This is a genomic window from Anoxybacillus sp. FSL W8-1294 (assembly GCF_037965005.1).
In the GTDB taxonomy this organism is placed as follows: domain Bacteria; phylum Bacillota; class Bacilli; order Bacillales; family Anoxybacillaceae; genus Anoxybacillus; species Anoxybacillus flavithermus_G.
This window is the reverse complement of record NZ_CP150179.1, coordinates 2,551,079-2,608,749: the sequence shown is the minus strand read 5'-3', so window position 1 is coordinate 2,608,749 and position 57,671 is coordinate 2,551,079. Positions and strand designations below refer to the sequence as shown.

Genomic DNA, 57,671 nt, shown 5'->3' with positions numbered 1-57,671 from the left:
CGGTGCAAACGGCGTCACCTGGGGAATTAACGCTTATGCTTTACAATGGTTGCTTAAAGTTTATTGCGCAAGCGAAAAAAGCGATCGAGGACAAAGATATTGAAGCACGCAACACAAACTTATTAAAAGCGCAAAAAATTATTCAAGAGCTTATGGTCACGCTCAATATGGAATATGAAGTGGCAAAGTCGATGATGACGATGTATGACTATATGTATCGTCGACTTGTAGAAGCCAACATTAAAAGCGATGTGACGATTTTAGAGGAAGTAGAAGGGTACGTGAAAGAATTTCGCGATACGTGGAAGCAAGTGATTCAAATCAATCGTCAACGTCAATATGCGCAAGGTGGACAAGCGTGATGAGCGTTGTTTTTACGCTGTTGGAAGCGACGAGGCAGCTTGCGAATGTGTTGCGAGAGCCTGTATCGAAGGAGAAACGCGATGAGGTGATCGCGCGGATTGAGCAGTTGCTTGAGGAGAGGGAGCGGTTGCTTGCGAAGCTCCCTTCTTCTTTGACAGCGGAAGAGCGGAAGATGGGGCAAGAAATATTAGCATTGAATGCCGAGATTGATGAAAAGTTACAGCAATTGAAGCAGCAAATTCAGTTCGACTTAAAGCAAACGAAAAAAACGAAAACGGTTGTCAAACATTATAACCATCCATATGAACCACTGTCTATTGATGGCATGTTTTATGATAAGAAAAGGTAGGTATGAAAATGGTGAAATTATCGCATGAACAATTAGCAGTTATCCAACAGTACGTGGCGCTTTTAGAGACGATTGAAGAAGGATTTGCGTATGTATGTGAAAGTTTTACGAACTATGAGCGAACGCAAGGAGATGTTGTGCTTGCGGATATTTTTATGGCGTTCGGTCAAATTGATGAGACGAATCGGAGTTCGCTCGCACGTTTTTTTGCGGATGATCGCGCGGTGTTAGAGGAAATTGCTCGTTTTTCTGCGGTAGCCGATGAGGCGTGGAAATTAGACGGAAAGCTACATGATCCAAACGCGAAGCAACAAATTGTCGAGAAGCATGTAGCACCAGCATTTGAAGCGTGGAAAGTAAGTGTGATGCAACATCTTCGTCCGTATGTGGAGCAATAATAAAAAGGTGCGAGCGAATCGCACCTTTTGTAGTTTAAAACGCTTCGACAATCGTGACGTTTACTTCTTTTCGTAAGTCAATTTCAAACGGTGATTTGAGCACTTCCCCGTTTGGATTTTGTAAAATGCGAACGACAGGGCGAAGCGGATATTCAGGGAAAATGTTTGAGACGACACCGCGATATCCTGTGTTTAATACGATGTTTGTGCCGAGCGGGTAAATGGCGACATATTTTAAAAACGTTTTAATGAGTTCATAGTCAAACAACGTATTGCCGGCTGCGCATAAATATTCAGCTGCTTCGTGCGGCGAATGTTGTTGGCGATGGTCGCGCGGAGAAGTGAGCGCGTCGAATACGTCTGCGATGGCGATAATGCGCGCGAACTCATGAATGTATTTACCGGCTGCTTGATGTGGATAGCCGCTCCCATCAAAACGCTCGTGATGTTGAAGTGCACAATAAGCGGATGACGGTGAAACGTTGTTTTGTTTTTTTAGTAATTCAAATCCAAATTCAGTATGATGGGAAACGACCCGACGTTCTTCAGGACTAAGCGGCCCTTTTTTTCCCCATAGTGCACTCGGAATTTGTGTCATGCCGATATCGAATAAAAGTGCGCCAACGCCTAAATCAAGCAATTGTTGCGATGAATATCCTTTCGCTAATCCGATAACACCTGCGATTGTTGCCACGTTAACCGAGTGATGAAAGAAATATCCTTTTGAAATGACAAGGTCAGATAAGTTAATGAGCAAGTTTTCTCGACTTAATAAATAGTCTAAAATCTCTTTAAATATTTTTTGATATTCTTGTCCGAGGTCAAGCGAAGACACGCGCTGGACAGCCTTTTGTTCTTCGATTAGTTCCGTCATCGTTTCATACACTTTTTTTACCGCTTGTTGCCGCACAACCGAACTAATCATTGGCTTTTCTTCAATATCAAATGTAAAAATATCGTGAATATAAATATGACGAATGCCATTTTCGCGCAGTCCACGAATGTATGAGTCGGTGAGTTTTACCCCTTTCGCAAGCAAAACAGCTCCGTTTGGTCCATAAATGTCGACAGCGAGCACATCGCCGCTTTTTGCTTCAAATATGTACACTTTACGCATGCGATAACACCTCAGTAAAAAAATACGAACGCTTTTCATCATCTATAAATTATAGCATAATTATCCATTGTTTTGTTCATCATTTTTTCACAAAAAATGTGACGATTGAGAAGGAGTTTTGTAGGGAATTGTAGAAATAAGTAACTAACCTTTCATAAAAGGAGGAGCAGCGTATGAAATACAACATTCGCGGAGAAAACATCGAGGTTACACAAGCGATTCGAGAGTATGTCGAGAAAAAAATCGGGAAATTAGAGCGTTATTTCGAATCAACCGAAGGAATTACTGTTTACGTTAACTTAAAAGTATATAATGATAAGCAGGCGAAAATTGAAGTCACTATTCCAATGCCACAAATCGTGTTGCGTGCCGAAGAGCGCCATGACGATATGTATGCGGCAATCGATTTGGTCGTTGATAAACTTGAACGCCAAATTCGTAAACATAAAACGAAAGTGAATCGAAAAATGCGCGAAAAAGAAGCAAACGGTGTGACTCTCACAACAACAGCTCCTGTGGCAACAGAAGAGCATGAGGAAGAAGAATTTGAAATTGTGCGTACGAAGCGCTTCAGCTTAAAACCGATGGATAGCGAAGAAGCGATTTTGCAAATGAACATGCTTGGCCATAACTTTTACGTCTTTATTAATGCAGAAACAAACCGCACAAACGTCGTTTACAAACGAAAAGACGGCAAATATGGCTTAATTGAAGCGAACTAATCTTACCACCCTCTGTCGAATGAAGACAGGGGGTGGTATAATGTGAAAGGAGGTGAAAAAAGGATGGAAGCGATTTTACGCGAAATTTTAGCAAAATTGACAAATATCGAAAGCAACTTCTTGTCTTTTCAACAAGAAGTGCGCGAAAGGTTTACACAGATTGATAAACGATTCGCTCAAATTGACGAGCGATTTGCGCAGATTGATGAGCGATTTGCGCAGATTGATGAGCGATTTGCGCAGATTGATGAGCGATTTGCGCAGATTGATGAGCGATTTGCGCAGATTGATGAGCGATTTGCCCAGATTGATGAAAGATTCGCTCAAATCGATCAGCGTTTTGAAAACATGGAGGCTCGATTAGTGGCGCTTGAACAAAAAATGGAAGAAACAAATGAGCGGATTAGTCGCCTCGAGGAAGAAATGTGTGATGTCAAGAAGCGCCTTGCACGCGTTGAAACACAATTAGACGAAGTCAAAGAAACGGTGCATCGTCTCGAAGTTCAACTGGCGAATGACGTGCACACATTACTGCAAAACATTTATAAAAAGATCGATGAAAAAGGATTTGAAATTTATGCATTAAATAAACGTTTGCTTAGAGTGGAAGCCTCCATTGAACAACTACAGTCGCAAGTGTAATCCAGCGAAGATGCTGGCTTTTTCTTTTTCCCCATCGCCCTTTTCCGTATGAGTTGTCACCTTTTCCTGTAAATGATATCATGTAGATTAGTGATTCTATAATTAAGGAGCGTTTTCATATGCTTGGAATGTTGAAAAAAGTGTTTGACCCGAATAAACGGCAAATTGCGCGATTAGAAAAAATCGCAAATGAAATTGATGCGCTCGGTCCACAAATGGCGCAGCTTTCTGATGACGAGTTGCGTCAAAAAACAGAAGAGTTTAAGGCGCGTCTTGAAAAAGGCGAAACGCTTGATGATTTACTTGTTGAGGCGTTTGCGGTCGTTCGTGAAGCTGCAAAACGCGTGCTCGGCATGTATCCATATAAAGTGCAATTGATGGGGGGCATCGCCCTTCATGAAGGCAATATTGCTGAAATGAAAACAGGGGAAGGAAAAACGTTAACAGCGACGATGCCGGTATATTTAAACGCGTTAACTGGAAAAGGCGTCCATGTCGTCACGGTCAACGAATATTTAGCAAGCCGCGACGCAAATGAAATGGGCAGACTGTATCAGTTTTTAGGTTTATCTGTTGGACTGAATTTAAACAGTATGTCGCGTGAAGAAAAGCAAGCGGCTTATAACGCCGACATTACATACGGAACGAATAACGAGTTTGGTTTCGACTATTTGCGCGATAACATGGTGCTCTATAAAGAACATATGGTGCAACGCCCGCTTCATTATGCGATCATTGACGAAGTTGACTCCATTTTAATTGACGAGGCGCGGACGCCGCTCATTATTTCAGGTACGGCTCAAAAATCAACAAAATTGTACATTCAAGCGAACGCATTTGTGCGCACACTAAAACGCGATGTCGATTATACGTACGATGAAAAAACGAAAAGCGTGCAGCTGACGGAAGAAGGAATGAACAAAGCAGAGCGCGCGTTTGGAATCGACAACTTATTCGATTTAAAACATGTGACGTTAAACCATCATATTAGTCAAGCGTTGCGTGCCCATGTTGTGATGCAGCGCGACGTCGATTACGTCGTTGAGGACGGAAAAATCGTCATCGTCGACCCATTCACAGGCCGTCTCATGCGCGGACGTCGCTATAGCGATGGGCTTCATCAAGCGATTGAGGCAAAAGAAGGGCTTGAAATTCAAAACGAATCGATGACGCTTGCGACGATTACGTTCCAAAACTATTTCCGCATGTACGAAAAGCTGGCGGGGATGACGGGAACAGCAAAAACAGAAGAAGAAGAGTTTCGTAACATTTACAATATGCAAGTCATCGTTATTCCGACAAATAAACCAGTCATTCGCGATGATCGCCCAGACTTAATTTATCGCACGATGGAAGGAAAGTTTCGTGCGGTTGTTGAAGATATTGCGGAACGTCATGCGAAAGGACAACCCGTTCTCGTCGGTACGGTGTCGATTGAAACGTCTGAATTGTTATCGGGCATGTTAACGAAGCGCGGCATTCGCCATAACGTGTTAAACGCGAAAAACCATGCGAAAGAAGCAGAAATTATTGCGCAAGCTGGTCAAAAAGGGGCAGTAACGATTGCGACAAACATGGCAGGACGCGGAACGGATATTAAACTCGGTGAAGGTGTGCGCGAGCTTGGCGGTTTAGCGGTCATCGGTACGGAGCGTCACGAAAGCCGCCGCATCGACAACCAGTTGCGCGGTCGTTCCGGCCGTCAAGGTGACCCTGGGGTATCGCAATTTTATTTGTCGCTTGAAGATGAACTCATGCGTCGCTTCGGCTCAGAAAATATGATGGCGATGATGGATCGCTTAGGGATGGACGATTCACAGCCAATTCAAAGTAAAATCGTATCTAAAGCGGTCGAGTCGGCACAAAAACGCGTGGAAGGAAACAACTTTGATGCGCGTAAACAACTATTGCAGTACGACGATGTATTGCGCGAACAACGCGAAATTATTTATCGTCAACGTTTCCAAGTGCTTGACTCAGAAAACTTGCGCGACATTGTTGAAAAAATGATTCAATCGGTTATCGAGCGCGTCGTGCGTACGCATACACCAGATGAAGAAATGCCAGAAGAATGGAATGTGCAAGCGATCGTTGATTATGTGCAAGCGAACCTCCTTCCAGAAGGAGATGTGACTGTCAACGACTTGCGCGGCAAAGATCCAGAAGAAATGATTGAATTCATTTGGAATAAAGTACGTGCGCGTTACGATGAAAAAGAAAGCCGCATTCCGTCCGAGCAAATGCGCGAGTTTGAGCGCGTCATCGTGTTGCGTGCGGTCGATATGAAATGGATGGAACATATCGATGCGATGGAACAGCTTCGTCAAGGCATCCATTTACGTGCGTACGGTCAAATTGATCCATTGCGCGAATATCAAATGGAAGGGTATGCGATGTTTGAAGCGATGATTGCTTCTATTGAAGAAGAAGTTGCGCGTTACATTATGAAAGCAGAAATCGAAAGCAACTTAGAGCGACAAGAAGTAGCCAAAGGAGAAGCTGTCCACCCGAAAGAAGGCGAAGAAGTGAAACGTAAGCCGGTGAAAAAAGCGGTGGAAGTCGGCCGAAATGATCCGTGCCCATGCGGAAGCGGAAAAAAATATAAACATTGTTGCGGACGATAAGTGAGGGATGTTCCCTCGCTTTCGTTATGTTGCGTCCGCCGAGATGTTTGCATACAATAATGGTTGAGGTGAAGGACATGATCGATTTAGTAGAAATTAAGCAAGAGCTTGAAAAAATGGCTAAGCGATTAGCGGATATTAGGGGGTCTCTTTGACCTCGAAACGAAAGAAGCCCGCATTGAACAACTAGAAGCGCAAATGGCTGCCCCTGACTTTTGGGACGATCAAAAAGCGGCTCAGGCGGTCATTAGTGAGGCGAATGCGCTCAAAGATTTAGTCGGCGAGTTTCGTTCACTTGAAGAGCGATTTGAAAATTTAGAAGTGACATACGAGCTTGTCAAAGAAGAACCAGATGAAGAACTGCAAAAAGAGCTTGTAGCTGAGGCGAAAAAACTATCGAAAGACTTTAGCGAATTTGAACTGCAGTTACTATTAAATGAACCGTACGACAAAAATAATGCCATTTTAGAACTTCATCCTGGTGCAGGTGGAACGGAGTCACAAGACTGGGCATCGATGTTGTTGCGTATGTACACGCGCTGGGCGGAGAAAAAAGGATACAAAGTGGAAACGCTCGATTATTTGCCTGGTGAGGAAGCGGGAATTAAAAGCGTCACGTTGCTAATTAAAGGGCATAATGCATACGGATATTTAAAAGCGGAAAAAGGCGTGCATCGTCTCGTGCGCATTTCTCCGTTTGACGCTTCCGGTCGCCGTCATACATCGTTCGTTTCGTGCGAAGTTGTACCTGAATTTGATGACAACATTGAAATTGACGTGCGTCCAGATGAAATAAAAGTCGATACGTATCGCTCAAGCGGTGCCGGCGGTCAGCACGTCAATACGACGGATTCAGCTGTACGCATTACACATATTCCAACTGGCATTGTTGTGACGTGTCAATCGGAACGTTCACAAATTAAAAACCGCGAAAAAGCGATGAATATGTTGAAAGCGAAGTTGTACCAAAAGAAACTAGAAGAACAACAAGCGGAGCTTGCGGAAATTCGCGGGGAACAAAAAGAAATTGGTTGGGGAAGCCAAATTCGTTCTTACGTGTTTCATCCGTACTCGCTCGTAAAAGATCATCGAACAAATACCGAAGTCGGAAACGTGCAAGCGGTAATGGACGGCGAAATAGACGTCTTTATTGACGCCTATTTACGTTCGAAGTTAAAACAAGGGTAAGGTGTCCGTTATGGGCACCTTTTGTTGTATATTATTGACATCTAAAAAAAGAGCGTGATAATCTGGACATAACGAAAGTCCTGCGGTAATATGTCAAGGTGAAAAATCATCGAAATTGGAAATTCGATTGTCCGATGACCCGAAAAAAGGCAATACTTAAGAAGCCCAGTCTTGTCTTATGTCATTAACTGGGTTTTAATGCAAAATCAGTTAGATCGATACCCCTATCGATCTTCCCCCTTTCTTGGCGTGTAGATTTGACCGTTGCGTAGCAGCGCATCGATCACACGCACGAGTTTTCGAGCGGTGAGGACGAGGGCTCGTTTGTGTTGGTGCTTTGGTACTTCCTCATACTTCTTCCGGTAATAGGTGCGAAACGACGCATCATGCCGTTGTACCGAGTTGGCAGCCTCCACTAGGTAGTAACGGAGATAGCGATTGCCGGAACGAATGAGGGAAGTCTCCTCGGCTTGGAACCGACCGGACTGGTGCTTAGACCAAGTCAAACCTGCATACTTTGCTAAGGCGGCTTGGTTGTCAAAGCGCTCGATTTGTCCAATTTCGGCTAAGATGCCAGCGGCGTAGACCGGACCAATGCCGGGAATCGTTTGTAACGTATTTGGGATGCCTTCCAAATGGCGAGTAATCGCTTTATCTAGCTCTTTAATTTGCGCTTGAAGGCTACGGATGGATTGAATTGATAGCCCTAAAAGCAAGTCGATGGAATCCTCGACACATTTGGAAAGCCGATACGACGAACGAGCCGCCTTTTGAATGGACTTGGCGATGCATTCCGGATCGGCAAAGCGATTGCGTCCTTTTTGGCGCAAGAAGTCAGCGAGCTGTTGCACGTCCATCTGACTGATTTCGTCTAAGCTAAACGACTCGAGAAGAAGCTCTAAGATGGCATGTCCGAACACGGAGCTGTCCACCTCTTGGGTAAAGGAACTGCACTTGTAAAACAAGTGTTGGAGGAAGTACTGCTTTTCCCGAGTCAGCTGATGGACGAGATGATAGCGCATGCGCGTGAGCCGTTGAAGGGCGATAAACTGTTCTTGCATGACAGCTGTCACTTTCAAACGGCCAAAGCGAAGCCGATCGGCGATGATCCACGCATCGATGCCGTCCGTTTTATCCAAGTCAGTGTACGCTTCTTTAAATTTGCGAATGAGCTTTGGATTGATGGTAAACACCTTGACATTCCAAGACTTCAGCTCCTCCTGTTGGTGGAAAAACATCGCTGGATGCCAGCTGTAGACCGAAGTGGCTTCCATCCCGATGAGAATTTCGGATGGTTGGCGCTTGTTGGCCCACAGGAGGATTTGATCGCGAAGGAAGGTCGCGCCAAGGAGATGATTGTCCACCTTGAATTGGGCGCACGTGTTTCCTTCTTGATCCATGATACACGTGTATAAGTCCGTTGAGCTCACGTCAATCCCGACGTAGAGTTTCATGAGATCACCTCCAATCGTAGTAGGATCGTGGGGTTGGGACTCTTCGGGATGCCCCCGGACCGCGCCTGTTGACCAGTCACCCTCGCATATGAGAACTCACGTTGGGCCATGGGCTGCCTGGAAGCTGCTCCTTCCAGCATGGGAAACCAACGGGAACAGCCTGCGGGTTAGAAGTCCGAACAGGAGCCGGGGAGACAGACTTTCTAAGTAGTCAAAGCTACAGGAGAGAGAAGAGTGTCCCCGATGATCCTAAGACCATTATCCAAGAACATCGCGAAAAGTCCAACCCCGATGTAGTGCCATCCACGGGGGAGGGGCGCGCCCCTCCCCCGTGGGCAAATCACTTACACATATGCGATTGTCAAGGAGCATATCCAACTGGAAATTCGATTTAAAAATCTTTCTAAACATACTATACGAGGAGGGAATAGCATGGCAGTAGACAAAAAAGTGCTTCATGAGATGATTGAACAGTTAAGCGAATCCGATCAAAAATCAGCATATGAATTTTTATTGCATTTACTGCAAAGATCAAAAAAAGATCATAAATGGTGGGATGAAGTAGAGGAAGTAAGTGAAGAAGAAGCGTTGTTAACAGAAGAAGAAAAACGGCAGTTACAAGGAGATGAAGGATATGTGACTGGTGGTGATGCAAAACGTGAATTTGGCTTACAAGTTGATTTACCGTAAGGAAGCAGTAAAATTTCTTGCTAAGCAAGAGAAAGAAGTACAAGAACGAATAGTTATAGCATTACAGGGATTGCTTTACAGCCCTCCTCAAGGAGACATTAAAAAAATGAGAGGACAACAAAGTTTGTACCGTTTACGTGTTGGCACATACCGCATTCTTTTCCGCATTGATCACCACGAGCAAATGATTTACATCGAAGCGATTGGAAATCGGGGAGACCTATATTAACTTCACTATATTAAATCATTATTGCGTTAATTCGATGTCATTTACTTCCTATATCGGGCATGCTATACTCACAAAGGAAGGTGAGAGGCATGCGAAAAAGAAGCAACATAACAAATCCATTCGTTGAAAAAGTGCTAGAATACGTATATATTCTTGTCGGCTCGGCCGTTGTGGCCGTTGCGTTCAATTTATTTTTACTTCCGAATCGTGTCGCATCAGGTGGGGTAAGCGGCATCAGTACGATTTTACATGCGACGCTCGGTTGGCAGCCAGCGTACGTACAATGGGCGCTTAACATTCCATTATTTATCGCAGGTGTGCTATTGCTCGGAAAGCAGTTTGGTGTCAAAACATTAGTTGGTACTGCCTTTTTACCGTTTATCGTTTATTTGACACATGATGTGGCACCAGCAACGCATGATCCGTTGCTTGGGGCATTATTTGGCGGCATTGGCGTCGGCGTAGGATTAGGCATTGTGTTCCGCGGTCGTGCATCAACAGGAGGAACCGACTTAGCTGCTCAAATTATTCATAAATATACAGGTTTATCGTTAGGGACATGCGTCATTTTAATTGATGGCTTAATTGTGTTAACGGCGGCGTTCGTATTTGATTTAGAACGGGCGTTATATGCGTTAATCGCATTATTTGTGACGAGTAAAACAATTGACTTTGTTCAAGTTGGTTTCGGCAATTCAAAAATGGCGATGATTATTACAACGAAAGAAGAACAAGTGCGAGAAGCGATTTTGCATAAAATTGACCGCGGTGTGACAAAACTACATGCATACGGCGGATATACAGAAAAAGAGCGCACGATGCTCATGTGCGTTGTGGCACAAAGTGAGTTCACAAAATTGAAACAATTAGTGAAAACCATTGATCCGTCTGCATTTGTCGTCGTTATGGATGCAGCAGAAGTGCTTGGGGAAGGATTTAAACGTGCCTAACGTAAAAATGATACGATATAATAGAAATGTATGAAAATGTTTACAAGGGGGATATACGTATGAAGAAAAAGCTACTTAGTTTATTCGCTGGTACAGCGATTGTGTTAGCAGCCTGTGGTGGGGGGGATAGCACAAGCGAAAAACCAGCAAACGGCGGAGGGGATACCGCTTCAGCAGCGGAAGCCGTTTACAAAAAAACGTGTGCAAGCTGCCATGGACAAAACTTAGAAGGCGGCGTCGGTCCAGCGCTTGATAAAGTAGGCGGAAAATATTCGCAAGATGAAATTAAAGATATTATCGCAAATGGTCGCGGGGGCATGCCCGGTGGCTTACTCAAAGGCGACGATGTAGATAAAGTAGCGGAATGGTTAGCTGCGAAAAAGTAAGAGGATGCGATTTTGTGCATCCTCTTTTCATTTGTAACACTCTTGAAATATAACTGTAAATAAAATTCGCCCCCCTTTTTGTCGGAAATGATGATATAATGAACAAGGCGAGAATTTTGCAGGAATATGTAGAAAAACATCGAATACTTAGGTGGTTGCTTATGATTGAGATGCAAGATGTATATAAAACATACCCGAACGGAGTGATCGCATTAAACGGCATTTCCGTTCGCATTAAGCAAGGTGAATTTGTATATGTCGTCGGTCCGAGCGGTGCTGGGAAATCGACGTTTATTAAAATGATGTATCGCGAAGAGAATCCGACAAGCGGCAAAATTATGATTAATGGCGTGAACTTAGCGAATATAAAAAATAGCAAAGTCCCTTTGCTTCGCCGAAATATCGGGATCGTCTTCCAAGACTTCAAGCTTCTTCCAAAGTTAACGGTGTATGAAAACGTCGCGTTTGCTTTGGAAGTTATTGAGGAATCGCCAAAAAACATTCGCAAGCGCGTCATGGAAGTGCTTGACTTAGTGCGACTAAAACATAAAGCGCGCTTTTACCCTGATGAATTGTCTGGAGGAGAGCAACAGCGGGTGTCGATCGCTCGTTCAATCGTCAACAATCCAGCAATTGTTATTGCTGATGAACCGACGGGAAATTTAGATCCAGATACATCTTGGGAAATTATGGACATCTTCGAGCGAATTAACGATCGTGGGACGACCATTGTGATGGCAACGCATAACCGCGAAATCGTCAACACGATTCGCAGGCGTGTCATTGCGATTGAGCGCGGCAAAATTGTGCGCGATGAAGTGAAGGGGGAATACGGTTATGAAGCTTAACACCCTTCGCCGCCATTTTCGTGAAAGTTTTAAAAGTCTCGGACGAAACGGTTGGATGACATTTGCATCCATTAGTGCTGTTACGGTAACGCTTTTGCTTGTCGGCGTGTTTCTCGTCATTATGCTCAATATTCAACATATAACGAAGCAAATTGAGCGCGATGTTGAAATTCGCGTGCATGTCGATTTGAGCGCGACAGATGCGGATAAAGATGCGCTTCGAGCCAAGCTTGAAGCTCTTTCTGGCGTGGAAAAAGTGGCGTATTCATCTAAAGATGAAGAGCTACAAAAATTGATTGAAAGCTTTGGAGAAGATGGTCAATCGTTCCGTCTATTTGAACAAGACAACCCGTTAAGTGACGTATTTATTGTGAAAGCAGAAAATCCGCTTGATACAGAAAAAATCGCAAAACAAATTGAAACTTTGCCTTCTGTCAGCAAAGTCAAATACGGGAAAGGACAAATTGAAAAGCTATTTGCGGCAACGACGACGATTCGCAACGTCGGATTGGCGCTCATTGTCGGATTATTATTTACGGCGATGTTTCTCATCTCAAATACGATTAAAATTACAATTTTTGCCCGTCGTCGTGAAATTGAGATTATGAGATTAGTAGGGGCGACTAACGGATTTATTCGCTGGCCGTTTTTCCTTGAAGGGCTATGGCTCGGTGTATTAGGTTCGATTGTGCCAATTGCCATCGTCCTGTCCGCCTATTCGTACATATTTGATTTATTGTACCCGAGATTAAAAGATACATTTTTTCAACTTCTCCCATTTTATCCGTTTGCATGGCAAGTGGCGGCTGTGCTCGTCTTATTAGGTGCATGTATCGGCATATGGGGAAGCATGATGTCCGTCAGACGATTTTTGAAAGTATAGAAAGAGAGAGGGGTTTACGGTGCGAAAAAGATGGGGAACGATTGTTGTCGCTGTGATGTTGCTTGTTTCGAGTGTAGCTGCGCCTGCGCATGCGGTGACGAAGCGCGATATTCAACAGAAAAAAGAAGAAATAAAAAATGTACAACAAAAGCAGTCAACGATTGAAAATAAAATTGAACAGTCGCAACAAGAAATTGAGCGATTGAAAGCAGAACAAGAGCAATTAGATGCAGAAATTAAAAAGCTAGATTTAGCGGTAGAAGAAACAAGCGCCAATATTCGTACAAAACAGCAAAACATTGAAGAAACGAAACAACAAATTGTTGCGCTTCGCAAAGAAATCGAGGAAGTCACAGCGCGCATTGAGCAACGCAATGAGTTGTTGAAAGAGCGGGCGCGTTCGCTGCAAGAAAGCGGAGGAGTTGTCAGCTATTTAGACGTGTTGCTTGGGGCGAAAAGTTTTAGCGATTTTATTGATCGAATGAGCGCTGTTGCGACCATTTTTGAGGCAGACCGTCAAATGATTAGAGAGCAAGAAGCTGATAAAGCGCTAAAGGAAGCGAAAGAGGAAGAACTAAACGATAACTTAGTTCGCCTGCAAGAGCAGCTAAATGAGCTACAAAAGTTAAAACAAACGTTAAGTGAACAAATTGCAGCGAAAGAAAAATTAATGGCACAGTTAAAAGAAGAGCAAAAACATGAGGAAGAAAAACAGCTCGCTTTAGAAGAAGAAAAAGAGTTGCTTGAAAAACAAGAAGCGGCGATGAAAAACCAATTGCAAGAAATGATTCGTCGCCAAAAAGAACAGGAAGAAGCGCGGAAACGAGCATTATCAAGCCGCGGATCGTCATCAGAGAGCGGTGGCAGTTTGCCTCCTGTATCTGACGGGGCGTTTATGCGTCCAGCGAACGGTCCAATTACATCGACATTTGGCCCGCGATGGGGTGAATTCCACTACGGTGTAGACATTGGTAAGCGTGGTGCTAGCGTTCCTGTCGTGGCAGCTGCTGACGGGTATGTGTATAGCTCCTATTACTCCTCAAGCTATGGGAACGTTATTTTTATCATGCATTATATTAATGGACAAGTATATACGACCGTATATGCTCACTTAGAATCGCGTCTTGTCGGTGAAGGACAAAATGTCAGCAAAGGTCAAATGATCGGCTATATGGGCAACACAGGTCGTTCGTTTGGTGCACACTTGCATTTTGAGTTGCATCGTGGGCCTTGGAATGCATCAAAATCGAATGCGGTAAATCCAATGCAATACGTTCCGTTTTAAAGCACAGCTTGCCTGCTGTGCTTTTGCGTATTGGTTGAGAAAACGGTACGCTCGGTGTAAAATAAATACATCTTCATCAGTTATGAACAGTACAAGCTATTCATATAATGAAAACAAACAGGCATCGCACACGGTGTGATGCCTTTCATGTATCGAAGGGTGAGGAGGCAAAACATGAATAAAAAAACAATCGCAGCACTCATGGCTTTATCGATGTTATTCGGATCTGGGGTGACGTATGTCGGGATGCAGTCGCTTTCTTCCGATACGTCAACGATGACGATCAACATCCCAGCAACAACGGAGAAGCCATCGAACGAAGAACTACAAAAAATTGAACAAGCATACAGCATGATTAAACAAAAATACGTTCAAAACGTAGATGAAAAGCAGCTCATTGACGGTGCGATTCAAGGAATGATTGCGACGTTAAAAGACCCATACTCCGTTTATATGGATAAAGAAACAGCGGAGCGGTTTAACGAGTCGCTTGATTCTTCTTTCGAAGGAATTGGAGCGGAAGTGAGCATGGTTGACGGCAAAGTGACGATCGTTGCTCCATTTAAAGGATCGCCAGCGGAAAAAGCAGGGCTTCGTCCGAACGATCAAATTATGAAGGTCAATGGCGAAAGTTTAGAAGGACTTGATTTATATGAAGCGGTACTAAAAATTCGCGGAAAAAAAGGAACGATCGCTCGTTTAGAAGTCATTCGTCCGGGAGTTAGCGGCGTTTTAACGATTGAAGTCGTTCGTGACGAAATTCCGATTGAAACCGTATATGCATCAATGAAAGAAGTAAATGGCAAACAAATTGGCTACATTGAAATTACATCATTTGCAGAAAAAACAGCTGAAGATTTCAAAAAGAAGTTAGCTGATTTCGAGAAAAAAGGAATCGCGGGACTAATCATCGACGTGCGCGGCAATCCGGGAGGGTATTTACAAAGCGTGGAAGATATTTTAAAAGATCTTGTTCCGAAAGATAAACCGTACGTGCAAATTGAAGAACGTGATGGTGATAAACAACGTTTCTTCTCCAATATAACGAAGAAAAAAGATTATCCAATTGTTGTGCTTATTGATAACGGAAGCGCCTCGGCATCAGAAATTTTAGCCGCAGCGTTAAAAGAAGCGGGTGGCTATCCGCTTGTCGGTGAAAAAACGTTCGGAAAAGGGACGGTACAACAAGCGTTGCCGATGGATGACGGTAGCCATATTAAATTAACGTTATATAAATGGCTAACACCGAACGGAAATTGGATTCATCAAAAAGGCATTGAACCAGATGTGAAAGTAAAACAGCCTGACTTTTTCTATGCTCATCCGCTTCAAATCGATAAGCCGTTGGCATATGACATGAACAACGAACAAGTGAAAAGCGCACAACAAATGTTAAAAGGTCTCGGTTTTGACCCGGGTCGCGAAGATGGCTACTTCAGCAAACAAACGGAGCAAGCCGTTCAATCGTTCCAAAAAGCAAACGGCTTACAAGTGACAGGAAAAATTGATAAACAAACAGCGAATATGTTGCAAACAAAAGTGATGGAAGCCGTTCGCGACGAACGATACGACGAGCAATTAAAACGGGCATTGCAACTCATTGCGAAATAAAACATATCCCCCTGCCCATGTTGAAGGCAGGGGGAAACTATTATAAAAAGAAGCTAATAATGCCACGTCGTTTTTGTTTTGTTGGTTGCTCGATAGCTGGTTCGATTTGTTTTTGTTTTTCAAGTTGTGCGATGCGTTGTTCGAGCTGTTGCATATATTGAAGCATTTCTTCCATTTCGCGGCGATGTTGCAGCAATTGAAAGGAGACGACGTCATCTGCTTTTTGTTCGATTTTCCGTTCCAGTTCGTGTAATCGCTGTTCTACTTCTTCCCACTCCACATGTTCTTTTTCTTCTTCATCGATACTGAGAAACTTATATTTTTCTAATTGTTCAATCGCTTCGCTCGTAAATACGTAATGTCCAGCTTCATTTTTTGTGCATGGAATGTTATATTTTTTCACCCACCGTTGCACCGTTTTTGTCGATACCCCAAGCCGCTTTGCCACTCCGCTCGTCTTCAGTTCCATGTTTCCACGCCCCTTCCGATCATGTTAAGAAAAAAGTTAGACATGTTTTATAAAATTCCTTGCTTATTGACAAAACTAGTGTTCATTCGTCAAAGAAAGTGGATTTTCGTCAACCATAACCGTTTGAAATTTGTTACAATACAACATAGAGGATCGGAAAAAACGGAGATGATGGAAATGGAAGTATGGGGACTAGAATGGTTGAAAGCATTCGGAACGTTTTGGCTGCAACCATTACTATATTATGCGTTCATCTTTGCGTTGTTTATTGGTTGGCGTCGCGTGCAACGCGAGCGGCGCGATTTTCATACGCGCGTCTATCGTTCTTCTCGTGAGCTGCGTGCGATCGTTCGTTCACGTAGCTGGTTCGCAATCATTTTTTCAATTGTGACTGTTGGGGCAGGGATTGTGCTTCCAAACGATACGCTCGTCCTTTGGGCAATGGTGACGATCATATGTAGTTTTTTTATGCAACTTCGATTGTTATCACCTGCATATATCGGGAGCATCGTTATATTTACTGTTAGTTTTTTTGCGCAAATGGAGTGGGCACAGCCGTTTTTTGATCGTTTTTTCCCGCATATGACGGAAACAAATGTGACTGCCATCGCGCTTTTAATCGGGTTGCTTTTGTTTGTCGAAATGTGGCTCGTTTACCGTGAAGGAGCAGAGCTTAGCTCGCCGCGGCTTGTAACGAGCAAGCGGGGACTTGTCATCGGTGAACAAATGATGCAACGTCTTTGGCTCGTACCTTTTATTATTCCTGTGCCAGGAGAGGGAGTGACGCCGTTTGCAGCGTGGTGGCCGATGATTTCAGGCGGTGATGCGTATTCATTTGTTCTCGTGCCGTTTTTACTTGGCTTTTCCCACCGCGTGCAAACAAACATGCCTACTCATATGGCGAAATGGATCGCAAAGCGCATCGGTTGGCTCGCTACGGTTGTTAGTTTGCTAGCGATTGCTAGCTACTGGTGGGAGCCGCTAGCGATCGTTGTTGCAGTTGTCGCTATTTTATGGAGGGAATGGATTGCTTTATCAGCGAAATTGTATGAACAAAAGCGGCCTCCGTATTTTACAAAACGAGCGAATGGGCTTGTCATTTTAGGCGTGTTGCCGGATACGCCAGCACATAAAATGGCGCTTTCGGTTGGGGAAGTGATCGTGAAGGTAAACGGTATACCGGTCGTGACGGAAGATGAATTTTACGCAGCATTGCAACAAAATCGTGCGTTTTGTAAGCTAGAAGTATTGAACGAAAGCGGGGAAGTTCGCTTTGCACAAACGGCTTTATTTGAAGGGGAACATCACGAACTCGGGCTGTTATTCGTAAGAGATGAGGGATAATATGTGGTTTTTGTTAGCGTTAATTGTACCAGCGTTGTTAGTTATTTTATTTACGAGAGTCACGTATAACCATTATGTCGGTACATTGCTTACTGTCGCGTTGCTCGTAGCATCGTATGTGAAAGGATATACCGATCAATTGCATGAAATTGTTGCTGATATAGCGTCGCTCATCGTCGGATTTTTGTATGCTAAACGAATGGTAGAAAAGCAAAAGCAATCGTAAACCTGTCCAAATGGGCAGGTTTTTTCATAGAATATTTGTTCGTATTTTTCGCTTTTCGGTTTCGTCATATGGTACAATGAAAATAGAAATGAAGTGGAGGGACGATTGTGGACACATTTCAATTAGTATCCGCTTATAAGCCTCAAGGCGATCAGCCGAAAGCGATCGCGAAGCTTGTCGAAGGGATTCAACAAGGAAAAAAACATCAAACGTTGATTGGAGCAACAGGAACAGGTAAAACGTTTACGATTTCTAATGTCATTCAACAAGTCAATAAACCAACGCTCGTCATCGCTCATAATAAAACGTTAGCGGGGCAGCTATACAGCGAGTTTAAACAATTTTTTCCTAACAATGCTGTTGAATATTTTGTCAGCTACTATGACTATTATCAGCCGGAAGCGTATGTACCACAGACGGATACGTACATTGAAAAAGATGCAAGCATTAACGATGAAATTGATAAATTACGCCATTCCGCAACGTCTGCGTTATTTGAACGACGCGATGTCATTATTATCGCAAGCGTTTCATGTATTTACGGGTTAGGTTCGCCTGAAGAATATCGCGAACTTGTCGTTTCGCTTCGCGTCGGCATGGAAATCGAGCGGGATCATTTGCTTCGTCGCCTTGTCGACATTCAATATGAACGAAACGATATTGATTTTCGCCGCGGAACGTTTCGCGTGCGCGGAGATGTCGTAGAAATTTTCCCAGCTTCTCGTGATGAGCATTGCATTCGCATTGAGTTTTTTGGTGACGAAATTGAGCGCATTCGCGAAGTAGATGCATTGACGGGGCATGTGATGGCAGAGCGAGAACATGTGGCGATTTTCCCAGCATCGCACTTCGTCACGCGTGAAGAGAAAATGAAGCTAGCCATCGAAAATATTGAAAAGGAATTAGAAGAACGGCTTCATGAGTTGCGTGAGCAAGGAAAATTGCTTGAAGCGCAGCGACTAGAACAACGGACGCGCTACGACATTGAAATGATGAAAGAAATGGGTTTTTGTTCAGGCATCGAAAACTATTCACGCCATTTAACGTTGCGTCCACCGGGTTCAACGCCTTATACGTTACTAGATTATTTTCCTGATGATTTTTTAATTGTCATCGACGAATCGCATGTGACATTGCCGCAAATTCGCGGCATGTATAACGGTGATAAAGCGAGAAAAGAAGTGCTTGTTGAACACGGCTTCCGTTTGCCATCGGCGCTCGATAACCGGCCATTGACGTTTGAAGAATTTGAACAAAAAGTGAATCAAGTCATTTACGTATCTGCGACGCCAGGTCCGTATGAGCTTGAACATTGTCCAGAAGTCGTCGAGCAAATTATTCGTCCGACAGGGTTGTTAGATCCGACGATTGATGTGCGACCGATCGCAGGGCAAATAGACGATTTAGTCGATGAAATTCAAAAGCGCATCGCTCGTAAAGAACGAACGCTTGTGACGACATTGACGAAAAAAATGGCGGAAGACTTAACCGATTACTTGAAAGATATTGGTATTCAAGTGGCATATTTGCATTCGGAAATTAAAACGCTTGAGCGAATTGAAATTATTCGTGATTTACGATTAGGAAAATATGATGTGCTTGTCGGCATTAACTTATTGCGTGAGGGGCTTGATATTCCAGAAGTATCGCTTGTTGCTATTTTAGATGCCGATAAAGAAGGATTTTTACGCTCTGAACGTTCACTCATTCAAACGATTGGACGGGCGGCGCGCAATGCGAACGGGCATGTCATTATGTATGCTGATACGATCACGAAATCAATGGAAATTGCGATCAATGAAACGAAGCGGCGCCGCGCCATTCAAGAAGCATATAATCGCGAGCATGGTATCGTGCCAAAAACGATTCAAAAAGACATTCCAGATGTTATTCGTGCGACATTTGCCGCGGAAGAAAAAGAAACGTACGAAACGAAAGATGTTCGTCATTTATCAAAAGAAGAGCGTGTTGCGTTCATCGCCCAACTTGAACAAGAAATGAAAGAAGCTGCAAAAGCGCTTCATTTTGAACGTGCGGCAGAACTGCGCGATTTCATCTTACAATTGAAAGCTGAGGTGTAACGAATGGATCATATCGTCGTCAAAGGTGCACGAGCACACAATTTAAAAAATATTGATGTCGTCATTCCGCGCAACAAGCTCGTTGTGCTTACCGGCTTATCGGGCTCGGGAAAATCATCGCTTGCATTTGACACCATTTACGCGGAAGGGCAACGGCGATATGTCGAATCATTATCGGCATACGCTCGGCAATTTTTAGGGCAAATGGATAAGCCTGATGTCGATTCGATTGAAGGGCTGTCACCCGCCATTTCGATTGATCAAAAAACGACAAGCCGCAACCCACGATCAACAGTTGGAACAGTCACAGAAATTTACGATTACTTGCGCTTATTGTTTGCACGCATCGGTCGCCCTGTTTGTCCAACGCACGGCATCGAAATTACGTCGCAAACAATTGAACAAATGGTTGACCGCTTGATGCAATATCCAGAGCGGACGAAAATGCAAATTTTAGCGCCCATCGTCTCCGGACGAAAAGGAACGCACGTAAAAACGTTAGAGGAGATCAAAAAACAAGGGTACGTGCGTGTGCGAGTTGACGGGGAATTGTGCGATGTATCTGAAGACATCGTACTTGAAAAAAATAAGAAGCATTCGATTGAAGTGGTCATCGACCGCATCATCATGAAAGAAGGTATTCAGTCGCGCCTGGCTGATTCGCTTGAAGCGGCGTTGAAGCTTGCGGACGGTAAAGTGCTCGTCGATGTCATCGGACAAGAAGAGTTGTTATTTAGTGAACATCACGCTTGTCCACACTGCGGTTTTTCAATCGGTGAACTAGAGCCGCGTTTATTTTCGTTTAACAGCCCGTACGGTGCGTGTCCATCGTGCGACGGGTTAGGGGCAAAATTGGAAGTCGATCTTGATTTAGTCATTCCAAATAAAGAACTGACGCTTCGTGAACACGCGCTCGCGCCATGGGAGCCGCAAAGCTCGCAATATTATCCGCAGCTGTTAGAAACGGTATGTCGTCATTACGGCATTGATATGGACGTGCCTGTGAAACAGTTGCCAAAACAACAGCTCGATCTTTTATTGTATGGATCGAACGGTGAGAAGATATATTTTCGCTATGAAAACGACTTCGGCCATGTGCGCGAAACGTATGTGGAGTTTGAAGGTGTCGTGCGCAACGTTGAACGCCGCTATCGTGAAACGACGTCCGATTACGTCCGTGAACAAATGGAAAAATATATGACTGAACAGCCTTGTCCGACGTGTCATGGCAACCGTTTGAAAAAAGAAAGTTTAGCGGTTTTCGTTGGCGGCAAACATATCGGGGAAGTGACGGCGATGTCGGTGAACGAAGCGCTGACGTTTTTTGAAACGCTTCAGCTAACGGAAAAAGAGCAAAAAATTGCCCATCTCATTTTACGTGAAATTGTTGAGCGTCTCGGCTTTTTAAAAAATGTCGGGCTCGATTATTTAACGATAAACCGCGCGGCAGGGACATTGTCAGGTGGAGAAGCGCAACGTATTCGATTAGCGACGCAAATCGGATCGCGGTTAACAGGTGTATTATACGTATTAGACGAACCGTCAATCGGACTTCATCAGCGTGATAACGATCGGTTAATTGCGACATTGCAAAACATGCGTGATTTAGGAAATACGCTCATTGTCGTCGAGCACGATGAAGATACGATGCTTGCGGCAGATTATTTAATTGACATCGGACCGGGAGCAGGGGCGCACGGAGGAGAAGTCGTCGCTGCAGGTACACCTGAACAAGTGATGAATGATCCACATTCATTAACCGGTCAATATTTATCAGGGGAAAAGTTTATTCCGCTCCCGATTGAACGAAGAACGCCAGACGGTCGTTGGCTGGAAGTCATTGGTGCACGAGAAAACAACTTAAAAAACGTCGATGTTCGCATTCCGCTCGGGCTGTTTGTTGCAGTGACGGGGGTATCCGGTTCGGGAAAAAGTACGCTCATTAACGAAATTTTGCATAAAGCGTTAGCGCAAAAGTTACATCATGCAAAAGTAAAACCGGGAGAGCATACGGACATTCGTGGCATTCACTATTTAGATAAAGTCATTGATATCGACCAGTCGCCAATCGGCCGAACACCGCGCTCCAATCCGGCGACATATACGGGCGTTTTTGATGATATTCGTGATTTATTTGCGACGACGAACGAAGCGAAAATGCGTGGATATCAAAAAGGACGGTTTAGTTTTAATGTGAAAGGCGGTCGCTGTGAAGCATGTCGCGGCGATGGGATTATTAAAATCGAAATGCACTTTTTGCCGGACGTATACGTACCATGTGAAGTATGTCACGGTAAACGATATAATCGCGAAACGTTGGAAGTGAAATATAAAGATAAAAATATCGCTGAAGTGCTTGATATGACAGTAGAAGAAGCGCTCGCGTTTTTTGAAAATATCCCGAAAATTAAACGAAAGTTACAAACACTTTACGACGTCGGACTCGGCTATATGCAACTCGGGCAGCCAGCTACAACGCTTTCTGGTGGCGAGGCGCAGCGGGTAAAGCTAGCATCTGAGTTGCATCGTCGTTCAACCGGAAGAACGTTATACATTTTAGATGAGCCGACAACAGGTTTGCATGTGGATGATATTGCCCGTTTATTACATGTTCTGCAACGGCTTGTCGAACAAGGAGATACGGTGCTTGTCATCGAGCATAACTTAGACGTCATTAAAACGGCAGACTATATTATTGATCTTGGACCAGAAGGCGGCGATGGGGGTGGACAAATCGTTGCGGTAGGTACGCCAGAAGAAGTGGCGCAAGTTGAGCGATCGTATACCGGGAAGTATTTGCAGCCAATTTTGTCACGCGATCGCGAACGCATGCGCCAACGTATACCGAGCGTATAATGCGCTCGGCTTTTTTATACGAAACTTTCCTTTCCGACAATCGTATGTATAAGTAAAGAAAAAGGGAGATGATGCGAATGGAAGGAAATAAATTGCTTGCGGCGTTATGTTATTTCAGCGTATTTTTTGCCCCGTTTTTATTTCCGATTATCGTTTATTTTGTCACGAAACATGAACGAGTGAAAGAACATGCGAAAAAATCATTTTTGTCCCATCTCATCCCTATTGCAATTGTGGTTGCTACGGGTGGACTGTTTATGATTTTCGCTATCGCAGGAGTAGACGGATGGATCGGTCTTCCGTTTATCGGCATTGTGATCGGTGGCATTGTACATGTTGTCGTTATTGTTTGGAATATTATTAAAGGAGTTCAAGTGTTACAACAATCGGGAGGGATGTACGAATGAAAAAGCTTGTAAGGCTTCGTCATGATCGCATGATTGCAGGTGTGTTAAGCGGATTAGCCGCTTATATGAATAAGGACGCTACGGTTGTACGTTTATTGTTTGTCGCGCTATTGTTAATTACCGGCATTATGCCGTTTGCGCTTTTATACGCGCTTGCGGTATTTATTATTCCAAGTGAGGAGAACGTCATATGAGATGGCTAGCACATATAGTGATTAACGCTGTTTTATTATTAGCATTAGCTGGATATTTTGACTCCATTTATTTATCAAGCGTTTGGGCAGCGCTCGTTGCAAGCGTTCTTTTGTCTTTTTTCAATACGTTCGTTCGCCCGTTACTTATTTTACTGACGCTTCCTGTCACTGTATTGACGTTTGGGCTGTTTTTGTTCGTCATTAACGCAATCACACTGGCAATGACGGCATGGGTCATGGGCAGTTCGTTTGACATTGGCGGCTTTAGCAACGCGTTATTTGCGTCGCTTGCGATCTCACTTTTTCATTTACTCATTGAGTCAGTACGAAAAGAAAAGTAAAACGTTCCGCTTCGTGCGTGAGCGTTTTTATTTTGACGGGAAAGTGTTACAATGAGAAAAAAGGAGGGGGTTCATGTGCCAAAAGTACGGACAAAAGATTTAATTGATGAGTTTCAATTTGAACTTGTAAGCGGGGCAGAGGGGATTCATCGCCCGATTACAACGAGTGATTTATCCCGTCCGGGCATTGAAATGGCCGGTTATTTTGCATATTATCCTGCTGAACGTGTGCAATTGCTCGGGATGACGGAACTATCTTTTTTCGAACGATTAACGCCCGTAGAAAAACGGTTGCGTATGGAAAAGTTATGTACAGATATTACACCAGCCATTATCGTTTCACGTGGACTAGATGTACCAAAGGAGCTTATCGAAGCATCGGAAAAAAGAGAAGTGCCTGTCATGCGTTCAACGATGAAAACGACGCGGCTAGCTAGCCGACTGACAAACTATTTAGAAAGCAAGCTCGCGCCGACGACAGCTGTGCACGGGGTGCTTGTTGATGTGTACGGCGTCGGCGTATTAATTACAGGAAAAAGCGGGGTCGGAAAAAGTGAAACGGCACTTGAACTTGTAAAGCGCGGACATCGTCTCGTCGCCGATGATTGTGTCGAAATTCGACAAGAAGATGAAAACTTGCTTATTGGCAGCGCACCGGAGCTCATTGAACATTTGCTTGAAATTCGTGGGCTCGGCATTATTAACGTCATGACGTTATTTGGGGCAGGTGCAGTTCGCCCGCATAAACGCATTTCGCTCGTGATCGACTTAGAACTATGGGATCCGAATAAACAATACGATCGTCTCGGGCTTGAAGAGGAAAAAGTAAAAATTATTGATACGGAAGTGACGAAGTTGACGGTTCCAGTTCGTCCAGGGCGAAATTTAGCGGTCATTATCGAAGTGGCGGCGATGAACTTCCGTTTGAAGCGCATGGGGGTCAACGCAGCAGAAGAATTTTCTGCGCGGTTAGCGGATGCAATTGGCGATGCGGAACACGATTATGAATGAGAGGATGAGTGTTGATGTTGTTGCATATTGAACCGCTTGATCGCGTCTTTTTCCAACTCGGACCAATTACAATTTATTGGTACGGTGTCATTATTGCGACAGGCGTCTTGCTTGGTCTTTGGCTCGCGACACGAGAAGGCGAGCGGTTAGGGATACGAAAAGAAACATTTGTTGATCTTGTGTTAATTGCTGTGCCGATTGCGATTGTATGTGCACGGGCGTATTACGTTATTTTTCAATGGGACTACTATTCCAAACATATAGGTGAAATTCCGCAAATTTGGAACGGTGGCTTGGCGATTCATGGCGGTTTAATTGGTGCTATTGTGACAGGTGTCATTTTTTCCAAAAGACGCCAATTGTCGTTTTGGAAACTAGCGGATATTGCGGCACCGAGTATTATTTTAGGGCAGGCGATTGGACGTTGGGGGAATTTTATGAATCAAGAAGCGCACGGGGGACCTGTATCACGAGCATTTTTAGAAAGTTTGCATTTGCCGGATTGGATCATTAACCAAATGTACATACAAGGGCAGTACTATCATCCGACGTTTTTATATGAATCAATATGGAATGTACTTGGTTTCCTCGTTTTGCTTGCATTACGAAGACGAAATATACGACGTGGTGAGCTGTTTTTAACGTATGTGATTTGGTATTCGATCGGACGCTTTTTCATCGAAGGATTGCGCACAGATAGTTTAATGTTAACAGAAACGATTCGTATGGCTCAGTTTATCTCAGCTTTGCTTATTGTGTTTGCGGTCATGATGATCGTTGTGCGTCGCATGCGCGGTTTAGCGAATGAGCGGTACAACGATTAAATGAAAGGGGAAGGGCAGCGTGCTTCAAAGGGGTTTGTTTGTTGGGTTAAAAACGACATGGACGCTCGGAAAAGTTATTTTTCCGATTACGGTTATTGTGACGCTTTTACAATATTCTCCCGTTTTGCCATGGGTGACAAATGTGTTAACGCCGATGATGCGATGGATCGGTTTACCGGGAGATGCTGCGGTCGTTTTAGTGCTCGGCAACTTTCTAAATTTATATGCCGGTATTGGTGCGATGTTGACGATGGACTTGACGGTGAAAGAAGTGTTTATTTTAGCGGTCATGTTGTCGTTTTCACACAATATGCTTGTTGAGTCTGCGGTTGCCGCCCAAGTAGGTGTTCGCGTTTGGTGGACGGTTGCTGTGCGCGTCGGTTTAGCGTTTACGTCCGCTTGGCTTATTCATGTGTTATGGGATGGCGGAGAACAAATGGCGAAATACGGCTTTATGCCGCAATCTTCGACAACGCCGCATACGTGGGGAGAAATCGTTTGGACAGGGATCGAAAAGGCGATATATGGTATTGGGCAGTTAGCGCTCATTATTATTCCGCTTATGATCGCTATTCAAGTGTTAAAAGAATTAAAGTGGCTAGATACGTTTTCTACATGGTTGTCTCCATTTACACGAATGCTTGGCATTCGTGAAAACGCCTCGCTTACGATGGCAGCAGGCTTATTGTTCGGTCTTGCTTACGGGGCTGGTGTTATGATTCAAGCGGTGAAAGAAGACGGGGTGTCTAAAAAAGATTTAACGTTGACGTTTTTATTTTTAGTGGCGTGCCATGCGGTAGTAGAAGATACGTTATTGTTCGTGCCGCTTGGAATTCCTGTATGGCCGCTTTTAGTCATTCGGCTAACAACGGCAATTTTGCTTACAGCTACGTTAAGTTTTATTTGGAATCGAATGGAACAACGAAAAAGAAAGGAAGCGACGTATGAATATTAACACGATTTTATTTGACTTAGACGGAACGCTCATTAATACGAACGATTTAATTATTGAATCATTTTTACATACGCTCAATCATTATTATCCAAATCAATATACGCGCGAGGATGTGCTCGCCTTTATTGGCCCGCCATTGCGTGATACGTTTGAAGCGATTGATCCAGAGCGCGTTGATGAAATGATTGAAACGTATCGGGCGTTTAATCATGCACATCACGATGCGTTAGTGAAAGAATACGAAACGGTATATGATACTGTACAAACGCTACATGAAAAAGGTTTTAAACTCGGCATTGTCACAACAAAAATTCGCCATACGGTCAATATGGGATTGAAGTTAACAAAGTTAGATTCGTTTTTCCAATGCATTATTACGCTCGATGACGTTGAACATGCAAAACCGCATCCGGAGCCGATTGAAAAGGCGCTCGCTTGTTTACAAGCGAAGCCAGAAGAAACGTTAATGGTCGGCGATAACCATCATGACATTTTAGCGGGGAAACACGCGGGAACAAAAACAGCAGGCGTTGCTTGGACGATTAAAGGGCGCGAACATTTAGCGAAATACGAACCTGATTTTATGCTTGAAAAAATGAGCGATTTGTTAAGCATTTTAGGGGTGACGCCGCATTGAGAAAAACCGAACGCTATGTTGTAACCGAAACGAACTCTTTGTGGCAACTATATCGAACCGTTTCGTTTTGGAAAGTATTGAAAAATGTCATCGTCATTTTGATCGGGCGCTATACTCCCTTTTTTCCGTTGAAAAACTGGCTATATCGCACGTTTTTACGGATGGACATTGGTGAGCATACAGCACTTGCGTTTATGGTGATGCCAGATATTTTGTTTCCGGAAAAAATTCACATCGGTAACAACACGATTATTGGCTACAATACGACCATTTTAGCACATGAATATTTAGTGAACGAATATCGGCTTGGGGATGTCATTATTGGAAACGACGTTATGATTGGAGCCAATTCAACGATTTTGCCGGGGGTGACGATCGGGGATCGTGCTGTTGTTTCCGCAGGTACGCTCGTGCATCGTGATGTACCAGCTGGTGCATTTGTCGGCGGCAATCCGATGCAAATCATTCGTCTTAGCGAACGCTAAGGCGTTTTTTTTTATGAATAAAAAGGAATGAAGTCGAAAAAAATCGAATGAGTTTGTAGTTGACGAAATGAAAAATGGGGAGTAAACTACAAATAACAAACTTTACTTTGCTAATATATTAGCGAACTAAAGTAAAAGAAGGACGGGACAAAAATGAGAGTATTTATGTTTGAGAAACCGCTCGGCATGCGAGATACGTTGCCAGATGTATATAAAACAAAACGTGCATTGCGGGAAGCAATGATGGCAGAAATCGAAACGTGGGGATATTCGTTTATTGAAACACCGACGTTAGAATATGACGAAACGGTTGGTGCCGCATCGGCGATTTTAGATCAGCAGCTATTTAAGTTGCTTGATCGGGAAGGACATACGCTCGTGTTGCGCCCAGATATGACCGCGCCCATTGCGCGTTTAGCGGCATCAAAATTATATAAAGAAGGGTGTCCGCTTCGTTTAGCGTATGCAGCAAATGTGTTTCGTGCTCAGCAGCGTGAAGGCGGGAGGCCGGCAGAGTTTGAGCAAGTTGGAGTGGAATATATTGGCGACGGTACGATGTATGCTGATGCAGAAGTGATCAGTCTAATGATTTTTGCTTTAAAGCGAGCAGGATTGCGCGACTTTACGGTGACAATCGGGCATATTGGTTATGTGGATGCGTTGTTTTTTGATATTTTGCGCCACGAACAACGGGTAGAAACGTTGCGTCGCTTTTTATATGAAAAAAATTATGTCGGTTATCGCGAACACGTCAAATCGTTGCCGCTCTCCTCGATTGATCGTGATCGCCTTTTACGTCTTTTAACGTTGCGCGGCGGCGAGGAAGCCGTGGCAGAAGCAAAAGCATTCGCGATGACAGAAGAAGAACATCGCGCCCTCGATGAGCTAAAGCAGTTATGCGAGCATGTGAAACAATATGGCGTTGCCGATATGGTGAAACTCGATATGAGCTTAGTGAGCCATATGAGCTATTACACGGGTGTGCTTTTTGAGGTGTATGCAGAAAACGTCGGGTTTTTACTTGGAAATGGCGGACGATATGATGAATTGTTAGGAAAATTCCATCGTCCATCGCCTGCGACGGGATTTAGCGTCCGTTTAGATCGTTTAATGGAGGCGGTTGGTGAGCAACAACGTAGAGAAAAGACGACGTGCATTATTTTTAGCCAAGAACGATTTGCGGAGGCGTATGTAAAAGCGGAGGAAATGAGACGAAAAGGGGAAAAAGTCGTATTGCAACAAGTGGCAGGTATTCAGGATATGGATCAATTTACTGCATCATTTGACGATGTAGTGTACGTATTAGGGAAACGCGGAAAGGATGAACGATGATGCTGACGGTTGCGATGCCAAAAGGACGTATTTTTGCGGAGGCGCTCGTATTGTTAAAACAAGCGGGTTATGAAATTCCTGATGACTTGGAACATTCTCGAAAACTAATGATTGACGTACCGAGTGAACAGTTGCGTTTTATTTTAGCAAAGCCGATGGATGTTGTCACATATGTCGAACATGGCGTTGCGGATGTCGGCATTGCAGGAAAAGATGTGCTCCTTGAAGAAGAGCGCGATGTGTATGAAATGTTAGATTTGCACATTAGCCCGTGTTATTTGGCGGTGGCGGGACTTCCGAATACGCGTGTTCATCCGATCGCACCGAGGGTGGCGACAAAATATCCAAATATCGCCTCGACGTATTTTCGCGAGCAGGGGGAACAAGTGGAAATTATTAAACTAAATGGGTCTGTTGAATTAGCACCGCTTATCGGCTTAGCGGAACGAATTGTCGACATTGTTTCGACAGGGCGAACGTTAAAAGAAAATGGGCTTGTTGAGCTCGAACGAATTGTTGATGTGACATCGCGCTTTATTGTAAATCCGGTTAGTTATCGCATGCAAGATCGAGCGATTGAACAAATGGTTGATCGTTTAACATACGCGATCGAGAAAGCGGGTGAGTGCAATGAAAATTGAACGTGTACAAGGGACCGTATCGCTTCGGCGGACGATCGAAAGTGGAACGGAAGAGCAAAGACAAGCAGTCAAACGGATTATTGATGATGTGCGAAACAACGGAGATGGCGCATTAAAAAAATATACGGAAATGTTTGATGGCATTTCACTTGATACGTTTGCCGTCACCCAAGAAGAAATTGAAGAAGCATATTGGCTAGTTGATGAGAACATGGTTCATATCATTCGCGAAGCGGCGCAAAACATTCGAGAATATCACGAACGTCAACGAATGACATCGTGGTTTATGACGCGTGACGATGGAACGATTCTCGGGCAAAAAGTAACACCGCTTGATGCAGTCGGTTTATATGTGCCGGGCGGAACAGCCGCTTATCCGTCATCGGTGCTGATGAATGTCATTCCTGCACAAGTGGCTGGAGTGAAACGCATCGTCATCGTTTCTCCGCCAAATGAGCGAGGTACGTTGCCAGCGGCTGTCCTTGTTGCAGCATGTGAGCTTGGCGTGCAAGAAATATATAAAGTGGGCGGGGCTCAGGCGATCGCTGCATTAGCATATGGGACGGAGACGATTGAGCCGGTCGATAAAATTTTTGGACCTGGAAACATTTACGTCGCACTTGCCAAAAGGGAAGTGTTCGGTCAAGTGGATATCGACATGATTGCGGGACCGAGCGAAATTGTTGTGTTAGCTGATGAAACAGCAAAGCCGAATGAAATTGCTGCCGATTTATTATCGCAAGCAGAACATGATGAACGAGCGGTTAGTATATTAGTGACACCGTCTTTACAACTTGCTTTAAAAGTAGAGGAAGAGGTGGAAAAACAGCTTGCTACCCTTCCAAGAAAAGAAATTGCCCAAAAAGCGATCAATGAATATGGCGCCATTTATGTAACGGATACGATGAAACAAGCCATTGATGTCGTGAACGAATTAGCGCCAGAACATTTAGAAATTATGACAGCGGAACCGTTTGAAATGTTAAGCGCCATTCGACATGCCGGTGCGGTTTTTCTAGGATCTTACAGTTCTGAACCAGTGGGGGATTATTTTGCAGGAACGAATCATGTGTTGCCGACAAATGGGACCGCCCGTTTTTCGTCTGGGCTAACAGTTGAAGCATTTATGAAAAAATCAAGCATCATTTTTTATAGCGAGCAAGCTTGGCAACAACATGCGGCAAAAATTGCGGCGTTTGCACGACTAGAAGGGCTTGAAGCACATGCACGAGCAGTAGAGGAACGGTTGAAAAGGGGAGGAAAATAATGCGAACAGCGACCATTCAACGAGCGACAAGTGAAACACAAATTGAGCTTACGTTTGCGGTGGACGGAGAAGGAAAAGCGGAGTTGGAAACGGGTGTGCCGTTTTTAACACATATGCTTGATTTATTCACCAAGCATGGGCATTTTAATTTGTTCGTCCAAGCCAAAGGGGATACACATATTGACGACCATCATACGACAGAAGATATCGGCATTTGTTTAGGACAAGCAATTCGCCAGGCGCTTGGTGATAAAAAAGGAATTAGACGATACGGAAATGCATTCGTTCCGATGGATGATGCGCTTGCGCAAGTCGTCATCGATGTGAGCAATCGCCCGCATCTTGAGTTTCGTGGGGAGTTTCCGAGCCAAAAAGTAGGGACGTTTGATGTCGAGCTCGTACATGAATTTTTATGGAAATTAGCATTAGAAGCGCGAATGAATGTGCATGTCATCGTTCATTATGGGCGCAATACACATCATATGATTGAGGCGGTGTTTAAAGCACTTGCGCGTGCACTTGATGAGGCAACAATGATCGATCCACGCGTCAAATCTGTACCGTCAACGAAGGGAATGTTGTAAATGATCGGCATTATTGATTATGGCATGGGCAATTTATATAGCGTCAGCAAAGCGTTAGAACGGTTAAACGTGCCATATATTGTTGAAAGCGATCAAAACAAGTTGAGTCAAGCAGATGGTTTCATTTTGCCTGGTGTTGGCTCATTTAAAGATGCGATGCACATGTTAACGGAAACGAAGCTGGACTCGTTTATCCACGAACAAGTTGCAGCAGGAAAGCCGCTTCTTGGCATTTGTTTAGGCATGCAGTTGTTGTTTGAAGAAAGCGAAGAAAACGGTTTGACGGTTGGGCTAAAGTTGCTCCCAGGTCGTGTGGTTCGCTTTACGGGCATGACAAAAGAAGGAAAACGATATAAAGTGCCGCATATGGGATGGAACGAGCTTGCTTTCCATCAGTCCTCTCCGCTTTTTGATGGCGTTGAACGAGGGCATGTATATTTTGTTCATTCGTATTATGTACAAACAGATGATCGAACCGTTGTGCTAGCAAGTGCGCAATATGATGTAGAAGTTCCTGCGATCGTTGGACGCGGGAAGATATTCGGGACACAGTTTCATCCGGAGAAGAGTGGGGCACTCGGCATGCGTCTATTGCAAAATTATGCAAGGCTTGTAGAAAGGGAGAGAAACTAATGTTTACGATTTATCCAGCCATCGACATGCGTGACGGAAAATGTGTTCGTCTCGCGCAAGGAGACTATAACAAAGAAACGGTATATGGACATTCGCCAGTCGAAATGGCGCGCTCGTTTGTTTCACAAGGGGCGACATGGATTCATATGGTCGATTTAGACGGGGCGAAAGAAGGAAGACGGGTGAATGATGCATTCGTCGTCGAAGTGGCACAAACGCTTGCGGTGAACGTTCAAATTGGCGGTGGTATTCGTACAGAAGAAGACGTGGCATATTACCTCGAACAAGGTGTATCGCGTGTCATTTTAGGAAGTGCTGCGATTTCGAATCCTTCGTTTGTGAAAGCGATGCTTCGCGCGTATGGTGAACGCATTGTCATCGGTATTGATGCAAAAAACGGATTTGTTGCGACAGAAGGATGGACACATACGTCGACGATCGAAGCGGTTGAACTCGGGAGACAGCTTGCGGACGCTGGAGCAGAAACGTTTATTTTTACCGATATTGCGACAGACGGGATGTTATCCGGTCCAAATATTGAGGCGGTTGTTCGTCTGGCTCAGGCGACGAACAAACGTGTTATTGCTTCTGGCGGCATTCGTTCGCTCGATGATTTACACGCCTTAAAGCAATTCGAAAATGAAGGAGTGGCTGGAGCGATTGTTGGTAAAGCGTTATATACAGGGCAGTTTACTGTTGCTGAAGCGTTAAAGGCGGTGGAACAATGATTACAAAACGCATTATTCCTTGTTTAGACGTGAAAGACGGTCGTGTTGTCAAGGGGGTGCAATTTGTTTCGTTGCGCGATGCGGGTGATCCGGTTGAGCTCGCACGTGCATATGATGAACAAGGGGCTGACGAGCTTGTTTTTTTAGATATTTCAGCGTCACATGAAGGACGAAAAACGATGGTACACGTCGTTCAGCGTGTCGCTGCACAGCTGGCCATTCCGTTTACGGTCGGGGGCGGAATTAGCACATTAGAAGATATGAAAACGATTTTGCGTGCGGGAGCGGACAAAGTGTCAGTTAATACGGCTGCGTTATTACGCCCAGAGTTGATTACAGAAGGAGCGAATTTTTTTGGTTCGCAATGTATCGTCGTGGCGATTGATGCTAAATATGATGAAACGATGCAATCATGGCGCGTGTATACGCATGGCGGTCGCCGTCCAACGAATTGGGAAGTTGTTGCATGGGCGAAAGAGGCTGTCAAACGTGGAGCAGGAGAAATTTTATTAACGAGCATGGATCGTGACGGTGGAAAAGACGGTTTTGATTTGGCGTTGACGAAACGAGTAAGTGGAGCTGTTTCTGTTCCTGTTATTGCATCAGGAGGGGCTGGGTGCGCCCAACATTTTGTTGATGTGTTTCAAACCGCCCAAGCAGATGCCGCATTAGCTGCTTCGATTTTCCATTATAAAGAAACGTCCGTCCAACAAGTGAAACAGTACGTGCGTGAACAGGGGGTAAACGTCCGATGAATGTAAAAGATGTTCGCTTTAATGAACAAGGACTTGTGCCGGCGATCGTCCAAGATGCACACAGTAAAGAAGTGTTGACGTTAGCGTATATGAACGAGCAATCGTTGCAAAAGACGTTAGAAACGAAAGAAACATGGTTTTATAGCCGCTCGCGGCAACAGTTATGGCATAAAGGAGAAACGTCCGGAAACGTACAAAAAGTTGTTGATATTCGTTATGACTGTGATGCGGATGCCCTTCTTATACTCGTTGAGCCGAAAGGACCGGCATGTCACACAGGGGAATACTCTTGTTTTCATCATCGGTTAAACGATGAAAAGCCAGTTGCTACGCCGAATCGTTTCGCGATTTTAAATGTGTTAGAGTCGCTTATTGCGGAACGTGAGGCAAAACGTCCTGAAGGGTCGTATACAACATATTTATTTGAAAAGGGAATTGATAAGATCGCAAAAAAAGTTGGGGAGGAAGCGGCAGAAGTCATTATTGCAGCTAAAAACCGCTCAAAAGAAGAACTACGATGGGAAGCGGCAGATTTATTATATCATTTACTCGTTTTGTTGCGTGAACAGCGTTTGTCGCTCGATGATGTGCTTTCCGTATTAGCGGAGCGTCATCGGTAACGCTTTTTTCTCCATCCATGTTGTTCTGAAGCGAAAATGTGGTATACTTTCTTTCGGTGAAAGAAATCAACATGGAGGGTTCGATGAAAAAACATTTGCAAAAACGTGTCGGGAAAGTCATTCCGTTTATTCAAGACGGTACGTACTTTTTTAATAAAGGTGTCACATATTATCGTCGTCGCGATTTACGTAAAGCGAAAGCGTATTTGCAACGGGCGGTGCAACTGGAGCCAGAACAAAGCACATTTGCGTGCCAATTGGCGATTGTATTGTCAGAATTGGGGGAATATGCGCAATCGAACGAATGGTTATTACGCATCATTGAACAAGACGACGATTTAGCGGAATGTTTTTACTTTTTAGCGAACAACTATGCTCATTTAGGGTTGTTTGGTGAGGCGACGAAATATGCGGAGCAGTATATGGAACGCGAACCGGATGGAGAGTTTGCGGAGTATACGCTCGATTTATTAGATATTTTAACGATTGAACAAGATGACGAGTGGCTGAATTATGATGATATGTTAATGAAGCAAGAACAGGCTCGTACGTTGCTTGAAAAAGGCGAGTTTCAAGAAGCGATTGTTTTGTTTGAAGAAATGATTAAAGAGCATCCAGAACATTGGGCGGCTTACAACAATTTAGCGCTCGCTTATTTTTATCAAGGGAATGTCGGGAAAGCGAAACAAACGATCGAATACATTTTAAAGCAAAATCCAGGTAATTTGCATGCTCTTTGCAATGATGCGGTGTTTTCGTATTATTTGCAAGAACAAGAGCGACTATTTTTACTTATTCAGTCGTTGCAACGCGTACATCCGATTTCATTTGAGCATCGCTATAAGCTTGGGGTGACGTTTGCAATTGTCGGACGCTATGATTTAGCGTTTCAATGGTTGCGACAGTTACAACGCCGCGGTTTTGAAGGGGATGCACCGTTTTATTATTGGTACGCATATGCTGCATATCATATGGGATATCGCATGCTAGCGGAGTCGATGTGGAAAAAGTTCATTGCGCTTCACCCAGATAAAAAAGGAAGCGAGCCGTGGCGTTATCGTGAACAGACGATTGAGCACATTCAGTCATTATTTGCAAAACAAGATATTGCTTCTTCATTGTATGCGTTATATTTAATAGGCAAATCGTTTATAGCAAGCGATTGTCCGTTTCCAAAACAATCATGGTCTCATCCGTTTTTGCAGGAATGGAGCGACTACGTGTACGGATATGAACATGAACCATCCGCGCATGTTGTCGATGCGCATCGCATCGTGACGTTGCTTATTCAACATAACGGGTTTGAATACGAGCCTTTATATATTGCTTGGTTTTCTTTTTTTATCGAGGCAATAAAAGAAATCGATTCGTTTTCTAATCACGAAGGATGGGCAGCGGCGTTTGAATATATGTTTCGTAAACGTCGTGGTGAGCGTGTGACACAGCGAATGCTTGCAGAACGTTATGGGGTGTCAGTAGCAACGATCGGAAAGTATGTGAAAGTTATGAAACAGAAGTGGCACGGATGAGCAAGTTAATAGACCCTTTTGTTTTGTTGTATTACGATAGACATATGGAAAAGATAAAATGAAGATTTGTTTATGCGGAAAGGGTGAAGAAGACGTGTCACAAGAAAAAGTGTATGACGTAATTATTATCGGTGCTGGACCCGCAGGAATGACGGCGGCGGTATATGCATCGCGTGCGAACTTGTCAACGCTCATGTTAGAGCGTGGCGTTCCCGGTGGGCAAATGGTCAATACAGAAGAGGTGGAAAATTATCCGGGATATGATCATATTCTTGGACCGGAATTGGCGTCAAAAATGTTCGAGCATGCGAAAAAATTTGGTGCTGAATATGCGTACGGTGATGTAAAAGAAGTGATTGACGGCGAAGCGTATAAGACGGTTGTCACAAGCAATCAACAATACAAAGCTCGTGCCGTTATTATTGCGACAGGTGCAGAGTATAAAAAGCTTGGCGTTCCTGGTGAAAAAGAATTGGGGGGACGCGGCGTTTCGTATTGTGCGGTATGTGACGGAGCGTTTTTTAAAGGAAAAGAGCTTGTCGTCGTTGGCGGTGGAGATTCGGCTGTTGAAGAAGGTGTATATTTGACGCGCTTTGCAAGTAAAGTGACGATTGTCCACCGTCGCGATCAGCTGCGCGCACAAAAAATTTTACAGCAGCGCGCATTTGCGAATGAAAAAATTGATTTCATTTGGAATCATACAGTTAAGCAAATTAACGAAAAAGATGGTCGTGTCGGCAGTGTGACGCTCGTTCATACACAAACAGGGGAAGAGCGTGAGTTCCCGTGTGATGGCGTGTTTATTTACATCGGTATGGTGCCGCTAACAAAGCCGTTTGCTTCACTTGGCATTACGAACGAAAACGGCTATATTGAAACGAACGAATTAATGGAAACGAAAGTGCCTGGCATTTTTGCAGCAGGGGATGTGCGTGAAAAGTCGCTTCGTCAAATTGTTACCGCAACAGGTGACGGAAGTATTGCGGCACAAAGTGCTCAACATTACGTAGAAGAATTAAAGGAAAAGCTTAACATTCAGTAATGAAAACGTAATGTGGCTTTAATTGAACTGTAACACGCTTGAAACAATAAAAGAGTATGATAAAAGTAAGTAATTGACCCCCTTTTTATATATACTTGTTGGCACGGGCTTTCGTCCCGTGCTTTCTTTTTGTTACGGTTATGAAAACGTTTCAAAAATTATACTTTGTGACCGTTTGTAAGAAATAGTATAATGAAAAAAAACATAGTCAGTATTGAGGTGAACGGACGTTGCAACGAGTGACGAACTGTGTATTAGTGAGAGACGGACACGTTCTTTTGTTAAAGAAACCTCGGCGCGGTTGGTGGGTAGCGCCGGGAGGGAAAATGGAACAAGGAGAATCAGTACGGGAAGCCTGTGTGCGAGAATATCGTGAAGAAACAGGTATTTATTTGAAAAACCCAAAATTAAAAGGGGTATTTACGTTTGTCATGAAGCGAGGAGAAGAAGTCGTTTCTGAATGGATGATGTTTACGTTTTTTGCGGAACATTTTGATGGCCAAAACGTAGTACAATGTGAAGAAGGGGAGCTCGCTTGGCATCCGATTGAACATATTCCGACGTTGCCGATGGCGCCAGGCGATTATCATATTATTGATTATGTCATTAAAGGAACGGGAATGATGTACGGCACGTTTACGTATACAGAGGAATTTGAATTGTTATCGTACCGACTAGATCCGAGTTGAAGAAAGTCCTGCGGTAATATGTCAAGGTGAAAAATCATCGAAATTGGAAATTCGATTGTCCGATGACCCGAAAAAAGGCAATACTTAAGAAGCCCAGTCTTGTCTTATGTCATTAACTGGGTTTTAATGCAAAATCAGTTAGATCGATACCCCTATCGATCTTCCCCCTTTCTTGGCGTGTAGATTTGACCGTTGCGTAGCAGCGCATCGATCACACGCACGAGTTTTCGAGCGGTGAGGACGAGGGCTCGTTTGTGTTGGTGCTTTGGTACTTCCTCATACTTCTTCCGGTAATAGGTGCGAAACGACGCATCATGCCGTTGTACCGAGTTGGCAGCCTCCACTAGGTAGTAACGGAGATAGCGATTGCCGGAACGAATGAGGGAAGTCTCCTCGGCTTGGAACCGACCGGACTGGTGCTTAGACCAAGTCAAACCTGCATACTTTGCTAAGGCGGCTTGGTTGTCAAAGCGCTCGATTTGTCCAATTTCGGCTAAGATGCCAGCGGCGTAGACCGGACCAATGCCGGGAATCGTTTGTAACGTATTTGGGATGCCTTCCAAATGGCGAGTAATCGCTTTATCTAGCTCTTTAATTTGCGCTTGAAGGCTACGGATGGATTGAATTGATAGCCCTAAAAGCAAGTCGATGGAATCCTCGACACATTTGGAAAGCCGATACGACGAACGAGCCGCCTTTTGAATGGACTTGGCGATGCATTCCGGATCGGCAAAGCGATTGCGTCCTTTTTGGCGCAAGAAGTCAGCGAGCTGTTGCACGTCCATCTGACTGATTTCGTCTAAGCTAAACGACTCGAGAAGAAGCTCTAAGATGGCATGTCCGAACACGGAGCTGTCCACCTCTTGGGTAAAGGAACTGCACTTGTAAAACAAGTGTTGGAGGAAGTACTGCTTTTCCCGAGTCAGCTGATGGACGAGATGATAGCGCATGCGCGTGAGCCGTTGAAGGGCGATAAACTGTTCTTGCATGACAGCTGTCACTTTCAAACGGCCAAAGCGAAGCCGATCGGCGATGATCCACGCATCGATGCCGTCCGTTTTATCCAAGTCAGTGTACGCTTCTTTAAATTTGCGAATGAGCTTTGGATTGATGGTAAACACCTTGACATTCCAAGACTTCAGCTCCTCCTGTTGGTGGAAAAACATCGCTGGATGCCAGCTGTAGACCGAAGTGGCTTCCATCCCGATGAGAATTTCGGATGGTTGGCGCTTGTTGGCCCACAGGAGGATTTGATCGCGAAGGAAGGTCGCGCCAAGGAGATGATTGTCCACCTTGAATTGGGCGCACGTGTTTCCTTCTTGATCCATGATACACGTGTATAAGTCCGTTGAGCTCACGTCAATCCCGACGTAGAGTTTCATGAGATCACCTCCAATCGTAGTAGGATCGTGGGGTTGGGACTCTTCGGGATGCCCCCGGACCGCGCCTGTTGACCAGTCACCCTCGCATATGAGAACTCACGTTGGGCCATGGGCTGCCTGGAAGCTGCTCCTTCCAGCATGGGAAACCAACGGGAACAGCCTGCGGGTTAGAAGTCCGAACAGGAGCCGGGGAGACAGACTTTCTAAGTAGTCAAAGCTACAGGAGAGAGAAGAGTGTCCCCGATGATCCTAAGACCATTATCCAAGAACATCGCGAAAAGTCCAACCCCGATGTAGTGCCATCCACGGGGGAGGGGCGCGCCCCTCCCCCGTGGGCAAATCACTTACACATATGCGATTGTCAAGGAGCATATCCAACTGGAAATTCGATTTAAAAATCTTTCTAAACATACTATACGAGGAGAGAGGGCGATGAGCACAGGTTCAGCACATGTCCATATGGTGATTATTACAGGGATGTCGGGAGCAGGAAAAACGGTAGCGATCCAAAGTTTTGAGGATTTAGGCTATTTTTGTGTCGATAATTTGCCGCCGACGTTGTTACCAAAGTTTCTTGAATTAATTCGAGAGTCAGGAAATAAAATGAATAAAATTGCTCTCGTCATGGATTTGCGGAGTCGTGATTTTTTCGATCGTCTTTTTGCAGCGCTCGATGATTTGGCAGAAACATCGTGGGTCACGCCGCAAATTTTATTTTTAGATGCAAACGATACGACACTTGTTAGCCGTTATAAAGAAACGCGGCGTTCGCATCCGCTTGCTCCAAGCGGATTGCCACTTGAAGGAATTAAGTTAGAGCGCCAGTTGCTCGAGGAATTGAAAGGGCGTGCGCAAATGATTATTGATACATCCAACTTAAAACCGCGCGAACTGCGCGAAAAAATTGTTCAAACATTTGCGACACCAGCTACGACAACGTTTTCTGTCAATGTTGTTTCATTTGGCTTTAAATATGGGTTGCCGATTGATGCGGATCTCGTCTTTGATGTTCGTTTTTTACCGAATCCGCATTATATCGAGCATATGCGTCCGAAAACAGGACTAGATGAGGAAGTATCATCTTACGTTTTGAAATGGACGGAGACGCAAAAATTTATTGAAAAAGTAACGGATTTACTTTCATTTATGCTTCCACATTATAAGCGAGAAGGAAAAAGTCAAGTCGTCATTGCCATTGGATGTACAGGTGGACAGCATCGTTCTGTAACGTTAGCGGAGTATATCGCACGTTATTTTGCTGACGAATATACAACGCACGTGTCACATCGAGATATTGCCAAAAGAAAGGATACGCACCGATGAAAAAAATTGTTGTCATTGGCGGGGGCACAGGGCTTCCTGTCTTGCTTCGGGGGCTCAAACAATATGATGTCGATTTGACAGCGATCGTCACCGTTGCAGATGATGGCGGAAGCTCGGGGAGATTACGTGATGAACTGGATATGCCTCCGCCCGGAGATATTCGTAACGTACTTGCAGCTCTTTCTGATGTAGAGCCACTCATTATCGAATTGTTTCAACATCGATTTGAAAACGGGAACGGGTTATCCGGTCATTCGCTTGGCAATTTAATTTTAGCGGCGATGACGGCCATCACTGGCGATTTCGTGCATGCGGTTCGTGAAATGGGAAAAGTGTTAAATGTGCGTGGAAAAGTGTTGCCAGCCGCAAATGAAAGTGTTGTTTTGCATGCAGAAATGGAAGACGGGACAATTGTATCAGGTGAGTCAAAAATCCCGTATTCCGGAAAAAAAATTAAGCGCGTCTTTCTAACTCCAGAACATATTGAGCCGCTCGAAGAAACGATTACAGAATTACAAACGGCAGATTTAATTGTGATTGGACCCGGGAGTTTATATACGAGCATTTTACCGAATTTACTCGTTCCTAAAATTGGCGAAGAGGTATGTCAATCAAAGGCGAAAAAAGTATATATATGCAACGTCATGACTCAAGCAGGAGAAACGTTAAACTATACGGCGAGCGATCATGTAAAAGCGCTGTATGATCATATGGCTTGTGCATTTTTAGATGCTATCATTGTCAATAATGCGCCCATTTTGCCAGAAACGAAAGAGCGATATGCGAAAGAACTGGCTGCACCTGTCAGTTGTGATATGGAAGAATTAGAGAAGCTCGGTTTACAAGTCATTTGTGATGCGATTATTGATGAGCGAGATGGAACGGTGCGTCACGATACGAAAAAAATAGCGGCGTTGCTCGTTTCGCTTCTAGCACCTCCTTCGCACGACGTATATTTATAGGAGGTGGGATCGTTGTCATTTGCATCAGAAACAAAGAAAGAATTAACGGGTATTGACGTGAAACCTTGTTGTTTAAAAGCAGAGTTGTCTGCTTTAATTCGAATGAACGGTTCCATTTCATTTTCTAACCGCCGTTTGTTGCTAAACATTCAAACAGAAAATGCCGCAATCGCACGGCGCATTTATACGTTATTAAAAAAAGGGTATGATGTAGTAGTTGAGTTGCTTGTACGCAAAAAGATGCGTTTAAAGAAAAACAACGTATATATCGTACGGGTGGTAGAAGGAACGCACGAACTATTATCAGATTTAAAAATTATGGAAGAAGGATTTTCGTTTGTTCACGTCATTTCGCCAAAACTCGTGCAAAAAAAATGTTGTAAACGTTCGTATTTGCGTGGTGCATTTTTAGCGGGTGGATCTGTTAATAACCCAGAAACATCGTCTTATCATTTAGAAATTTTTTCGTTATATCGTGAACATAACGAATCGCTTTGTGAACTGATGAACACGAATTTTCATTTACATGCGCGCACGTTAGAAAGAAAAAAAGGGTTTATTACGTATTTAAAAGAAGCAGAGAAAATTGCAGAGTTTTTAAGCATTATCGGAGCACATCAAGCGCTATTGCGTTTTGAAGATGTGCGCATCGTGCGCGATATGCGTAACTCTGTCAATCGTCTTGTTAACTGTGAAACAGCGAACTTAAATAAAACGATTGGCGCAGCGCTACGGCAGGTGGAAAACATTCGTTATATTGACGAGACAATCGGGCTTGATCAGCTCCCCGAAAAGCTTCGCGAGATCGCAAAATTGCGCATTGAATACCAAGATGTGACGCTTAAAGAGCTTGGAGAAATGGTTTCTGGTGGGAAAATTAGCAAATCGGGTATTAATCATCGCCTGCGTAAATTAGATGAAATTGCTGAACGACTTCGTGCAGGTCAGCCGATCGATTTTCATAAATCTTTATGAACTATGGGAGGAATGCAAAATGGTAGAAAAGCAAGTGGAAGTACGGTTGAAAACAGGGTTGCAAGCGCGTCCAGCAGCGTTATTTGTTCAAGAAGCAAACCGTTTTTCAGCCGATATTTACATCGAAAAAGATGGAAAAAAAGTAAATGCAAAAAGCATTATGGGTTTAATGAGTTTAGCAATTCATACAGGGGCAGTTATCACCATTTATGCTGACGGTCCAGATGAGCAGGAAGCGCTAAACAAACTTGTTGAGTATGTACAAAAAGAAGCATAAAAACAAGGCGGTTGCACCGCCTTGTTTTTATTTTTCATCGACGCGTGTTAATACGCGGTCAATTAAACCGTATTCTTTCGCTTTTTCAGCTGTCATAAAGTTGTCGCGATCGGTGTCGCGCTCAATGACTTCGATTGGTTGTCCTGTATTTTCGGATAAGATGCGGTTTAATTTGTCACGCAAGAATAAAATGCGTTTGGCTGCAATTTCGATTTCTGTTGCTTGGCCTTGTACGCCACCGAGCGGTTGATGAATCATGATCTCGCTATTTGGCAATGCAAAACGTTTTCCTTTGGCGCCTGCTGCCAGCAAAAACGCCCCCATAGAAGCTGCCATACCGATACAAATGGTCGATACGTCTGGCTTAATAAATTGCATCGTATCGTAAATCGCCATGCCTGCTGTAATCGACCCACCAGGGCTGTTAATGTAGAGAGAAATATCTTTTTCAGGGTCTTCAGCAGCTAAAAATAAAAGCTGAGAAACGATTGAGTTTGCGACATGATCATCGATTGGGCTTCCTAAAATGATGATGCGATCTTTTAATAAGCGAGAGTAAATGTCATATGCGCGTTCTCCACGGCTCGTTTGTTCAATAACTGTAGGAATTAAGTTCATACTCTTCCTCCTCCGAATAATTCATTTTTTTATGTACTTTTATCATACAGGAAAGGTCAATAAAGGTCAAATGAAATACCTTTCATTCATATGTATTCGCCTTTGTTCTTCTGCATCCCTTCTTTCATCGTTTCCGCTTTTTTAAATTTTAAACGTCACCGCTATTGCATTTTTTTTGCTTATTCACTATAATGGTAAATGCGTTTATGATCATGCCCTCGTAGTGTAGTGGATAGCACGAGAGATTCCGGTTCTCTTAGCGTGGGTTCGAATCCTGCCGAGGGCGTTAATTAACCCCTGCTTGCTATGCAAGCGGGGTTTTTGTATAAAAAAATAAAGTCCGGTGTGCCGCACCGGACGAATAGATGAATTTTGCGAGGCTTGCTCGCTTGTTCTATAAGAATGATAACATGCCTTCGATGCATATGCATAGTAGAAAAAACATCCAATATGTTTTTATCGTCTCTCCCTTATAGAGATGATAAAATGAGGATGAAGGGAGATGGCATGAATGGAGATGCAATTAACGCAAAGGCAAGAGCTAAAAGTTGCGTTGACAAAAGAGCTTGTTCAAGCGATTGAACTGCTGCAATATTCAACGATCGAACTACAATCGCTTTTACACGAACAAGCGCTTGAAAATCCATTTATTGAGTTGCATGAACGAAAACGAACAGCTACAAAGCGACGCGATCAAACGAATCGGATGAATTATATTGAAAATGTAAGCGCTTTTAATCGTTCGCTTGCTTCACATTTACATGGCCAACTCGTTGGTATGCGTGTATCGGACGAGGAAAGAAAAGCACTTGATTATTTAATTGCGTCACTTGATGAATATGGTTATTTGCATACAACAATTGCCGAGGCGGCTTGCCATCTTCAGTTAGAAGAAACGACTATATCGCGAGCACTTCATATGTTACGGTCACTTGATCCTGCTGGGGTAGGAGCGGAAAATTTGTCGCATTGTTTATATTTACAACTCATCCGTCTTCCACAAAGGGATGAGCTAGCAGAGACGATTGTGACGGAGTATTTCGAATCGTTTGTCCATAAAAAATGGAAAGAAATAAAATCGAAACTAGGTGTAGAGTTAGCGGACTTACAGCGGGTGTGGGAACTTATTCGTACGCTCCATCCACGCCCAGGAAGTTTGTATAACGATGAACAAATGACGTATATTGTTCCTGATGTCATCGTGTCATATAGTAATGGGGTGTGGAATGTGACGATGAATGAAGAAATTATTCCAACTGTTGTATGGAATGAATCGTATGAACGGAAAGTACGATCGGATGATCCACACGTTCAAAAATATATCGAGGAAAAACGTCAACAGTTTCAATGGATCCAACGTTGTTTAATGCAGCGAGCAACAACGATTGAGCAAATTGCCTGTGAGTTAATTCATCGACAACGTGATTATTTTGAAAAAGGTTTGCTCCATATGAAGCCACTTACGATGCGCGAAGTGGCAACAGCATTAAACATTCATGAATCGACCGTCAGTCGCGCGGTGAAAAATAAATATATGCAAACGCCTCATGGTTTAATTGACATGCGCCGCTTTTTTACAAGCGGTGTTGATGAACACGCATCGCAAGAAAAAGTAAAAGGTTTAATTGCGGAATTAATTAAGCAAGAAAATGGGCAAAAACCTCTTTCCGACCAAAACATTGCTGATTTACTCGAGCAACGATACAATATTTGTGTAGCGCGACGGACGGTCGCGAAATATCGTGAACAGCTTTGTATTCCACCGGCTTCGAAACGAAAGCAATATGCATAAAGGGGACAAAACATGAAAATCGTGTTATATTCGAAAGAAAACTGCTGTCTTTGTGATGAAGCAAAAGACATTCTTCGCGAGTTACAAGTCGAATGGGAAGAAGTCGATATTTATAAAAACGAGCAGTGGCTCGAACGATACCAACTCATGATACCTGTCATCGAAATCGACGGGGAAATCGTTGCATATGGTCGTATTCACAAAGATGTCATAAGAAAGCGATTACAACAAATACAAAGCAGTTGAATAACGTTTCACTTCCTGTTACAATAAAGTTGTGGCAGGGGTGAATTTTTTACGTAAAGTGGGACATAATACGTCATAGCGGGACTTGAAACGTCCTGAAAAAGAAAAAGAGAGTAAAGAAGGAAGAAAAGAGCATGCGACAATGGATTGATGTTCAACGAAAATTGTTGCCTGATCTTCTCGCGATTATGCAAAAGCGATACGAAATTTTGCAGCACATCCGCTTAATGCAACCGATTGGACGCCGAACATTATCCTTAAACTTAGGCATTAGCGAGCGCGTCTTACGGTCGGAAGTGCAGTTTTTAAAAAAGCAAAATTTGCTTGATATTACAACTGCGGGCATGAGTGTTACATCAGAAGGAAACGATGTGCTCATTCAACTTGAAGATATGATGCGAGAAGTACTCGGGTTAAAAGAGCTGGAAAGAAAAATAAAAAAGAAACTTCCTGTCAAAGATGTCATTGTCGTTGCAGGTGACAGCGATCAATCGCCTTGGGTGAAAAGAGAGATGGGAAGAGCTTGTGTCTCGCGCATAAAACATTCACTCACAGGGGATGCCATTGTTGCAGTTACTGGTGGAACAACCCTTGCTGCAGTTGCTGAAATGATGACGCCAGATATGAAATATCGGGATGTGCTATTTGTTCCAGCGCGTGGTGGACTTGGAGAAGACGTGACAAATCAAGCAAACACGATTTGTGCGCACATGGCGGAAAAAGCAATGGGACATTATCGTTTGTTACATGTCCCTGACCAACTAAGTGCTGAAACGTATCAATCGATTATTGAAGAACCAGCTATTAAAGAAGTGCTTGAATTAATCAAGTCATCAACGATCGTCATTCATGGTATAGGTGACGCAAAAACGATGGCGGAACGGAGAAAAACACCGCCGGAGGACATGAAAAAAATTGAGCAAAACGAAGCGGTGGCGGAGGCGTTTGGTTATTACTTTAATCAACATGGAGAAGTTGTTCATAAAGTGAACACAGTTGGCATTCAGCTCGAAGATGTACGCCACGTTCCTTGCGTCATTGCAGTGGCAGGAGGCGCTTCGAAAGCAAAAGCGATTCAAGCGTATATGAAACAGGCACATCAGTGCATCTTAATTACAGATGAAGGTGCAGCAAAACAGTTAGTACGGGATGATTCATCCCTCTAAAATACATTCCTACAATTTCAAAGGAGGAAAAAAACATGGCAGTAAAAATTGGTATTAACGGTTTTGGTCGTATCGGCCGTAACGTATTCCGCGCAGCATTAAAAAATCCTGAAATTGAAGTCGTTGCAGTAAACGACTTAACAGATGCAAAAACGTTAGCACATCTTTTAAAATATGACTCTGTTCATGGCACATTAGATGCAGAAGTGGCTGTCAACGGCAACAACATCGTTGTAGATGGAAAAGAAATTATCGTCAAAGCAGAGCGCGACCCAGCAAACTTAGGATGGGGCGAACTTGGCGTTGATATCGTTGTTGAGTCAACAGGACGCTTCACAAAACGCGAAGACGCAGCGAAACATTTAGAAGCAGGCGCGAAGAAAGTCATCATTTCTGCACCAGCGACAAATGAAGACATTACAATCGTGATGGGCGTAAACGAAGACAAATACGATCCAGCAAACCATCATGTTATTTCAAACGCATCTTGTACAACAAACTGCTTAGCGCCATTTGCGAAAGTATTACATGAAAAATTCGGCATCATTCGCGGTATGATGACAACAGTACACTCATACACAAACGACCAACAAATTCTTGATTTACCGCATAAAGACTTGCGTCGTGCGCGTGCAGCAGCTGAATCGATCATTCCAACATCAACAGGTGCGGCAAAAGCAGTAGCACTTGTATTGCCTGAATTAAAAGGAAAATTAAATGGTATGGCGATGCGTGTACCAACACCAAACGTATCTGTTGTTGACCTTGTTGCTGAACTTGAAAAAGAAGTGACAGTGGAAGAAGTAAACGCAGCGTTAAAAGCAGCGGCAGAAGGTGAATTAAAAGGCATTCTTGCTTACAGCGAAGAGCCATTGGTTTCTCGTGACTACAACGGTTCGACTGTTTCATCAACAATCGATGCACTGTCCACAATGGTTATTGAAGGAAACATGGTGAAAGTTCTTTCTTGGTACGACAACGAAACAGGATATTCTCACCGCGTTGTTGACCTTGCTGCATACATTGCGTCAAAAGGTTTATAATTTTTTGGATTGTTTGCCCAAAACGGTTTATAATAAATAGTTGGACATACCGAGAAGGGGAGCGGGGTTCATCCCCACTCCCTTTCTATATATCACACGAATAAGGAGGCCTCTCCATGAACAAAAAAACCGTCCGTGACATTGATGTGAAAGGGAAACGTGTATTTTGCCGCGTCGATTTTAACGTGCCAATGCAAAACGGTGTCGTCACTGACGATACACGCATTCGCGCCGCGCTCCCAACGATCCAATATTTAATGGAACAAGGAGCGAAAGTCATTTTAGCGAGCCACCTTGGTCGTCCGAAAGGAAAAGTTGTTGAAGAGATGCGCTTAAATGCCGTGGCAGAACGTTTAAGTGAATTGCTTGGCAAGCGCGTCGTGAAAACAGATGAAGCGTATGGCGATGCAGTGAAAGCTGCGATTGCTGAAATGAATGAAGGCGATGTGTTATTGCTTGAAAACGTACGTTTCTATCCTGGTGAGGAGAAAAACGATCCAGAATTAGCGAAAGCATTCGCAGAACTTGCGGATGTATATGTCAACGATGCGTTTGGTGCAGCACATCGCGCGCATGCATCGACAGAAGGCATTGCTCACCATTTGCCTGCGGTAGCTGGATTCTTAATGGAAAAAGAAATTGAAGTGTTAGGAAAGGCGTTATCTAATCCAGATCGTCCGTTTACGGCAATCATTGGTGGGGCGAAAGTAAAAGATAAAATTGGCGTCATCGAAAACTTATTAGACAAAGTCGATAATTTAATTATCGGTGGCGGATTAGCTTATACATTTGTGAAAGCGCTCGGATATGAAATCGGAAAATCGTTATTAGAAGAAGATAAAATTGAATTAGCGAAATCGTTCATGGAAAAAGCGAAAGAAAAAGGCGTGAACTTCTATATGCCTGTGGATGCAGTTGTAGCTGATGATTTTTCAAACGATGCGAATAAAAAAGTCGTTAACATCGACGAAATCCCAAGCGATTGGGAAGGACTTGACATCGGTCCGAAAACACGCGAATTGTATCGCGACGTCATTTTAAAATCAAAACTTGTTATTTGGAACGGTCCAATGGGCGTATTCGAAATGGATGCGTTTGCTGAAGGAACAAAAGCTGTTGCTCAAGCGCTTGCTGATGCGAAAGATACATACACGGTCATCGGTGGCGGCGACTCGGCAGCAGCGGTTGAAAAGTTCGGACTTGCAGACAAAATGGATCACATTTCTACAGGTGGCGGTGCGTCGCTTGAATTTATGGAAGGTAAACAACTTCCAGGCGTCGTCGCATTAAACGATAAGTAAGAAAGGGGATTAAAGCGATGCGAAAGCCGATTATTGCAGGCAACTGGAAAATGCATAAAACGTTAAAAGAGGCGCTTCAGTTTGTGGAAGAAGTAAAACATGAGGTTCCTTCCAACGAGCAAGTGGATGCCGTTGTATGTGCACCAGCCCTCTTTTTAGCGCATTTAGTTGAGGCGACAAAAGGAACAAATGTAAAAATTGGTGCGCAAAACATGCATTTTGAAGATCAAGGTGCTTTTACAGGCGAAATCAGTCCTGTTGCGTTAAAAGATCTCGGTGTGGAGTATGTCATCATCGGGCATTCCGAACGCCGTGAAATGTTTGCGGAAACAGATGAAACAGTCAATAAAAAAGTGCTTGCGGCATTTAAGCACGGACTTGTGCCAATCGTTTGTTGCGGGGAGACGTTAGAAGAGCGCGAAAGCAATCGCACAAACGAAGTTGTTGGCGCACAAGTGGAAAAAGCGCTTGAAGGCTTAACAGAAGAACAAGTAAAGCAAGTTGTCATCGCCTATGAGCCAATTTGGGCGATCGGAACAGGAAAATCGTCCACAGCAGACGATGCAAACAACGTATGCGGCTACATTCGCCAAGTCATTGCGAACAAATTCTCACAAGAAGCGGCTGATGCGGTACGCATTCAATACGGTGGTAGCGTAAAGCCGGAAAATATCGGTGCATTTTTAGCGCAAGAACATATTGACGGCGCACTAGTCGGTGGCGCCAGCCTAGAACCACAATCGTTTTTACAACTCGTGGAGGCAGGAAAATGAGCAAACAACCAGTAGCACTAATTATTTTAGATGGGTTTGGACTTCGGGAGGAAACGTTCGGAAATGCGGTGGCGCAGGCGAAAAAGCCGAACTTTGACCGCTATTGGAATGAGTTTCCGCATGCGACGTTAACGGCATGCGGCGAAGCGGTTGGACTTCCAGAGGGGCAAATGGGGAACTCGGAAGTCGGTCACCTAAACATCGGTGCTGGTCGCATTGTGTATCAAAGTTTAACGCGTGTCAATATCGCCATTCGCGAAGGTGAGTTTGAGCGCAACGAAACGTTTTTAGCAGCGATGGATCATGTGAAAAAACACGGAACAAATTTGCACATTTTCGGTCTTCTTTCTGACGGTGGTGTGCATAGCCATATTAACCATTTATTCGCTTTACTCAAGCTCGCTGCAAAAGAAGGCGTAAAAAACGTGTATATTCACGGCTTTTTAGATGGACGTGACGTCGGTCCGCAAACGGCGAAAACGTACATTCAACAGCTAAATGAGCAAATCGAACAAATTGGTGTCGGTGAAATCGCGACATTATCCGGTCGTTATTACTCGATGGACCGCGATAAACGTTGGGAGCGTGTCGAAAAAGCGTATCGTGCGATGGTGTATGGAGAAGGTCCAGCATATCGCGATGCGCTTGCGTGCGTCGATGATTCATATGCGAACGGCATTTACGACGAATTCGTATTACCGTCTGTGATCGTACGTGAAGATGGAACGCCAGTCGCAACGATTCAAGATAACGATGCGGTTATTTTCTACAATTTCCGTCCAGATCGTGCGATTCAAATTTCAAACACGTTTACAAACGATGATTTCCGTTCATTCGATCGTGGACCGAAACATCCGAAAAACTTGTTTTTCGTATGCTTAACGCACTTTAGTGAAACAGTAAAAGGGTATGTGGCATTTAAGCCGACGAACCTTGACAATACGCTCGGTGAAGTATTGTCACAAAACGGGTTAAAACAATTGCGCATTGCCGAAACAGAAAAATATCCGCACGTTACATTTTTTATGAGCGGCGGTCGTGAAGAAAAGTTCCCTGGCGAAGAGCGCATTTTAATTGACTCGCCAAAAGTAGCCACATACGATTTAAAACCAGAAATGAGCGCATACGAAGTAACAGAAGCGCTATTAAAAGAAATTGAAGCGGATAAATTCGATGCGATTATTTTAAACTACGCAAATCCTGATATGGTCGGCCATTCCGGAATGCTAGAGCCGACGATTAAAGCAGTCGAAGCAGTCGATGAATGTTTAGGAAAAGTCGTCGATGCGATTCTGGCAAAAGGCGGGATTGCGATTATTACCGCTGACCACGGGAACGCGGACGAGGTGACAAATCCAGACGGCAGTCCGAATACGGCGCATACGACAAACCCGGTTCCGGTCATCGTGACGAAAAAAGGCATTACACTTCGTCAAGATGGCATTTTAGGAGACTTAGCGCCAACGATGCTTGATTTGCTCGGATTACAACAACCAAAAGAAATGACAGGAAAAACGTTAATTGTGAAATAAGAAAAGGAGTGATGAACGATGCCAACAATTATTGACATTTATGCTCGTGAAGTATTAGACTCTCGCGGCAATCCGACAGTAGAAGTAGAAGTATATACAGAATCAGGTGCGTTCGGACGTGCCCTTGTACCGAGTGGAGCGTCAACAGGTGAGTATGAAGCGGTTGAATTGCGTGATGGCGACAAAGGTCGCTACCTTGGTAAAGGTGTATTACAAGCAGTGAAAAACGTAAACGAAGTCATCGCGCCAGCATTAATTGGTAGCTACGATGTGACAGAGCAAGTTGCTATCGACCGTGCATTAATTGCGTTAGACGGTACAGAAAATAAAGGAAAATTAGGTGCAAACGCAATTTTAGGCGTTTCAATGGCTGTTGCGCGCGCAGCTGCTGACTACTTAGGCATTCCTCTATATCAATATTTAGGCGGATTTAACGCAAAAACATTGCCAGTGCCAATGATGAACATTTTAAATGGCGGTGCGCATGCAGATAACAACGTCGATATTCAAGAATTTATGATTATGCCAGTTGGCGCACCGAACTTCCGTGAAGCGCTTCGCATGGGAGCAGAAATTTTCCATAGCTTAAAATCTGTATTAAAAGCGAAAGGCTACAATACAGCTGTTGGTGATGAAGGTGGATTCGCTCCAAACTTAAAATCGAACGAAGAAGCGCTTGAAACAATTATCGAAGCGATTGAAAAAGCAGGCTACAAACCAGGTACAGAAGTGATGCTTGCGATGGACGTGGCTTCTTCTGAGCTTTACAATAAAGAGACGGGCAAATACCATTTAGAAGGCGAAGGCGTTGTGAAAACGTCAGAAGAAATGGTTGCTTGGTATGAAGAACTTGTCAACAAATATCCGATCATTTCGATCGAAGACGGCTTAGACGAAAACGACTGGGCTGGTCATAAATTATTAACAGAGCGTCTAGGCAAAAAAGTACAACTCGTCGGTGACGACTTATTCGTAACAAATACGAAAAAATTAGCACAAGGTATCGAACAAGGTGTCGGCAACTCGATCTTAATTAAAGTAAACCAAATCGGTACATTAACAGAAACATTTGAAGCGATTGAAATGGCGAAACGCGCAGGTTACACAGCGGTTATTTCTCACCGTTCTGGTGAAACAGAAGATAGCACAATCGCCGACATCGCCGTCGCAACAAACGCAGGTCAAATTAAAACAGGTGCACCTTCACGCACAGACCGCGTTGCAAAATACAACCAATTGCTTCGCATTGAAGATCAATTAGGTGAAACAGCGGTATACGATGGAGTAAAAACGTTCTACAACTTGAAGAAGTAAGAAATAAGGATGCCTTCGCATGGGGGCATCCTGTTGTTTTTGTACGTTATGTCGATTTTAGAAGAAGTATGTCGAAGAATACATATAGACAAAGAAAAATGAGTGCCGCTATGATTGAATTGTAAAAAAGGGTTAGGAGAGGAGATTTGAATGATAAATAAATGATAAATAAAATATTTATTGCAATTTTGGCAGGAGTTTTTGGTCTCTCGTCTGTTTTTATGATAGGTGTCAATTTAGCAAGTGCGACTTCAAATAATACACCCATTGTACAAAAAGAAACATCTACCGCTACGTTTTTGACAATTACACCAACTATTCAAAATGCACAAATTACTCAACAACAAGTGCAGCCTTATGGGATAAAAGGATTCCTAGTTAAACAAGCAATTAAAATTATTAAAGCTGCCATTGATAAAGGCGGAGATGTTTTAAACTATATATTGAAATGGTTTGATGAGGATACAGCAAAATATTTTAATAATAATAAAAGCAAAGTTGTAGAAGCATTAGATGATCTAGAAAGTTGGATTGATGATGCGAATGATTTAGCTCAAAGTACAATTAAAACTAAACTAAATTCCTTATTAATCGAAGCGAGAGTACCTGGTACATATTCGTTACTTATCGCTGATGCTATTGCAAGAACGATTACTTGGTTAATCCTTTAATTTTATATTTTATCAAAACTGATATGAGGAGATAATGATGAGAAAAATTTACGAATACTTATCAATCGAAGAGAAAAAAGAAGCAGTTAAAAGACTAAAACGAGATTTAATAAAATTAGAACAGGAGATATCCGAAAATAAAAGCTCTTTTTCAAGTTTTATATGTGAAGTACTGTACAGTACACGTGATAAATGGAGGTTGGAGATTGAGGAACTAGAACACGAAATAAAATGTCAACTAGACAAATGAGTGTTTCTCATGGTCAACAAGTTAAAAAAGCAGCAACATTCGTCACAGTCCTAGCTTCTGAAAGTAGTGAAGCCTTGGGTCGGAGTTCCAAGGCTTCACTTGTTATATAAGGCACCTCTTAGGAAACATGTAGCTGTTTTTTATAACACAGTTGAAGCTCGATTTGCTTTGTAACGAGCTTCAATGGAATCGGGGACATGTCTCCTGTGTTAATAAAATTTTAGATTTTTTAGGGACTCAAAAAATGGTTTCTGTTCATTTGCATCACCCCTCTCTTTATTCGAATTGTAAAACAAAATCAAGGGGGAAAAAGATGTTTTCGACAAATTTTGCAATCTTTCTGTGTTTTTTTAGCATATGATTTGTCTAATGTTTTTGATAAAGTTTTATCCCGTATCTTTTCGTCCGTTGTACAAATGAATAGTGTTATGCTAAAATAAAACTATTGTGATGTGCGTCGTTGGAGGTGTAAAGTATGCATGCGTTTCTTGTTACGTTACTTGTAATTGTTTGTATTGGAATCATTGCGGTTGTTTTATTGCAATCAGGTCGAAGTGCAGGGCTTTCTGGTGCGATTACCGGCGGTGCTGAACAATTGTTTGGTAAACAGAAAGCACGCGGCATTGATGCGGTGTTACACCGTCTGACTGTTGTGCTTGCGGTATTGTTTTTCGTATTAACAGTAGCTGTCACTTATTTTGAACTGTAACAGCGGTCCAGCGATGTGGATCGCTTTTTTCGTGGAGAAAGGAGGAATCATTTGTGAAACTTGTTGCACCACAACCGTTTACGTTTGAAGCTGGTGAACGTGCTGTTTTATTATTGCATGGATTTACTGGAAATTCGGCGGATGTTCGTATGCTTGGTCGTTTTTTACAATCAAAAGGATATACGTGCCACGCTCCAATTTATAAAGGACATGGCGTGCCGCCAGAGGAGCTCGTTCATACCGGCCCGGAAGATTGGTGGCAAGATGTGATGAACGCCTACGAATATTTAAAACAAACCCATGAAAAAATCGCTGTTGTTGGATTATCGCTTGGCGGTGTGTTTTCGTTAAAACTTGGCTATACTGTTCCTGTCGTTGGCATCGTACCAATGTGTGCCCCGATGTATATTAAAAGCGAACAGACGATGTATGAAGGAGTTTTAGCATACGCTCGCGAATATAAAAAGCGAGAAGGAAAAAGCGAGGAGCAAATCGAGCGCGAAATGGCGGAGTTTGCGAAAACGCCGATGAAAACATTAAAAGCATTGCAACAACTCATTGCCGAAGTACGCGATCATTTAGATTTCATTTATGCACCTGTTTTTGTTGTACAAGCGCGTCATGATGACATGATTAACCCAGATAGTGCAAATATTATTTATAACGGCGTCGAGTCTCCCGTAAAACAAATAAAATGGTATGAGGAGTCAGGACACGTCATTACGCTTGATAAAGAAAAAGAACAGCTTCATGAAGACATTTATGCATTTTTAGAATCATTAGATTGGTAATCCTCGAAAGGAGGAAGTAAATGAAGGAAAAATTATTATCGTTTATGCGTGATGAAGCGTATAAACCTCTGACTGTTCAAGAGCTAGAAGAAGCGTTTCATATTACAGACGCAGCCGAATTTAAAGAACTTGTCAAAACACTTGTCGCATTAGAAGAAGAAGGACTAATCGTCCGAACGAGAAGCAATCGGTATGGATTGCCGGAGAAAATGAACTTAATTCGCGGCAAAGTGACCGGCCATGCGAAAGGATTTGCGTTTGTTATTCCAGAAGATCCGACGCTTGATGACATTTTCATTCCACCGTCGGAATTGAAGAATGCGATGCATGGCGACACCGTTCTTGTGCGTGTCAACGGACAAGCAACGGGGGCGCGTCAAGAAGGGACGATCGTCCGCATTATTGAGCGGGGCATTACAGAAGTCGTCGGTACGTATACAGAAAGCAAAAACTTTGGCTTTGTCATTCCAGACGATAAAAAAATCGTCAACGACATTTTTATTCCGAAACATGCCGCAAACGGTGCCGTTGAAGGGCATAAAGTTGTCGTTCGTTTAACGACGTATCCGGAAGGACGTATTAGTGCGGAAGGAGAAGTTATTAAAATTTTAGGGCATAAAAACGATCCGGGGGTCGATATTTTATCGATTATCCATAAACATGGATTGCCGTTGCAATTTCCGGAAGACGTCATTGCCCATGCGAACAGCATTCCGGATACAATTTCGGAAGAAGATTTACAGGGTCGACGGGACTTACGCAACGAAATGATTGTGACGATTGACGGCGAGGACGCAAAAGATTTAGACGATGCGGTGACTGTAACGAAATTAGAAAACGGAAACTATAAACTCGGTGTTCATATTGCCGACGTAAGCCACTATGTGACGGAAGGCTCGCCGATTGACCGCGAAGCATATGAGCGCGGAACGAGCGTTTATTTAGTTGACCGCGTCATCCCGATGATTCCGCATCGCTTGTCAAACGGTATTTGTTCATTAAATCCGAAAGTCGATCGCTTGACGTTGTCGTGCGAGATGGAAATAAACGATCGCGGTGAAGTCGTGAGCCATGAAATTTTCCAAAGCGTCATTCGCACGACCGAACGTATGACGTATTCTGATGTAAACCGTATTCTCGTTGATCGTGACGAAGCGCTGCGAGAAAAATATGCTCCGCTTGTACCAATGTTTGAGTCAATGGCAGAGTTAGCGGATATTTTACGCAACAAACGCATGAAGCGCGGTGCCATTGATTTTGACTTTAAAGAAGCGAAAGTGCTTGTCGATGAAAATGGAAAACCGTATGATATCATCTTGCGTGAGCGTTCTGTTGCTGAACGATTAATCGAAGAATTTATGTTAGCGGCAAACGAGACGATTGCAGAACATTTTCATTGGATGAACGTTCCATTTATTTATCGTGTGCATGAAGATCCGAAGCCTGAGAAGCTGCAGCGTTTTTTAGAGTTTATTACGAATTTCGGCTATATTGTCAAAGGAACAGGAAACCAAATTCATCCGCGCGCCTTGCAAGAAGTGTTGGAAGCGGTACGTGGCGAGCCAGAAGAAATGGTCGTATCAACCGTCATGCTCCGGTCGATGAAGCAAGCGCGTTATGATGCCGAAAGTCTCGGTCACTACGGATTATCGACTGAATTTTATACGCACTTTACGTCACCGATTCGTCGCTACCCAGACTTAATTGTGCATCGCCTTATTCGCACGTATTTAATTAACGGGCAAATCGACGAACAAACGCAGCAAAAATGGGCGGAGAAGCTTCCGGAAATTGCCGAACATACGTCGAATATGGAACGTCGTGCAGTCGAGGCAGAGCGCGAAACAGATGATTTGAAGAAAACAGAGTTTATGGAAGATAAAATTGGCATGGAGTTTGACGGCATTATTAGCTCGGTGACAAACTTTGGATTGTTTGTTGAACTGCCGAATACAATCGAAGGGCTTGTACACGTTAGCTATTTAACGGACGATTATTATCATTACGATGAGCAGCATTATGCGATGATCGGCGAACGAACAGGGAAAGTGTACCGCATCGGTGACGAAATTACTGTGCGCGTCATTAATGTCAATAAAGAGGAGCGCATCGTCGATTTTGAAATTGTCGGTATGAAAGGGCGCAAACGTAAACAAGCGAAAGCTGCTCCAGTCGTCATCGAAGGAAAACAGAAAAAGAAAAAAGAAGAGCAATGGCCAACGAAAAAAACGAAGAAAAAGAAAAAGTTTTATGAAGATATACCAAACATGAAAAAGAAGAAAAAGAAAAAACGATAAGGAAAGCCTCCACTGATGAGGCTTTTCCTTTCTTCTTATTTTTGCTAAAATATTCGTTGTCTGAAGGGAGGGAAACAAATGCCAAAAGGGGAAGGAAAGCTGATCGCTCAAAATAAAAAAGCACATCACGATTATTTCATTGAAGAAACGTACGAAGCAGGACTTGTGTTGCAAGGAACGGAAATTAAGTCGATTCGCGCAGGCAAGGTGAACTTAAAAGATTCATTTGCGAAAGTGGAAAAAGGTGAAGTGTTTTTGCATAATATGCATATTAGTCCGTACGAACAAGGCAACCGTTACAATCATGATCCGTTGCGGACGCGCAAACTACTGCTTCATCGTCGCGAAATTAGCAAGCTCATCGGCTATACAAAAGAACAAGGCTATACGCTCGTGCCGCTCAAGCTATACATTAAAAATGGTTTTGCGAAACTGTTGCTAGGCGTCGGAAAAGGAAAGAAAAAATACGACAAACGGGAAGATATGAAAAAGAAAGAAGCCCAACGCGAAGTCGAACGCGCTTTCCGCGAACGGCAGAAATAAACCCAGTATGTTACAATTGCAAAGCACCTGAAATGTGATATAATAAAAAGTGTCAGCCAGTTATAAAAGCTTAAGCTTCCTTCGTACGTTTCTCTTATACGGGGACGTTACGGATTCGACAGGGGTAGATCGAGCTTAAGCTGCGAGCCGAGGGGATCGTCCTCGTAAAAACGTCACTTAAAGATAACTGGCAAAGAAAACTACGCTTTAGCTGCTTAATTAACGCGGCTAACTCCTACCGCCATCGCCCATGTGGCGGCCTAGGGGTTCATAACAAGTGGGCTACGCCCAAGTCCGCCGTCTGAGGACGAGGGAAG

General features: G+C 43.7%; 61 protein-coding genes, 1 tRNA gene and 1 other RNA gene (2 of these 63 running past the window's edge). 58 read left to right on the top strand and 5 right to left on the bottom strand.

The features are described 5' to 3' along the window. The 3 genes in view from fliS to NSQ23_RS14260 are tightly spaced (at most 8 nt apart) and all read left to right on the top strand, a layout consistent with a single transcriptional unit that may run on beyond the window. Nucleotides 1-362 carry the 3' portion of a flagellar export chaperone FliS gene (gene fliS, locus NSQ23_RS14270; RefSeq protein ID WP_339171646.1) on the top strand. Its footprint begins 40 nt before the window's first position, so 362 of the gene's 402 nt are visible here — the last part of the coding sequence; its start codon lies off the left edge, out of view; the stop codon is at nt 360-362. Further along, on the top strand, nt 362-712 hold the full coding sequence (locus NSQ23_RS14265) for a flagellar protein FliT (protein ID WP_004892626.1): 351 nt from the start codon (nt 362-364) through the stop codon (nt 710-712). Before fliS ends, NSQ23_RS14265 begins: the two co-directional genes overlap by 1 nt. Before the next feature lie 8 nt (nt 713-720). Continuing rightward, nucleotides 721-1,110 (top strand): hypothetical protein, encoded by a 390-nt coding sequence (locus NSQ23_RS14260; protein ID WP_091702290.1) that lies wholly within the window; start codon nt 721-723, stop codon nt 1,108-1,110. A gap of 34 nt (nt 1,111-1,144) precedes the next feature. Here the strand turns inward: NSQ23_RS14260 and NSQ23_RS14255 are convergent, their stop codons facing one another. Next, complete coding sequence (locus tag NSQ23_RS14255; RefSeq protein ID WP_339171641.1) at nt 1,145-2,227, bottom strand: HD-GYP domain-containing protein; 1,083 nt, start codon at nt 2,225-2,227, stop codon at nt 1,145-1,147. 173 nt (nt 2,228-2,400) lie between these two features. On the opposite strand from NSQ23_RS14255, the gene raiA reads away from it, so the two are divergent. From raiA to prfB, 4 genes are all read left to right on the top strand, one after another. After that, on the top strand, nt 2,401-2,949 hold the full coding sequence (gene raiA / locus NSQ23_RS14250) for a ribosome-associated translation inhibitor RaiA (protein ID WP_064220999.1): 549 nt from the start codon (nt 2,401-2,403) through the stop codon (nt 2,947-2,949). Nucleotides 2,950-3,012: 63 nt separating this feature from the next. Continuing rightward, a complete protein-coding gene (locus NSQ23_RS14245) occupies nt 3,013-3,591 on the top strand; it encodes a hypothetical protein (protein ID WP_339171638.1) in 579 nt (192 codons plus the stop codon). Between the two features lie 119 nt (nt 3,592-3,710). Continuing rightward, nucleotides 3,711-6,215 (top strand): preprotein translocase subunit SecA, encoded by a 2,505-nt coding sequence (gene secA, locus NSQ23_RS14240; RefSeq protein ID WP_339171636.1) that lies wholly within the window; start codon nt 3,711-3,713, stop codon nt 6,213-6,215. Nucleotides 6,216-6,295: 80 nt separating this feature from the next. Next, a protein-coding gene (gene prfB, locus NSQ23_RS14235) for a peptide chain release factor 2 (protein ID WP_148284872.1) occupies nt 6,296-7,403 on the top strand; the annotation gives its coding sequence in 2 pieces (ribosomal slippage) (nt 6,296-6,367 and nt 6,369-7,403; 1,107 coding nt in all). 224 nt (nt 7,404-7,627) lie between these two features. Here prfB and NSQ23_RS14230 read toward each other — a convergent pair. Continuing rightward, nucleotides 7,628-8,857, bottom strand: coding sequence for an IS110 family transposase (locus NSQ23_RS14230; RefSeq protein ID WP_339170721.1), 1,230 nt, complete (start codon nt 8,855-8,857; stop codon nt 7,628-7,630). Between the two features lie 432 nt (nt 8,858-9,289). Between NSQ23_RS14230 and NSQ23_RS14225 the strand changes: the two genes are divergently transcribed. The 8 genes from NSQ23_RS14225 (at nt 9,290) to NSQ23_RS14190 (ending at nt 15,739) form a co-directional block, all read left to right on the top strand. Beyond that, the gene (locus NSQ23_RS14225; RefSeq protein ID WP_004892607.1) at nt 9,290-9,547 is read left to right on the top strand and encodes a hypothetical protein; all 258 of its coding nucleotides are present in this window, start codon (nt 9,290-9,292) and stop codon (nt 9,545-9,547) included. Beyond that, entirely contained in the window at nt 9,516-9,776 is a 261-nt protein-coding gene (locus NSQ23_RS14220; RefSeq protein WP_035019276.1) for a type II toxin-antitoxin system RelE/ParE family toxin, read from the top strand. Before NSQ23_RS14225 ends, NSQ23_RS14220 begins: the two co-directional genes overlap by 32 nt. 89 nt (nt 9,777-9,865) lie before the next feature. Beyond that, a complete protein-coding gene (locus NSQ23_RS14215) occupies nt 9,866-10,726 on the top strand; it encodes a YitT family protein (RefSeq protein WP_004892603.1) in 861 nt (286 codons plus the stop codon). 59 nt (nt 10,727-10,785) lie between these two features. Continuing rightward, complete coding sequence (cccB, locus tag NSQ23_RS14210; RefSeq protein ID WP_004892600.1) at nt 10,786-11,112, top strand: cytochrome c551; 327 nt, start codon at nt 10,786-10,788, stop codon at nt 11,110-11,112. 161 nt (nt 11,113-11,273) lie between these two features. Then, nucleotides 11,274-11,960: a cell division ATP-binding protein FtsE gene (gene ftsE, locus NSQ23_RS14205; protein ID WP_339171630.1), complete on the top strand. Its 687-nt coding sequence runs from the start codon at nt 11,274-11,276 to the stop codon at nt 11,958-11,960. Next, nucleotides 11,950-12,843: a permease-like cell division protein FtsX gene (ftsX, locus tag NSQ23_RS14200; protein WP_339171627.1), complete on the top strand. Its 894-nt coding sequence runs from the start codon at nt 11,950-11,952 to the stop codon at nt 12,841-12,843. The genes ftsE and ftsX overlap by 11 nt, the downstream gene beginning before the upstream one ends. Before the next feature lie 19 nt (nt 12,844-12,862). Then, nucleotides 12,863-14,128, top strand: a complete 1,266-nt coding sequence (locus NSQ23_RS14195) for a peptidoglycan DD-metalloendopeptidase family protein (RefSeq protein WP_339171624.1) — start codon at nt 12,863-12,865, stop codon at nt 14,126-14,128. A 174-nt stretch (nt 14,129-14,302) separates the two neighbouring features. Then, on the top strand, nt 14,303-15,739 hold the full coding sequence (locus tag NSQ23_RS14190) for a S41 family peptidase (protein WP_339171621.1): 1,437 nt from the start codon (nt 14,303-14,305) through the stop codon (nt 15,737-15,739). 40 nt (nt 15,740-15,779) lie between these two features. On the opposite strand, the gene NSQ23_RS14185 is transcribed toward NSQ23_RS14190, so the two are convergent. Further along, nucleotides 15,780-16,208 carry a MerR family transcriptional regulator gene (locus tag NSQ23_RS14185; RefSeq protein ID WP_339171619.1) on the bottom strand — a complete coding sequence of 143 codons (429 nt, stop codon included), beginning with the start codon at nt 16,206-16,208 and terminating at the stop codon, nt 15,780-15,782. Nucleotides 16,209-16,385: 177 nt separating this feature from the next. On the opposite strand from NSQ23_RS14185, the gene NSQ23_RS14180 reads away from it, so the two are divergent. From NSQ23_RS14180 to NSQ23_RS14070, 23 genes are all read left to right on the top strand, one after another. Then, on the top strand, nt 16,386-17,552 hold the full coding sequence (locus NSQ23_RS14180; protein ID WP_339171616.1) for a PDZ domain-containing protein: 1,167 nt from the start codon (nt 16,386-16,388) through the stop codon (nt 17,550-17,552). A 1-nt stretch (nt 17,553) separates the two neighbouring features. Next, nucleotides 17,554-17,778: a CsbA family protein gene (locus NSQ23_RS14175; protein WP_339171614.1), complete on the top strand. Its 225-nt coding sequence runs from the start codon at nt 17,554-17,556 to the stop codon at nt 17,776-17,778. A gap of 104 nt (nt 17,779-17,882) precedes the next feature. Further along, nucleotides 17,883-19,859 (top strand): excinuclease ABC subunit UvrB, encoded by a 1,977-nt coding sequence (gene uvrB / locus NSQ23_RS14170; protein ID WP_339174433.1) that lies wholly within the window; start codon nt 17,883-17,885, stop codon nt 19,857-19,859. 3 nt (nt 19,860-19,862) lie between these two features. Continuing rightward, a complete protein-coding gene (uvrA, locus tag NSQ23_RS14165; protein WP_339171612.1) occupies nt 19,863-22,715 on the top strand; it encodes an excinuclease ABC subunit UvrA in 2,853 nt (950 codons plus the stop codon). Between the two features lie 77 nt (nt 22,716-22,792). After that, nucleotides 22,793-23,122 (top strand): DUF4870 domain-containing protein, encoded by a 330-nt coding sequence (locus NSQ23_RS14160; RefSeq protein ID WP_006320154.1) that lies wholly within the window; start codon nt 22,793-22,795, stop codon nt 23,120-23,122. Continuing rightward, complete coding sequence (locus NSQ23_RS14155) at nt 23,119-23,316, top strand: PspC domain-containing protein (protein ID WP_192954076.1); 198 nt, start codon at nt 23,119-23,121, stop codon at nt 23,314-23,316. The genes NSQ23_RS14160 and NSQ23_RS14155 overlap by 4 nt, the downstream gene beginning before the upstream one ends. Next, on the top strand, nt 23,313-23,657 hold the full coding sequence (locus NSQ23_RS14150) for a phage holin family protein (RefSeq protein WP_339171607.1): 345 nt from the start codon (nt 23,313-23,315) through the stop codon (nt 23,655-23,657). The genes NSQ23_RS14155 and NSQ23_RS14150 overlap by 4 nt, the downstream gene beginning before the upstream one ends. Nucleotides 23,658-23,732: 75 nt before the next feature. Further along, nucleotides 23,733-24,668, top strand: a complete 936-nt coding sequence (gene hprK, locus NSQ23_RS14145) for an HPr(Ser) kinase/phosphatase (protein WP_339171605.1) — start codon at nt 23,733-23,735, stop codon at nt 24,666-24,668. A 14-nt stretch (nt 24,669-24,682) separates the two neighbouring features. After that, nucleotides 24,683-25,492, top strand: a complete 810-nt coding sequence (gene lgt, locus NSQ23_RS14140; RefSeq protein WP_339171603.1) for a prolipoprotein diacylglyceryl transferase — start codon at nt 24,683-24,685, stop codon at nt 25,490-25,492. 19 nt (nt 25,493-25,511) lie between these two features. After that, complete coding sequence (locus tag NSQ23_RS14135) at nt 25,512-26,447, top strand: nucleoside recognition domain-containing protein (protein ID WP_077429048.1); 936 nt, start codon at nt 25,512-25,514, stop codon at nt 26,445-26,447. Beyond that, a complete protein-coding gene (gene ppaX, locus NSQ23_RS14130) occupies nt 26,437-27,084 on the top strand; it encodes a pyrophosphatase PpaX (protein ID WP_339171599.1) in 648 nt (215 codons plus the stop codon). The genes NSQ23_RS14135 and ppaX overlap by 11 nt, the downstream gene beginning before the upstream one ends. Further along, the gene (locus NSQ23_RS14125) at nt 27,081-27,569 is read left to right on the top strand and encodes an acyltransferase (RefSeq protein ID WP_339171597.1); all 489 of its coding nucleotides are present in this window, start codon (nt 27,081-27,083) and stop codon (nt 27,567-27,569) included. The genes ppaX and NSQ23_RS14125 overlap by 4 nt, the downstream gene beginning before the upstream one ends. A 153-nt stretch (nt 27,570-27,722) precedes the next feature. Next, nucleotides 27,723-28,901 (top strand): ATP phosphoribosyltransferase regulatory subunit, encoded by a 1,179-nt coding sequence (locus tag NSQ23_RS14120; protein ID WP_339171595.1) that lies wholly within the window; start codon nt 27,723-27,725, stop codon nt 28,899-28,901. Then, a complete protein-coding gene (hisG, locus tag NSQ23_RS14115) occupies nt 28,901-29,542 on the top strand; it encodes an ATP phosphoribosyltransferase (RefSeq protein WP_339171593.1) in 642 nt (213 codons plus the stop codon). The genes NSQ23_RS14120 and hisG overlap by 1 nt, the downstream gene beginning before the upstream one ends. Continuing rightward, on the top strand, nt 29,532-30,809 hold the full coding sequence (hisD, locus tag NSQ23_RS14110; protein ID WP_192948543.1) for a histidinol dehydrogenase: 1,278 nt from the start codon (nt 29,532-29,534) through the stop codon (nt 30,807-30,809). Before hisG ends, hisD begins: the two co-directional genes overlap by 11 nt. Then, nucleotides 30,806-31,393 (top strand): imidazoleglycerol-phosphate dehydratase HisB, encoded by a 588-nt coding sequence (hisB, locus tag NSQ23_RS14105; RefSeq protein ID WP_035018920.1) that lies wholly within the window; start codon nt 30,806-30,808, stop codon nt 31,391-31,393. Before hisD ends, hisB begins: the two co-directional genes overlap by 4 nt. Next, a complete protein-coding gene (hisH, locus tag NSQ23_RS14100; protein WP_064220984.1) occupies nt 31,394-32,026 on the top strand; it encodes an imidazole glycerol phosphate synthase subunit HisH in 633 nt (210 codons plus the stop codon). It begins immediately after the preceding gene. Then, nucleotides 32,026-32,754 carry a 1-(5-phosphoribosyl)-5-[(5-phosphoribosylamino)methylideneamino]imidazole-4-carboxamide isomerase gene (gene hisA, locus NSQ23_RS14095; RefSeq protein WP_004892535.1) on the top strand — a complete coding sequence of 243 codons (729 nt, stop codon included), beginning with the start codon at nt 32,026-32,028 and terminating at the stop codon, nt 32,752-32,754. The genes hisH and hisA overlap by 1 nt, the downstream gene beginning before the upstream one ends. Further along, nucleotides 32,751-33,509, top strand: a complete 759-nt coding sequence (gene hisF, locus NSQ23_RS14090; protein ID WP_339171588.1) for an imidazole glycerol phosphate synthase subunit HisF — start codon at nt 32,751-32,753, stop codon at nt 33,507-33,509. Before hisA ends, hisF begins: the two co-directional genes overlap by 4 nt. Then, nucleotides 33,506-34,129 carry a bifunctional phosphoribosyl-AMP cyclohydrolase/phosphoribosyl-ATP diphosphatase HisIE gene (gene hisIE, locus NSQ23_RS14085; RefSeq protein WP_339171586.1) on the top strand — a complete coding sequence of 208 codons (624 nt, stop codon included), beginning with the start codon at nt 33,506-33,508 and terminating at the stop codon, nt 34,127-34,129. The genes hisF and hisIE overlap by 4 nt, the downstream gene beginning before the upstream one ends. 83 nt (nt 34,130-34,212) lie before the next feature. Continuing rightward, a complete protein-coding gene (locus NSQ23_RS14080; protein WP_339171584.1) occupies nt 34,213-35,658 on the top strand; it encodes a tetratricopeptide repeat protein in 1,446 nt (481 codons plus the stop codon). 94 nt (nt 35,659-35,752) lie between these two features. Continuing rightward, nucleotides 35,753-36,700, top strand: coding sequence for a thioredoxin-disulfide reductase (gene trxB, locus NSQ23_RS14075; RefSeq protein WP_339174430.1), 948 nt, complete (start codon nt 35,753-35,755; stop codon nt 36,698-36,700). Between the two features lie 230 nt (nt 36,701-36,930). Then, nucleotides 36,931-37,389 (top strand): 8-oxo-dGTP diphosphatase, encoded by a 459-nt coding sequence (locus NSQ23_RS14070; RefSeq protein ID WP_339171582.1) that lies wholly within the window; start codon nt 36,931-36,933, stop codon nt 37,387-37,389. 152 nt (nt 37,390-37,541) lie between these two features. On the opposite strand, the gene NSQ23_RS14065 is transcribed toward NSQ23_RS14070, so the two are convergent. Further along, complete coding sequence (locus NSQ23_RS14065) at nt 37,542-38,771, bottom strand: IS110 family transposase (protein ID WP_339170721.1); 1,230 nt, start codon at nt 38,769-38,771, stop codon at nt 37,542-37,544. 432 nt (nt 38,772-39,203) lie between these two features. Between NSQ23_RS14065 and rapZ the strand changes: the two genes are divergently transcribed. From rapZ to NSQ23_RS14045, 4 genes are read left to right on the top strand one after another with little or no spacing between them, the layout of a single operon-like run. Continuing rightward, entirely contained in the window at nt 39,204-40,094 is an 891-nt protein-coding gene (gene rapZ / locus NSQ23_RS14060) for an RNase adapter RapZ (RefSeq protein ID WP_035019915.1), read from the top strand. Next, the gene (locus tag NSQ23_RS14055; protein WP_339171580.1) at nt 40,091-41,056 is read left to right on the top strand and encodes a YvcK family protein; all 966 of its coding nucleotides are present in this window, start codon (nt 40,091-40,093) and stop codon (nt 41,054-41,056) included. Before rapZ ends, NSQ23_RS14055 begins: the two co-directional genes overlap by 4 nt. A 12-nt stretch (nt 41,057-41,068) precedes the next feature. Next, nucleotides 41,069-42,031, top strand: a complete 963-nt coding sequence (whiA, locus tag NSQ23_RS14050; RefSeq protein ID WP_339171577.1) for a DNA-binding protein WhiA — start codon at nt 41,069-41,071, stop codon at nt 42,029-42,031. A 19-nt stretch (nt 42,032-42,050) separates the two neighbouring features. After that, the gene (locus NSQ23_RS14045; RefSeq protein ID WP_004892510.1) at nt 42,051-42,308 is read left to right on the top strand and encodes an HPr family phosphocarrier protein; all 258 of its coding nucleotides are present in this window, start codon (nt 42,051-42,053) and stop codon (nt 42,306-42,308) included. A 27-nt stretch (nt 42,309-42,335) separates the two neighbouring features. On the opposite strand, the gene clpP is transcribed toward NSQ23_RS14045, so the two are convergent. Further along, on the bottom strand, nt 42,336-42,926 hold the full coding sequence (clpP, locus tag NSQ23_RS14040; protein WP_004892507.1) for an ATP-dependent Clp endopeptidase proteolytic subunit ClpP: 591 nt from the start codon (nt 42,924-42,926) through the stop codon (nt 42,336-42,338). A gap of 214 nt (nt 42,927-43,140) precedes the next feature. On the opposite strand from clpP, the gene NSQ23_RS14035 reads away from it, so the two are divergent. From NSQ23_RS14035 to ssrA, 16 genes are all read left to right on the top strand, one after another. Continuing rightward, a tRNA-Arg gene (locus NSQ23_RS14035) sits at nt 43,141-43,212 on the top strand. 225 nt (nt 43,213-43,437) lie between these two features. After that, the gene (rpoN, locus tag NSQ23_RS14030; protein ID WP_339171569.1) at nt 43,438-44,718 is read left to right on the top strand and encodes an RNA polymerase factor sigma-54; all 1,281 of its coding nucleotides are present in this window, start codon (nt 43,438-43,440) and stop codon (nt 44,716-44,718) included. Between the two features lie 12 nt (nt 44,719-44,730). Further along, the gene (locus NSQ23_RS14025) at nt 44,731-44,964 is read left to right on the top strand and encodes a glutaredoxin family protein (RefSeq protein WP_339171566.1); all 234 of its coding nucleotides are present in this window, start codon (nt 44,731-44,733) and stop codon (nt 44,962-44,964) included. A gap of 134 nt (nt 44,965-45,098) precedes the next feature. After that, a complete protein-coding gene (locus NSQ23_RS14020; protein WP_339171563.1) occupies nt 45,099-46,130 on the top strand; it encodes a sugar-binding domain-containing protein in 1,032 nt (343 codons plus the stop codon). A 35-nt stretch (nt 46,131-46,165) separates the two neighbouring features. Continuing rightward, nucleotides 46,166-47,173, top strand: a complete 1,008-nt coding sequence (gene gap, locus NSQ23_RS14015; protein ID WP_192949570.1) for a type I glyceraldehyde-3-phosphate dehydrogenase — start codon at nt 46,166-46,168, stop codon at nt 47,171-47,173. Between the two features lie 116 nt (nt 47,174-47,289). After that, a complete protein-coding gene (locus tag NSQ23_RS14010) occupies nt 47,290-48,474 on the top strand; it encodes a phosphoglycerate kinase (RefSeq protein ID WP_035049814.1) in 1,185 nt (394 codons plus the stop codon). Nucleotides 48,475-48,491: 17 nt separating this feature from the next. Next, nucleotides 48,492-49,247 (top strand): triose-phosphate isomerase, encoded by a 756-nt coding sequence (gene tpiA, locus NSQ23_RS14005; RefSeq protein WP_339171557.1) that lies wholly within the window; start codon nt 48,492-48,494, stop codon nt 49,245-49,247. Next, a complete protein-coding gene (gene gpmI / locus NSQ23_RS14000; RefSeq protein WP_339171554.1) occupies nt 49,244-50,779 on the top strand; it encodes a 2,3-bisphosphoglycerate-independent phosphoglycerate mutase in 1,536 nt (511 codons plus the stop codon). Before tpiA ends, gpmI begins: the two co-directional genes overlap by 4 nt. Before the next feature lie 18 nt (nt 50,780-50,797). Continuing rightward, a complete protein-coding gene (gene eno / locus NSQ23_RS13995) occupies nt 50,798-52,093 on the top strand; it encodes a phosphopyruvate hydratase (protein ID WP_009362285.1) in 1,296 nt (431 codons plus the stop codon). Nucleotides 52,094-52,254: 161 nt separating this feature from the next. Then, complete coding sequence (locus tag NSQ23_RS13990) at nt 52,255-52,764, top strand: hypothetical protein (RefSeq protein WP_064220979.1); 510 nt, start codon at nt 52,255-52,257, stop codon at nt 52,762-52,764. Nucleotides 52,765-52,801: 37 nt separating this feature from the next. Beyond that, the gene (locus tag NSQ23_RS13985) at nt 52,802-53,014 is read left to right on the top strand and encodes a hypothetical protein (RefSeq protein ID WP_004892480.1); all 213 of its coding nucleotides are present in this window, start codon (nt 52,802-52,804) and stop codon (nt 53,012-53,014) included. Between the two features lie 475 nt (nt 53,015-53,489). Continuing rightward, the gene (gene secG, locus NSQ23_RS13980) at nt 53,490-53,723 is read left to right on the top strand and encodes a preprotein translocase subunit SecG (protein WP_004892478.1); all 234 of its coding nucleotides are present in this window, start codon (nt 53,490-53,492) and stop codon (nt 53,721-53,723) included. Nucleotides 53,724-53,776: 53 nt separating this feature from the next. Then, nucleotides 53,777-54,514, top strand: a complete 738-nt coding sequence (locus tag NSQ23_RS13975; protein WP_339171545.1) for a carboxylesterase — start codon at nt 53,777-53,779, stop codon at nt 54,512-54,514. A gap of 20 nt (nt 54,515-54,534) precedes the next feature. After that, nucleotides 54,535-56,811, top strand: a complete 2,277-nt coding sequence (gene rnr, locus NSQ23_RS13970) for a ribonuclease R (RefSeq protein ID WP_339171542.1) — start codon at nt 54,535-54,537, stop codon at nt 56,809-56,811. A 78-nt stretch (nt 56,812-56,889) separates the two neighbouring features. After that, the gene (gene smpB, locus NSQ23_RS13965; RefSeq protein ID WP_004892472.1) at nt 56,890-57,354 is read left to right on the top strand and encodes an SsrA-binding protein SmpB; all 465 of its coding nucleotides are present in this window, start codon (nt 56,890-56,892) and stop codon (nt 57,352-57,354) included. A 100-nt stretch (nt 57,355-57,454) separates the two neighbouring features. Beyond that, nucleotides 57,455-57,671: a transfer-messenger RNA gene (ssrA, locus tag NSQ23_RS13960) on the top strand (it continues 136 nt past the right edge of the window).

What these genes read in the sequence shown, in the direction of transcription:
- NSQ23_RS14265 (WP_004892626.1), top strand. Translation starts at nt 362, where the DNA reads ATGAGCGTTGTTTTTACGCTGTTGGAAGCGACGAGGCAGCTTGCGAAT.
- NSQ23_RS14260 (WP_091702290.1), top strand. Translation starts at nt 721, where the DNA reads ATGGTGAAATTATCGCATGAACAATTAGCAGTTATCCAACAGTACGTG.
- NSQ23_RS14255 (WP_339171641.1), bottom strand. Translation starts at nt 2,227, where the DNA reads ATGCGTAAAGTGTACATATTTGAAGCAAAAAGCGGCGATGTGCTCGCT.
- raiA (WP_064220999.1), top strand. Translation starts at nt 2,401, where the DNA reads ATGAAATACAACATTCGCGGAGAAAACATCGAGGTTACACAAGCGATT.
- NSQ23_RS14245 (WP_339171638.1), top strand. Translation starts at nt 3,013, where the DNA reads ATGGAAGCGATTTTACGCGAAATTTTAGCAAAATTGACAAATATCGAA.
- secA (WP_339171636.1), top strand. Translation starts at nt 3,711, where the DNA reads ATGCTTGGAATGTTGAAAAAAGTGTTTGACCCGAATAAACGGCAAATT.
- NSQ23_RS14230 (WP_339170721.1), bottom strand. Translation starts at nt 8,857, where the DNA reads ATGAAACTCTACGTCGGGATTGACGTGAGCTCAACGGACTTATACACG.
- NSQ23_RS14225 (WP_004892607.1), top strand. Translation starts at nt 9,290, where the DNA reads ATGGCAGTAGACAAAAAAGTGCTTCATGAGATGATTGAACAGTTAAGC.
- NSQ23_RS14215 (WP_004892603.1), top strand. Translation starts at nt 9,866, where the DNA reads ATGCGAAAAAGAAGCAACATAACAAATCCATTCGTTGAAAAAGTGCTA.
- cccB (WP_004892600.1), top strand. Translation starts at nt 10,786, where the DNA reads ATGAAGAAAAAGCTACTTAGTTTATTCGCTGGTACAGCGATTGTGTTA.
- ftsE (WP_339171630.1), top strand. Translation starts at nt 11,274, where the DNA reads ATGATTGAGATGCAAGATGTATATAAAACATACCCGAACGGAGTGATC.
- ftsX (WP_339171627.1), top strand. Translation starts at nt 11,950, where the DNA reads ATGAAGCTTAACACCCTTCGCCGCCATTTTCGTGAAAGTTTTAAAAGT.
- NSQ23_RS14190 (WP_339171621.1), top strand. Translation starts at nt 14,303, where the DNA reads ATGAATAAAAAAACAATCGCAGCACTCATGGCTTTATCGATGTTATTC.
- NSQ23_RS14185 (WP_339171619.1), bottom strand. Translation starts at nt 16,208, where the DNA reads ATGGAACTGAAGACGAGCGGAGTGGCAAAGCGGCTTGGGGTATCGACA.
- NSQ23_RS14180 (WP_339171616.1), top strand. Translation starts at nt 16,386, where the DNA reads ATGGAAGTATGGGGACTAGAATGGTTGAAAGCATTCGGAACGTTTTGG.
- NSQ23_RS14175 (WP_339171614.1), top strand. Translation starts at nt 17,554, where the DNA reads ATGTGGTTTTTGTTAGCGTTAATTGTACCAGCGTTGTTAGTTATTTTA.
- uvrA (WP_339171612.1), top strand. Translation starts at nt 19,863, where the DNA reads ATGGATCATATCGTCGTCAAAGGTGCACGAGCACACAATTTAAAAAAT.
- NSQ23_RS14160 (WP_006320154.1), top strand. Translation starts at nt 22,793, where the DNA reads ATGGAAGGAAATAAATTGCTTGCGGCGTTATGTTATTTCAGCGTATTT.
- NSQ23_RS14155 (WP_192954076.1), top strand. Translation starts at nt 23,119, where the DNA reads ATGAAAAAGCTTGTAAGGCTTCGTCATGATCGCATGATTGCAGGTGTG.
- NSQ23_RS14150 (WP_339171607.1), top strand. Translation starts at nt 23,313, where the DNA reads ATGAGATGGCTAGCACATATAGTGATTAACGCTGTTTTATTATTAGCA.
- lgt (WP_339171603.1), top strand. Translation starts at nt 24,683, where the DNA reads ATGTTGTTGCATATTGAACCGCTTGATCGCGTCTTTTTCCAACTCGGA.
- ppaX (WP_339171599.1), top strand. Translation starts at nt 26,437, where the DNA reads ATGAATATTAACACGATTTTATTTGACTTAGACGGAACGCTCATTAAT.
- NSQ23_RS14120 (WP_339171595.1), top strand. Translation starts at nt 27,723, where the DNA reads ATGAGAGTATTTATGTTTGAGAAACCGCTCGGCATGCGAGATACGTTG.
- hisG (WP_339171593.1), top strand. Translation starts at nt 28,901, where the DNA reads ATGCTGACGGTTGCGATGCCAAAAGGACGTATTTTTGCGGAGGCGCTC.
- hisD (WP_192948543.1), top strand. Translation starts at nt 29,532, where the DNA reads ATGAAAATTGAACGTGTACAAGGGACCGTATCGCTTCGGCGGACGATC.
- hisH (WP_064220984.1), top strand. Translation starts at nt 31,394, where the DNA reads ATGATCGGCATTATTGATTATGGCATGGGCAATTTATATAGCGTCAGC.
- hisA (WP_004892535.1), top strand. Translation starts at nt 32,026, where the DNA reads ATGTTTACGATTTATCCAGCCATCGACATGCGTGACGGAAAATGTGTT.
- hisF (WP_339171588.1), top strand. Translation starts at nt 32,751, where the DNA reads ATGATTACAAAACGCATTATTCCTTGTTTAGACGTGAAAGACGGTCGT.
- hisIE (WP_339171586.1), top strand. Translation starts at nt 33,506, where the DNA reads ATGAATGTAAAAGATGTTCGCTTTAATGAACAAGGACTTGTGCCGGCG.
- NSQ23_RS14080 (WP_339171584.1), top strand. Translation starts at nt 34,213, where the DNA reads ATGAAAAAACATTTGCAAAAACGTGTCGGGAAAGTCATTCCGTTTATT.
- NSQ23_RS14065 (WP_339170721.1), bottom strand. Translation starts at nt 38,771, where the DNA reads ATGAAACTCTACGTCGGGATTGACGTGAGCTCAACGGACTTATACACG.
- rapZ (WP_035019915.1), top strand. Translation starts at nt 39,204, where the DNA reads ATGAGCACAGGTTCAGCACATGTCCATATGGTGATTATTACAGGGATG.
- NSQ23_RS14055 (WP_339171580.1), top strand. Translation starts at nt 40,091, where the DNA reads ATGAAAAAAATTGTTGTCATTGGCGGGGGCACAGGGCTTCCTGTCTTG.
- NSQ23_RS14045 (WP_004892510.1), top strand. Translation starts at nt 42,051, where the DNA reads ATGGTAGAAAAGCAAGTGGAAGTACGGTTGAAAACAGGGTTGCAAGCG.
- clpP (WP_004892507.1), bottom strand. Translation starts at nt 42,926, where the DNA reads ATGAACTTAATTCCTACAGTTATTGAACAAACGAGCCGTGGAGAACGC.
- rpoN (WP_339171569.1), top strand. Translation starts at nt 43,438, where the DNA reads ATGGAGATGCAATTAACGCAAAGGCAAGAGCTAAAAGTTGCGTTGACA.
- NSQ23_RS14025 (WP_339171566.1), top strand. Translation starts at nt 44,731, where the DNA reads ATGAAAATCGTGTTATATTCGAAAGAAAACTGCTGTCTTTGTGATGAA.
- NSQ23_RS14020 (WP_339171563.1), top strand. Translation starts at nt 45,099, where the DNA reads ATGCGACAATGGATTGATGTTCAACGAAAATTGTTGCCTGATCTTCTC.
- gap (WP_192949570.1), top strand. Translation starts at nt 46,166, where the DNA reads ATGGCAGTAAAAATTGGTATTAACGGTTTTGGTCGTATCGGCCGTAAC.
- NSQ23_RS14010 (WP_035049814.1), top strand. Translation starts at nt 47,290, where the DNA reads ATGAACAAAAAAACCGTCCGTGACATTGATGTGAAAGGGAAACGTGTA.
- tpiA (WP_339171557.1), top strand. Translation starts at nt 48,492, where the DNA reads ATGCGAAAGCCGATTATTGCAGGCAACTGGAAAATGCATAAAACGTTA.
- gpmI (WP_339171554.1), top strand. Translation starts at nt 49,244, where the DNA reads ATGAGCAAACAACCAGTAGCACTAATTATTTTAGATGGGTTTGGACTT.
- eno (WP_009362285.1), top strand. Translation starts at nt 50,798, where the DNA reads ATGCCAACAATTATTGACATTTATGCTCGTGAAGTATTAGACTCTCGC.
- NSQ23_RS13990 (WP_064220979.1), top strand. Translation starts at nt 52,255, where the DNA reads ATGATAAATAAAATATTTATTGCAATTTTGGCAGGAGTTTTTGGTCTC.
- NSQ23_RS13985 (WP_004892480.1), top strand. Translation starts at nt 52,802, where the DNA reads ATGAGAAAAATTTACGAATACTTATCAATCGAAGAGAAAAAAGAAGCA.
- secG (WP_004892478.1), top strand. Translation starts at nt 53,490, where the DNA reads ATGCATGCGTTTCTTGTTACGTTACTTGTAATTGTTTGTATTGGAATC.
- rnr (WP_339171542.1), top strand. Translation starts at nt 54,535, where the DNA reads ATGAAGGAAAAATTATTATCGTTTATGCGTGATGAAGCGTATAAACCT.
- smpB (WP_004892472.1), top strand. Translation starts at nt 56,890, where the DNA reads ATGCCAAAAGGGGAAGGAAAGCTGATCGCTCAAAATAAAAAAGCACAT.